Origin of the sequence: Planctopirus hydrillae (genome assembly GCF_001707835.1) — a bacterium.
Classification (GTDB): Bacteria; Planctomycetota; Planctomycetia; order Planctomycetales; family Planctomycetaceae; genus Planctopirus; species Planctopirus hydrillae.
Genome location: NZ_LYDR01000050.1, coordinates 57,672 through 100,338 on the forward strand (window position 1 = coordinate 57,672; position 42,667 = coordinate 100,338).

A 42,667-nucleotide genomic window follows, 5' to 3' on the forward strand; every position below is an offset into this window, starting at 1 on the left:
ATCGTCAGACACTTTCCAGAAAGCAGCATGGTTCCCAGCAACGGATACTCGCCTTCGTTGGTTACGATCTGTGTTTCGTAGGTTCCACCGAGCCATTCAATCTGGCACCGAAACGTCTCCATAGCGACGATTGTTCCATCGGCAAGGACGGCATCTGCCGATGATTCCATCGGAAGTTGCAGGGACTCCGCGATGCTTCTGGGCAGAACGACTGTACCGTTGAAGGCCGTATCAACCCAGGCCCAGCAAGGCTGGAACGAATAACTGCCCGGAGAGGCGATTCGGATGGGGACAAGTGCCCGCAACTTTTCATCGACATAGCCAATCATGACCCCATCTGCCCGATAAAAAAGACGGCTTCATGTCCGATCCGGAGAGTGTGACACAGGCGATCGGGATACTTCGTTCGAGCAGCCCGAACGGCACTGTCGAAACTCTCCGCAAAGAACCATTCTCCCGAATCCGGTTCGATGGCCACGAATTGGCCGCTGTGAGTCGCCACCCACTCCTGTCGGTGGAGTTCGAAGATTCGCCTGGATTGTTCAATCACTAAACGAGTTCTTTCCGAGATCATGACGGATACCCTTTCCAAAGAAACTCACTATATTCTAAAGCGGACCATATTCGATTTGCCATGTCGATGTGATTGGAGGATCTAAATCTATCAAGGCACGTAATATGGTCCGCACAGCGGACCATATTACTACGGGATTGAGTCGCGCAGGGCTTGACCAGTCAGGCTGGCTGGGTTCTGGCGAAGATCCTGCTGGCTGCCCCAGGCCACGAGTTGTCCTCCCTGTGGGCCGGCACCGGGACCCAGGTCGAGAATCTGATCGGCAGCCCGGATAACATCCAGGTGATGTTCGACCACCAGCAGCAGATGACCCGCCGCCACCAGCCGGTCAAACACCTTCAGTAATGCCTGCACGTCGGCAGGATGCAATCCAGTGGTCGGTTCATCGAGAGCAAAGCAGCGCTGGCCTTGAAAATCCGGCCGTGCGAGGTAACTGGCCAGACGGATTCGCTGAGCTTCTCCTGTCGAGACCGTGCGCATGGGCTGACCCAGTTTCAGATAGCCCAATCCCAGTTCACAAAACAGATGCAAGGGACGGGCCAGCCGCTCAAAGTTCGAAAAGAACTCGGCGGCTTCAGAGAACTCCATCCGTAATACGTCACCCAGCGATTTCCCACGAAAACGAATCGCGAGTGTGGCTGGGTTGAATCGATCTCCCGCGCAGGTTTCGCAGGTCGTTTTCCAATCGGGCAGAAAATCGGCCTCCAGGGTCACTTCACCTTGCCCCAGACAAACCGGGCAGCGGGCCTCGGGGTGCCAGGGGCTGAAGCGGGCGGGAGTAAAGCCTCTCAGTTTGGCATCTTTCGTTGCGGCGTAGATCTTACGCACGAGATCCCACAGACCGGCAACTGTCATCGGGAATGACTTCCAGCCACGACCGACAGGGGATTGTCCAATCGTGACCACTTCGATCAGTTCGTCTGGAATCGTGGCCATCAAACCGCGATCACCACTGGCGAGAGCTTTTGAACCAGACCGCTGATTTCGATCATTCAATGCCTGCTGAAGTGCAGGCAAGATCCCTTCCATCAGCCAGGTGGTTTTTCCTGAGCCGGAAACTCCGGTTAAACAAACGACTTGCCCCATCCCCAGTTTGAGTGCCGGAACATGCACATTTCGCACCCGCAGGGGCGGTATCGTGATGAATCCCGCTTCACATGCACCCAGGACAATCGACTCAGGCAAAGGTTGGTTGATGCACGATCTGTCGTGCTGTCGATCATCCGGTGAGTCAGTCGCCTGGATGAATTGACGACGTTCCTGCAGCCATGGGCCAATGACCGATTCGGGAGCTGCCGCAGTGGTTTCGGGCGTACCGGCTGTCACCAGTTTTCCCCCGAGATGGCCAGCTCCGGGGCCAAGTTCCACCAGCCAGTCCGCCTCTTGCAAAAGATCGACTTCGTGCTCGACAACGACGACTGTATTGCCCACATCCCGCAGAGAGTTCAATGCATTTTTGACACGATACAGATCGGCACGATGCAAGCCGCTGGAGGGTTCATCCAGCACAAAGCAATAACCCTTCCGCTGGCTGGCAATCAAGGTTGCCAATCGACTGCGGGTCAGTTCTCCTCCCGATAAGGTCTGAGCTGATCGATCGAGTGTGAGATAGCCCAATCCCAGGCGCTGGAGTCCATCAAGCCGGCGAATGATTTCAGGGATCAGGTTCTGCCGAAGGAGCCCCTGATGAGTTGTCTTTCCTCCCGGAAGAGCTTCCTGTTGCCAGGCCGTTTCGATCTGCCGGACGGCCTGCAAGGCCTCATCGACATTCAACTTTAACCAGTCGGGCAGAGTTCTCTTTTCCCAGAAAGTATGCCGGGCGACTTCCCCCAGTCGGCTCCCCTGGCACTCATCACATTTCTCGGACGGCACCACTTGAGCAACAGCTCGCTGGGAATGGTTCCTGGAGGTCGATTTGGGTCGTCGTTTGGGTTTGGGTGATTCTTCGACTGGGCGAACTCCCAAACCCAGGCAGGCAGGGCAGGCTCCGGCAGCACTGAAGTGACTGAAGGTACGCAACTGAGGATCAGCAAACGCGCGATGACAGACGCCGCAAAAACGGATGGTCGCATAATGACGATCCGGGGCGCCATCGATCGTGACGAGACAACAGCCGTGCCCCAGTCGCAGAGCCACATCGAGCGACTCGGCCAGTCGACTGCGGATTCCTTCCTTGATGGTCACTCGATCCACCACGGCTTCAATCACCGGCCGAGGGGCATCTTCAGGCAATACTAAGACATCTGAAGTATCGACCAGTTTCCCATTGATCCTGGCTCTGACAAAGCCTGACTGTGCAATCTGCCGGAGTCGATCTTGAGGCGCGATGCCATTGTCATCATCGACTTTTGCCAGCAATTGAAGCTTCGTTCGCTCGGGCAGAGCCACGAGGTCATCAAGAATTTCATCGTGTGTCGACTGCTGGACAATCGACTGGCACGATGGGCAGTGCAGCACACCGTCCCGAAAATAGACCACTCGCAGAAGATCATGAATCTCCGTGAGAGTCGCTAAAGTCGCTCGCGGACCGACCGATAACGTCCGGGAATCGAGACAGATCGTCGGTGGCAAACCTTGAATTTCATCGACATCGGCCCACGATTGTCGACGAAGTTGTCTGCGAATCTGTGGATTCAATGTCTCCAGATATCGCCGTTGTCCTTCGACAAACAAAGTGTCCAGCGCCAGCGATGTCTTACCAGAACCACTGATCCCTGTGACTCCCACAAGTTTCCCCAGTGGAAGATCGAGACTGAGATTCTGCAGGTTATGCGTACGGGCACCGCGAATTCGAATCGTGCCGACGGTCTCAGTTTCCTCCATGGTCTCTCGCAGTTCCGGTCATCATGAGGTCGATCAAACAGGTGCTCGATCAGTCGTTCGTTTCAAAGACCGGCAAGAGCAGGTTATCCACCGGGGCATGATCATCAGTCAGGATCAAGCCGCGCGCAAGCCCCAGGAGCGACTCCATCTGACCCGTCGTCTTGAGGGTCTCATCGACTTTTGACGAAGTCGCAAAGGGGAGGCCCGTCCAGTGATCGGACGCTTCGAGTTGTGTCCAGTCGATAGGCGTTTTTGAAGCTGCAATCACGAAGGTATCTCGATTGTCATTCGGGCTTCCCGCTTCACTGCTGAACACCGCCACATGGGGAAAAACCTGATGTAAGGTCGCGACAAACGCTGCGAGAAAATGGCCTGAAGCCAGTTTTTCCGAACGCTTTGCCAGACCTTCCAGCCCCTGTTTCCAGGCCGCATTGTCGGGATCGAGTGACAGCAGACGTTGTTTGAGGTCTCGTGTAAGGGCTCCACGGACAGCCAGCGAATATCCCGTGCCGACTCGGCGAATCTCGACAAATTCAAAAGGTGCCGGTGCCGGCGTCCATTCGTCATCCAGCAGTAATGAGGGGATGAGAATTGCGGGGAGTTCGAATGCGAGCCTGGGTGGTTGCCGGGTTTTCCTCGCCAGTTCGGTGACGGCATTTCTCCATGCGGGTGAGGCGCTGCTGAGCGATTTCAATCGGTTCTCGACAGGGGCCGGCATTTCTCCTCGATAGCGTAAGGAGAAAATCCGCGTGCCATGGCGATGGAGTGAAAACCCGGGAAAGCCTGGTGTCTCAATCCAGCCACTGTTGTTCCATTCATTCCAGCCCGCAAAGGGAGGTTCACCATCGAACGTCACCTGCTGCTCTTCGTCTTGAATTCGTGGCCAGACAGTTCGCGGGTAAACATCGATCACGTTGACAAGGTACGCCCCTTCCGGCGAAAGCAACCGGTGAATCTTCTCGGCGAACTCCTTCGTCGTGAGATGCCAGGGAACACTGAAATCATTGAAGGCATCGCCATAAGCAAAGTCGTAAGCGATCTTTCCCTGCTGGTTCGATTCCCGCAGGAGGTCATCCACGACGTTCCGGGCATCCCCAATGCGGGAATGAACGCGCGTGGCCGGTGGTTTGGCCAGGCCCATTTCACTTTCCACAGCCGCCAGGACGGCAGGGTCGAGCTCAGCCACATCAATGCGTTCGCTTCCCGGGAACTGACTTTCAATCCAGCGGGGAAAGATATATCCCCCTCCCCCAATAAACAGCGAGCTGGCCTTTCTCGACTTCTTACGAAGCTCGTCAATCGCATCGATCCAGGGCATCGATGGGCTGGTGGCCAGTGCCAGCCTGCGAGACTTTTCATCCAATGGCTTCCAGACACTCAGCATTTCGAGTGTGCGGTCATAACGCAGAATCTCATTGATTTCCTGAGGGATCCTGAAGTTTTCCGGTAACTCGGTCACAGCGACAGAAGAAAACCCTCCCCAGTCGGCTCTCGTGGAAAGATCCGACAGCTCATTGACAGCCGCAATATAAGCACCATCCGGGGCCAGCTTGAGGAGCGAAGACCAATCGACAATCGCTCGTGGCTGGAGCGAAATGGACTGCCGATCCGGGTTCCAGGAAAGACCGGCGGGAAGCTGAGCCACCACCTGTTCTCGGCCCGGGAAATTCGCGACCTGAATTTCGATGTCGGTTTCGGAGGAACCAGCGAGCATTTCCGTAATGGCTGCATAGACCTTCTCATAATCGTAGTCGAGACGGTTGGGATCAGCCGGGTCGTAGTAGCTATGGATCAGCTTGTCGAGTTTTAACAGCTTAATTGGCCGACCATCCTCGCTGTAGTCTTCTGAGACGTTGATGTACGAGTAAGAGCTTTCGTCGTGATATTCGCCTTGCCGGTCATCTCGTAAGGCGAGTGAAAGCCCCAGATCGTGAACCTGGCGGCCAATCGTTTCGCCATAGGTTCGCCAGCGCGAAGTGCGGGCATCTGTCGTCTGTGGATCTTCCCAGACGCCCACCATGCGTGCTGAGAAGCCAGCCGCCGATGCCACGCTGGTTTCTGTGAGTGTCGCCAGCCCCCACGTCAGTCCTAGCAGTTGACACCAGCCAAGAGCCACACCTGTGCGAAAGACCTTATTCTTCGAGGCAATAATCAAGGCCATGGCTGCCAAGGTCATGGCGACGAGTCCGACAATGGCCCGTGTCCCAAACTGATCAATCAGATAAAAGCCGGTGAGGAATGTCCCGACAATCGAACCCAGGGCCCCCCAGGCATAGACATTCCCCATGGTGATCCCTGTGCGCGACGATGAAGCGACTGCCAGGCTGGCCACAATGGGAGAAATTGTCCCCATGGCACAGGCGGGCAGAAAGAAAATCAGCGAGACAGTCATCAGTACCCACATGGGCCACGAAATTGATGCAGGCCGGGTGAAGGATGGAATCAGTTGATCCAGCCATAACACCGACCAGCAGGTGATACTCGAAATGAGAAACGTCCAGGCGAGAGAGCGGCGAGGACGCGGAAGATCGGCCAGATAGCCACCGATGTAGTTACCAACCGTAATGCCTGCCAGCACAACACCAATGACCGACGTCCAGGTATAGAGCGAGTTGCCGACATGCTTGCCAATCAACCGGGAGGCAGTCAGCTCAAGCGTCATAATGCAGACGCTGGTGACAAACACAATCGCATTAAAACCGACGAGTGCCGAGACTTCATGACTGGCCAGTTTTTGTAATGGCTGCGTGATCCCTGAGATTGCTTTTTTGGATCGCGGCTTTTGCGAAACTGAAGGAGCAGCTTCCATAGCGGGGACGGCTCTGACAGCAGCCACAGGCTCGCTCCAGCGGGCTGGTGGATCTGCGAGACGATAGGTCTCGGCATTGGAAGGTTCAGGTTGGCCGAAAGGAGTGGGAAGATCGTCTCCCGGACGATTGTCGGCATCGGAACTCTCGGAAGGGCCAGTCAATTCACGATCTCCTCTGCATAAAATCTGGCTGGCATCTCGGGAAGTATACGGTCTGCTGCAAGGCGGCAGGCGCACAGGCTCAATCGTACCACAACGGAATCGTAACCAATCCGAGAAGGGGTTCGTGAAAACGTCCGATGGAAATTGGCAAAACCTGATCGCCCGCCTTCATCAAGTCTTCATTGACAGTTTTCACTCTATAGCAGCCGAGAATCGGTGAACAGATTCAGCGGCGGGCTTTCGCTGTGTTCGTACAGGAAAGTCCTTCGGAAAATCGGTCGTGCAGAATTCATTTCTGGATGTCACGAGATGTCTGGCCGAATGTCTTTCGCGGCCGGGCTTTCCACTTCGTTTGTTCCAAGGCTCGGTTCGAAACCCGGGGTGTGTCGGCTTCGATGTCCAATTTTTTACCACGACTGCTGATTCTGCTGGCTGGAATCGCGGCCTATCTCGTTGGGCTGGCGGCAGATTTCACTTTCGATGGTGTCGAATTTGTCGCGAATAATCAGGTTCTCGACAGGCTCTGGCCGCCGGAATACTTATCGAAATACACCCGGCCATTCAGTTTTTTGACATTCGCCCTCAACAAGGTTTGCTTCGGGCCGGCGCCATTCAGCTTCGCACTCACCAATATCCTCATTCATCTCGCCTCAGCGCAGATTCTATATTCTCTCGTCAAGATTGTGCTCGAAAAAGCCCCGCGAATTCCTGAGTCCCTTTCGAGAGCGGCAGTTCCCATCGCACTGGTCTCCAGCCTGTTGTGGGTCGTGCATCCGCTGAACTCTCAGGGAGTGGCTTATCTCATTCAAAGGCAGGAATCTCTGGCCAGTCTGTTTTATCTCGGAACGATGGCCGCGTTTGCCTTTGCCGTACTCCATCAGCAGCGTACCTGGTATCTCGTCGCCTGCATCAGTTGCGCGCTGGGAATGTTTTCCAAAGAGATTCTGGTGACAGCCCCCTTATGTGTTCTGTGGCTCGATCTGGCGGTGCTGTCAAAATCCTGGCGCGAAGTGGCTCGCCGCTGGTACTGGCATCTGACCCTCTGGCTGACGCTGGGTCTGCTCGCTCTGGTGATGTTATCGCATCAGGGGGAGTATGCTCAGGCAGGCATTGGTGATGTTCCGGATGTTTCACGCTGGCAATACTTTCGATCACAACCGTGGGTCGTGGCGACATACGTCAAACTCTGGTTCTGGCCAGCCGGGCAATGTGCCGACGCTCTGAAGATTCCCATCAGCAATCCAGCGACTTACTGGCCAGGGCTCGTCATCGCGAGCCTCTGTCTGATCATGATCGTGCGAATGAGTTTCTACCGCCCGGCACTTGGTTTTCTATTGGGAGCCTGGCTGCTCGTACTACTTCCTACCAGCTCCATCGTCCCGATCCAGGATCTTTACTTCGAACACCGGATGTACTTACCCAGCATGTTCCTGGCTGTTGCCACGACTCTCCTGCTGAAACGATTGGCAGATCGTTGGAAATTCAAATCTCAGGCACTTCGCTGGGGTCTTGTGGGGAGCATGGTCTGCCTGTTGATGGTGATCAATAATTATCGCTGCACCGTCTATTTAACCGACGAGGCTTTCTGGCGAGATGTGATCGCGAAGTCACCCAACAATAGCCGGGCCTATACCAATCTCGCGCTTCAGATCGTGAAGCGGGCATCAAAGGAGAGTGCTCCTGACGACAAACAAACGCTGCTGGAAGAAGCGATTGTGATGGCGCGACGATCATTTGAAATTCATCCCCTCAATGCCGTCAGCTATCAAAATCTGGCCTTTGTGTTAGGAGAAGCGGGCCGTAAGGAGGAAGGTGAAAAGTATGTGCAGATGGCGCGCATTCTGAAAACTAAAATGACTCAACAGGAACTGCTTGATTTTGGAAATTCCAATCGAGCGACCGAACCCGAGTTAGCACTCTTCTGCTACGAAAGAGCTCGGGAACTCCCTCCGGAGTCGAGCGAGGTTTACAACAACCTCGGGATTCTCACCCAGCAGGTCGAAAAGAATTTTCTGAAAGCGGAAGTCTGCTTTCAGAAGTCACTCTCCATTAACTCGAATAATCCCAATACCTACAATAGCTATGGCAATCTGCTTGTAAGGACGAATCGCTATCAGGAAGCGGTGGCGGCTTTCGAAAAAGCACTCCGGCTCGACCCGCAATTGAAGTCAGCCATTCAAGGCCGCGAAGTGGCGATACGCCTGCTGACACAGTCACAAAACAAACAGTCACAAAACAAGTAGTTTTGCTGGAGCCAAAGCCCGTCATGACTGCGATTCATCATGACGGGCCCTGGATTGCGGCTACTGCAAGCCACTGATTGTCACGGTCGATTTCCCCAGTGCAGAAGTGGAACTTCCCGCGGCGGCGTTCTCTGCGGGTTTCGTCAGCAACTTGGGAATCTCACAATGCTCAAAAAAATGGTAATTGGGCTTTTCGTGCTTTTTGAGGGCCTGCTCAATCGTTTCGTCTTTGCTCAGAGACAAAAAGCCCGGAATGTTGTTTCCTGAGCCTTCCCAGACATCTTTCCCATTCCAGACAAACTTCAATCGACTGATATACGACTGCACGTTGTACTCTTTGGCATTCCAGGGAGCTTCCCCAAACGAGCGATACGACATCTTTTCCGATTTGCCAGTCTCTGTACTCGCCTTGAGAATGATGCTGCCTGAAGCTCCCACCACAAAGCCTCGCTGAGTGAGCTTCGCAGTGAGCTTGTCCTTGATCGCTGCCTGCTGAGCAGCATCCTGAATGCCGGAGACATCGATCGCGACCTGCGTCCCTTCCTTGAGAATGAACAGGTTTGGATCCTGCAAGGCCCTGGCCAGATAATTCTTCGCGGCTGGATGTGGTAAGGCAATGGGAATCAGGCTGCTGGATTGTGAGGGCCCACCCACCACAAAGAGTCCCGTCCGGTCATAAAAAGTCGTCATTTCTGCACCCGTGTAATCCCACAGGCGCAATTGATTTTTCACATCAACCAGCAGGTGACCACCCAGCAGCAGAAAGTCATCATCCAGCCAAAGGGGAGCCGCACCACCAGAGATCGGCCCGGTCGCAATTTCGCGAATCTCCTCACCAGTCTGAAGATCCCACACAATGATTTTGTCGAACCCAAAACAGGCCATGCGCGAGTGTTCTGCCGAGATCGCCATTCTGGGCCACGGGAGATGTCTCCCCTTTGTGGGAACAGTCGCCACAACCTCACCAGCCTCCAGATCCATGACGGCACATTGCTTATCGGCGACAATGGCCATGTACTTACCATCACGGGTCACATCGGGCCTGCTCGAACCTTGTGCCTGCAATCGCCAGAGAGCCTTCATCTCATCGCCCTCAGTTTTCCAGCAGGTGATCTTTCCCCCTTCGTTGGCTGTCAAAACCCGACCATCAGGCAGAATCTCGCCCCAGACGAGTTCCTCATCCCGGCCCGATTGGCCTTTGGCTGGTTCCCACGACCATTCACGCGCCAGATCTTTGCCTTTGACGATCCAGCCTTCCATCAGGCCTTTATTGCCTTTCCCGTGATGCTCCACCTGACGCACAAGAATCAATCCATCGCTGCCATAAGCGACGCCAGTGTAAAGATTCGGAACCTGACCTTGAGCTGTGATTTTCCCTGTTTCCAGATTCAGCACCACCACACGAGTGATAGGAGATTGGCCGGGCGGAGCAATGTGGTACAGCACAACAGCCTCGGGCTTGCTGGAATGCACCAGCATGCTATTGGCCTTCTCGAAGAAGTTGGCTTTTTTCGGGAGTGCGATTCCTCGAGAAGGAAGCTTGCGATCCACAACGGCATCGTTCCGGGGAAGAGCCAGCTTGTCGGATTGGGGCGTGAGCAGAAGTTCGGTCACGCCGTCCACACTGGAAGTCAACTGCGCATCGCGACCCGTGTAGGTTCCATTTCCTGCAGCGGGCGCCGGCTCTGTTCCACCGGGAGCGGTACGATCCGGCATGCTGGGGCCAGCAGGACTCCCACCGGTTGAGCTTTTGCCAGCTTTCGGGGCAAACGGGTTGGTTTCTTTGACCTGGAAGGGATTTTCACTCGCCTTCTTGGCCAGATCCTGTGCGACCTTCCGATCCCCGGGACTCAGCTTCGACAGATCAATCTCGATCTCTTCTCCCGAGGTCTGCAGCAAAGTGACTTTCGTGCCTTCAAGCGAAACGAACTTGGCATCAATCTTGAACTTGCCTGTCGCATCGGTCCAGGTGCGGGATTCCTGTGCCGGCAACGAACTGCTCGATAAGACCAGCAACAGCCCGGCTGTCCAACTCAGCCAGGCCGCACGATTCGTCATGCGTTTGTGCGATGCAGCGACAGCTTGTCGCCTGGTACACCCCAAAAATTCACACCGATGCAGCCTGCTGATCATGAGGAACCTCACAAGAGAAATCGTGAGAAAGGAAATTCTAGAAATGAATCGACACGCAGAAAATAACACATTCACTTGTTCCGATGTGTACAGTATCTTCGCAAATGTGTCACAAAATTCAATCTCGTGTGTCGCTTGCCCGACGAAAAACCTCTGGGCTCAATTCCGGGTGGCTGTGTTGATCCCATCATGGGGGTTTGCAGTCAATCTGGCTGGATTCTCTGCGGTTAATCTCGCAGAGTATGGCCACCTGCCGTGGCTCAGTGGACTGCTTCGCCAATAAAATCGAGGGTTCAGATGGTTTCCTCTACTTCCGAAACGTTTCTGGTTATCTGGCAGATCGCTTCTGGTCTGCTGAACCTCGCATTGCTGGCCATCTGGATTTATGGCTTTATGGTTTCGTTACGCGTCATGAAGTGGTACTCCGCTGCCGGTGGTTTCCTCGCCTTCGGAACGGGATTGTCCGGCCTGACGATCTTCATTTCGGGGATTATCCAGGTCGCCTTTTTACTCGCTTCCGATTACAGAATGTTTTCCGGCAGTGACATGAACTACTTCATTCTCATGACTCAAGGGTTAGGTTCGCTTGTGGGAGGTGTGGGCGTCGTTTCTCTCATGACCGGGCTGACGATGCTTGCCAATCGCTGCCGGGATCTTCAAAGAGCCGATTAGCAACTCTTTACCGGCCCCGCATGATGTCCGGCAGTCGCACCCAGCTTTTGCAGCCTTCAAGTTCGGGCCAGATAGGCAAACGGATGGGTGGTTGCACGCTGGTGATGGTCACTCGCAGATACGTTAATCCAGGCGACCGATATTCAAAGCGATTCCGCAGAGTGGCTTCACTCCAGAGATGCTCACCTTGAAGCGCTGTCACTTCTTCCCAGGTTGTTAAGCGTCGACACTCTTGCACCTGAGCTTTGGCCGGTAAGAGAATCTCGCCGGGAAATGGGCCCCAGATCCTGGCTGCGTTCAGAAATGGCCAGCCCTCTTCGGTCAGTTGACCAGCCTCCTGATGAAACTGCGTCGGCAGCAGCCAGAATTCCCGGTGTTCAGGTTGAAACCCTGCCGGCCCTTCATGAATCCCTCCTTTGCGGAGAATGATCGATTGCCGGCCAGCCACTAAAGCAGCGCAAATCGCTGCCCATTCCTTGAAGGCGAAGGGTTCGATTTCATCCACAGCGTTCAAAGTCACATATCACCAGTGCATCATGTCGGGGAATCGACCGGATCATCCATCGTTGGGTGATCTCCAGCGAAAGCTGCTCGTTTGGAATCACAACCGGCCGCCACTTGAATCACAATCTGTCACCACAATGTACCGTGATCATTGACTGCGATCATCTAACGGCGATCATCACTGATCTGCTGAAGATAGCGACCATAGGGATGATTCTTCCCGAATTCTGCAGCGAGCTTCAGCAGTTGAGCCGTATCAATCCAGCCCATGCGCCAGACAATCTCTTCGAGGCAGGCAATTTTCAATCCTTGCCGGGCTTCGATGACACTGACAAATGTGGAAGCTTCAATGAGCGATTCATGTGTCCCGGTATCCAGCCACGCGACCCCCCGCCCCAGTTTCTCGACGCGCAATAATCCATCGTGCAGATAGCTGCGATTGAGATCCGTGATTTCTAATTCGTTGCGAGGCGAAGGCTTGAGCGAACGTGCTCTTTGCGAGGCGGTCGCGTCATAAAAGTAAACCCCAGTGACAGCCCAGTTGGAAGGTGGCACGGGTGGCTTTTCGATCAGCTCAATCGCCTTGCCATCAGCGTCCATCGTCACCACGCCATAGCGCTCGGGATCACTCACATGGTAGGCGAACACTGTCGCACCGGTCGTCAGGGCACTGGCGGTCTGCAACGAATGACTCAGCTTATCGCCATAAAAAATATTATCCCCCAGCACGAGGCAGGAAGGACGCCCGGCAATAAACTCTTCACCGATCACCAGAGCTTCGGCAATGCCCCGCGGAGCCGATTGAGTCGCATAACCAATCTTCAGTCCCCACTGCGAACCATCGCCCAGCAGGCGTTCGAACAAAGCGCGATCATGAGGCGTCGTAATTATCAGAACTTCCCGAATCCCCGACAGGAGCAGCACGCTTAACGAGTAATAAACCATCGGCTTATCGTAGACAGGAAGCAGTTGTTTGCTGATGGCTTTTGTTGCAGGAGCCAGCCGGGTTCCGGCCCCACCAGCCAACAGAAGGCCTGCGCGAGGCTGTGAAGTTGTACTGCTCTCAAACGGTGTCTCTGGCATGATGGGATCGCTTGCTTCAGGAAAGCCCGATTCACAGGGCTGCGAAAATGAGAAAACGCCAATCGGGGACTGTCAAAATCGAATGAAAAGGCTCTTTGAGATCGCTAACTTCACAGAATCCACATGATGGTCAGTTGGTAGTCGACCGCAGGAGTCTTATAGTCATTTGCTGTGAATTTGGGAATTCCTGTCCGTCGCCGGCACGAGGTTGTTCGGGGATTGGATCCATCGTCAGAGGGATATTCGAGTGTTTGCTGGCCCCCTGGTATCTCGCGAAGCATTGACGGCACCACGCCAACTCAAACATTTTCTGATTCGCTCGGGCTATGTGGGTGGTCTCTTTGTGCTGCTCTACACCGCAGTTCAGGCCACATTTGGTCTGCAGCAGGTGAGTCGTCTGGGAGAACTGGCACGCTTTGGTGCATTAATGTTCCAGATGATCTCGCTGGTGCAGATGACTCTGATCATCTTCTTTGCCGTCCTCTTTGCCGCAGGCCGAGTCGCCCAGGAGAAAGACCGCCGGACACTTCTGCTGCTCCTCATGACCGATCTGAAAAGCATCGAGCTGGTGGGTGGTAAACTGGGTGCCAGCCTGCTCCTGGTGGGTGTACTCCTCCTGACTTCTCTGCCAGTGCTGGCCAGCCTGTTACTCCTGGGAGGCGTCTCTCCCTGGCAGATCTTTGGATCGCTGCTGCTGACTGCTGCGGTTGGTCTGGCTGCGGGAGCCTGGGGAAATCTGGTCGCCTTCTGGCGGGAAAAAACCTTTCAGACACTCGCCATCAGTGTCCTGGGAATTGTGCTCTTCTTTGGTGCTGTCGAATTGCTGGGAGTTCTGCTTTCCATCGTTGGGCAGAGTGGTCTGGCCCGGACAGTGATCCTGTTGAATCCGTATCGCGGGCTGTCGGCACTCTTTCAGCCTTTAACGATGCAGGCCAACGGACAGAACGCGATTGCCGCTGTCCTCACTTCAGCCGCTTTGATGACCACGGTGGGTGCCCTGCTGCTCGCAACAACGACCGCTCGCCTGCGCATCTGGAATCCTTCCCGAACCATGGGTGAGGCGGCCAAGTCCGAAGACGATCGACTGGCAGCACCCGCTCGAAAACATCGGGAAATCTGGGAGAATCCTGTCGTCTGGAGAGAAATCTGCACGCGGGCTTATGGCCGAAAAATCGTACTCATCAAACTCGCCTATATCCTCCTGGCGGGATTGATGATTGCTTCAGCCGTCTTTTCGATCGACCCCTCTCGCAAGCTGCTGGGAATGCTGCCACCCGTGGGGTTTGCCTTTGTCGGAATGAGCCTCGTTTCCATGCTGTTGATCAATGCCCAGGCCGTCACCGCCTTCACCAGTGAACGGGATGGCGGCACTCTCGAATTGCTGCTCGTCACCAACGTCACGGCCAAGGAGTTCATCTATGGCAAGCTTCTGGGGGTGCTCTATAACACGATGGAACTCCTGATCATTCCCGTCGGTTTCCTGATCTGGCTGATGATGCAACAGCAGATCACCTTCGAGAATTTCGTCTATCTGATCATCGGACTGTTCGTACTCTGCACCTTTGCAGCCATGCTGGGCTTGCATTCGGGTTTGAGTTACTTCAGCTCACGCACTGCCATTTCCAACAGCCTGGGAACAATCTTCTTTCTGTTCATCGGGATCTTTATCTGCCTGATGTTGATTGTGCAGGCTCAATCGTCGTTCTCGTTGCAGTTGCCGACCTTCCTGGTCTTCATTCTGGGGGGGAGTCTGGGCTTGTGGGTCTCGCTGACTCATCACAATCCCTCGCCGGCACTCACGCTGGCTGCCGGGATTCTCCCCTTCCTGACCTTCTACGCCATTACCAGTTTTCTACTGGGGCAGACCTTGGGCGTTTGCCTCGCGTTGACTGCCGCCTATGGCTTTACCACTCTGGCCATGCTCATACCGGCAATCAACAGTTTCGATATGGCGTTGGGCCGCTCGACAACGGAAAAAGCCTGACAGGCCAGCCCATCACATAATGTCGCTTTATCCATGATATCACTGTCACCATGATATCACTGTAAAATGGACAGCGGAGTCATCCTGGCAACTGGGCCAGCAGCGACTGATAAACAGGCAGCCTGGCCGCCAGTTTGTCCAGTGTCTGTTGAGTCGATTCTTTGCGGCCAGTCGTCATGGTCAGGGCGGCGATCAATTGATCGCACATGGCTTCGACAGAAGTCGGCATCGACTCGAAACCCGGGACAGGAACATCGATCGTTTCACCATCAGCCGCTGTGCGATAGAGTCGTCCCTGCCGATAGCCCGCCAGAGGGCCATCGACGATCCAGCCTGTGGCAAACGGGAGATGTCCACGTTTTCTTAACTCGATTTCTACCCGCAAGTCATCTTCAAACAGGAGTGAAACTGACCAGTCTCCGGGAAGACCGCGGAACTGACATGACAAAAACCTTCCTGGACACAGTTCCAAGGCTGGTTCAAGGACCAGTGAAATCTCTTCCATGAAACGGGCTGTACGGTCGGTGGCGGCTTCGGGCGAAACAGCTTCTCCGGCAAAATCTGGTGTCCATGCCAGAGAGCGAACGGCCTTGAGTTCTCCCAATTCGCCTTGCTGTGCCAGCAGCCGCGCCTGCAGAAAATCAGTATCAAACTGCCGGGGAGAAATCAGTTCCAGGCAGGGTGGATGTTGAGCATTTTTGGCAGCAGCAGAAATCGACTCCACTTCGTCTGCCTGCCACAGATGACTCGTCACCAGCCAGATGGTCTGCCCCTGGCGAAGAGCTTGAACCAGGCCCTCCTGATAGCTGGCCAGAGGGCCGCAGCAGATGGTGCCGGTTGGTCGATGGGCCAGCACCTGCGAAGTCGCCTTAAGTCTTTCCACTGCCAATCGCTGCAGGTCCTGGAAGAACCCCACCCATGCTCCCGACCCCAGAATCTCAATGGGTGCGGGAGTGGTCTCCTTCATCATGTGTTGATTCCGTTAGCAATTCGCAGTGCAGACCATGGTTGCCGCCTGGTCGATTTGGCTTCGCCAGCCATGGTTGTGACAACGGAAAGATCGTTGAACTGTTCCCAGGATCAAAAACCAGCCTCACCCACAACTTACTGGGCGCGAATATATCCGCTCAAGCGAAGAGAGAGCTTTCCTGAGCATTTCTGGCTGGAAGGGGCATTGATCTTGACCATAAGAATACCATCCTGATTGGGTGAAAAATCCTTGTTATCACCAATCAGAAATGGCTTACCCGGTTTCTTGTCAGCCACCACAACCCCAATCAAGGCACCGGCTGGCGCTCCCGGATACAGTTCCTGACCATTATCGGATGTGGGTAAGCCATTGGCAGAAACATCCGCCGAAATGCTGAACTTGTAATCGCCGATCGCTTGAATCCGCAGGGGACGATCTTTGAAAACAGCACCTAAAGGCTGGCTCCACCCTCGACTCACATCAAATTCGATTTCCGTTTCATTCGAGGAAAGAATCTGCTCGTTGAGTTCTTTGACCTTGGCTTGAAGGCCCGCTTGATCCGGGTCGAGCTTCAGAAGCACTTCGTAAAGATTCTTGGCCTTTTCCAGAAAACCAGCCTCTTCATATTCCTTCGCCACCGCCGCAGCATCTTTGGTGATCGAATCTTTCAGCCGATCGGCCTTCAAATCGATCTGCTTGAGAGCGGCCGGAGAAATCGGCTTGGTTTTCGTTTTCGACTTACTCGTCGAAGTCCCACTGGTTTTGCTCTGCTGAGCCGACAAGGGAACCCCCAGACTGCAGATTAATCCCAGACCAATCATCAGAGAGCAGCAAAATCGAAGTTGAGTCGTCATAAGATTGACCTTCAGATAAACAACAGGGCCCGTTGTTCCGGTTGGCAGGCCTGCCAGAGAATCTCAACCACAATGAAACACTCTGGAAGCCTGAGAGTTCACCCAGTCCGCTGAACTTTCATTCGTCGAAATTGATCGAGTCGTACCCAGACTGACTAAAAATGCGTGAATACAAACGCCGGTGCGAATGTTTCCATCCGCACCGGCTCGGCATTTCTTCCGGCTGTCGATTTCTTTCAGCTCATTCACGAGCATCCATTAACTGGGCTCAGGCTCATTGATCCCCAGCAGTTCAATTTCAAAGATCAATGTTTCACCTGCCAGGGGATGATTGGCATCGAGAACGGCTTCGGTCTCATTCAGTTCCACCACCCAGACAGGAAACTCTTCATCGTCATTGTCGACGGCAGTGGCAGTCAGTTGATCACCGACTTCCGCATCTTCTGGCAGCTCAGATCGCTCGACGGTCTGTTCCAGTTCATCGTCGTAATCGCCATAAGCCTGATCGGGCTCAATGACAATGCGCTTCTTTTCGCCAACCGTCATGCCAATCACGGCGTTGGTCAACCCCTCGATGACTTCTTCACCGCCAGCGACAAACCTTAAGGGCTCATCAGGGGTGCTCTCATCGAACACGCTTCCATCGTCCAGAGTTCCCCGATAACTGATGGTGACCATGTCACCTGCAACAACACTTGCCATTGAGATTCTCGATTCACAAACAGACCGACTGCCAATCACGATGACGGCAAACAGATGCCACTCGCATCGCTGGCAGGAAAACTAGCCCGAAGTTTACTCATCGCCACCATGCGGCGGAAGACCCCGGATGTTCAATTGTCGATCAAGCCAAAATTCTCTCTGGAATCTTGTGTCAGCCTGCCAACGTTTCCACCCCCAGAAGCAGTCCCGGCTCCCCCAACCCCACGCCTGATCCCTCCCGAATCAAAAAGTGATCACGCGTTCATACACGAAAAGCCGGCGATCCTGATGAAAGCCGTGGAAATCAGGGCGGCCCTTCCTGTCTCCATGCCCGAACATCAGGGAACAGGCAGACTCAAGCGCGGAAGATGATCCGCAGGTTGTTCATGAAAACCACTCAGATCCACCACCAGCGGCAGATGATCCGAGGCATCTCTCAACAGTCGGCTTCTGGCAATGTGGCAACTCTGAATGACCACTCCCGAATTCACAAACACTTTGTCCAGTGCGCCCAAAGGCAACCACGCCGGGAAAGATCGAAATCGGGAAGGCGGGCTGGAAATCTGTTTCCAGCCATGCACTGCAAACGGGCCACTGGCCAGTGTGTTCCGCCAGTCGTTCGTATCGCCAATCGCGATGGCCGGCAATTGCCGGTGCTCGCGAAAATGTTGATGTTCAAACATCCGACGAACCTGCCAATGCCTCTCGGTTTCACGCAATCCCAGATGCCAGTGAATCAGATGCAGCCTGCCGAGCGGAGTCTGAACAACGACCAGTTGCGCACCCCGCGGCTTGTAATGTCGCCGGGTGAGTGAAATGGCATGTACCGATGCCAGCGGATAACGCGAAGCCACCAGATTTCCGTAGCCACCTTCTTTGAGGCGCACATTCAACTGATAGTGCGAATGCACCAGACCGAGTGCATCACTGATGAGTCTGGCCTGATGGTCGAAGCGTGACCTGGCGACATGATGGTCCACTTCCTGCAGGCAGATCGCATCGGGCTCTAGTGTGCGCAGTGCTTCAATAATTCGTTCGAGGCGGTAACGTCGATCACGTCCGCCGATCCCTTTGTGAATGTTGAAGCTGACGATCCGCATTCGTCACGCCCCGATTTCCAGCCAGGCAGAACCCAGATAATCGAGCAGGTCGGAAGCAATGAGGCCTGGCTGAGAATGTTTTTCAGCAGCAATATCTCCGGCTCGTCCATGCAGCCAAACGGCTAACTGAGCCGCTTCAAAAGGGGGGAGTTTCTGTGCCACCAGTGCGGTGAGCAGGCCCGTCAGAACATCCCCTGTTCCTCCGGTTGCCATACCGCTGTTCCCAGTGGTGTTGATCGCCATGCGGTAGCCATCGGTCACAACAGTTTCTTTTCCCTTGAGAACAACTGTCAGACCATGCCTGCGGGCAAATTCGTTGGCGAATTTTTCGCGGGCGGCCTGGATGGTCGCGGTGGTTTCACCTGTCAGACGGGCAAACTCACCCGGATGGGGCGTCATAATTCGTGCCCCCGCGCCGGAGTCTCGCGAGAGATCGTCGCCACTGGCAGCAAGCACATTCAAACCGTCGGCATCGATGATCATCGGGATAGGCAATGAGCGATACAGGGCTCTCACGATTTGTCGGGCAGGTTCGGCTGTCCCCAACCCCGGGCCAATCGCGACAGCCGTGGCAACATGCAACGCCCGATGAATCGCTTCCAGAGCTCCAAACCCGATCGCTCCATGTGTCTCCGGCAGCCCCAGTGTCAGATAACTGGGCTCGTAAGCAGCAATCGTGGGTTGAATCGAGATCGGCGTGGCAACTGTCACCAGCCCCGCACCGCCTCGCAGAGCGGCTTTTCCAGCCAGGCAGGCGGCTCCACTCATGCCCACCTGCCCCGCCACAACGAGCGCGTGTCCATAATCTCCCTTGTGTCCGTCATCACGGCGATGAGGCACGATCGGAAGGTGGGTGATGCAGATAACAGCCTGTTCCTGTTCCATAATCATGACCTGCCTGCGGCGATCCAACCTGAAAAACTGTGGTTCGATCCATGCTATCGATTCGGTCCTGTCGGCAGAATGATGAGCTTCGATCCGCGGAAAACATAGACAGAGTTTTGCCAGCTTATCGCGAACGCATCTGTCGCCGGTGGCTCAAATAATCCTGCCAGAGATCAAGGAGTGGCTTCCCGCCAGCTTCCTCAAAGAGGCTTTCTTTGTATGTCCCCTGTCGCATGTGAGCATTCAGCTTGGCAACAATTCCTGGAGCAGGGCCATTTTCCAGCCACAGGAAAAAACCAGCCGTCATATTGTAACCCTTGGTGAAGCCTTTAGGATCGGCACTGGAAGGAAACCAGCTCAAGGGTCGCCCTTCATAAACCGCATAACGCAGGTAATCGGCCACTCCTTCCGTGATCCAGCCCGGCCCTGAACGAGGTGGATAAGCCTGAATCACGTGCACCATCTCGTGGATCACCAGTCCGACATCCTCGGGATGATCCTTCACCCATTGCGAGGAAACCGTAATCTGATCCTTGATCGTGTGCGCGACTCCTTCTTTGCTGTTGCGAAACTTGAGGCCCATTTCACGAGGGGGCTGATAGTTTTCCGAACCCAGCAGATTCACCATGCGTGGGTACCATTCCACAATCAGGTCTTGCGCCTCTTTTCCCCAAGGTTCCAGTTCCGGGACTTCGCTGGTGTCGAGATTGATTTTGATGAAAGGTCTGGGCTCATCGGCACCCGGTGCCCAAGCCATCACACCCAGAACGAAGCCCACAGCCAGCAGCAAATGTCTCACAAAAAACTCCTCCAGCACGATTTTGACAGCCGACTTCTCACGATTTTTGAACAGCTTTCCGGCCGAAACCAGCAAACTCTGCAAGTATGGCTGCAAACATTCTGCATTCCACCTGACGAACTTCCGGCACCACAAGCGCACCGAACTTCGACAAGTTTCCTTGAAGAAGCGGGCTTTGCAGGTTTGCCCGGATGCGCCATAATCGATGTAAACTCTGGCAGGCGCAAGTGCTGCACGTCAACATAGATTTCTGGCAGGCATCGTTCCTGACGGTGGCCCGCCTGTTTATTGAACACTCGTTTCTCTTGGAAGGATCCGGCGAATGCCCATCTTTAAGGACAACTCAGAATCGATCGGGCGGACGCCACTGGTACAGATCAATCGCTTGACGGCCGGTCTTTCGAGCCGGGTGCTGGCCAAAATCGAAGGCCGCAACCCCGCCTACAGCGTCAAGTGCCGCATTGGCGCCGCGATGATCTGGGATGCCGAACAATCCGGGAAGCTCAAGCCCGGCATGCATGTTGTCGAACCCACCAGTGGGAACACCGGCATCGCCCTCGCATTTGTCTGTGCCGCCCGAGGCTATAAGCTCACCTTGACCATGCCTGAAACCATGTCGATTGAGCGACGGATGATGCTCAAAGGCTTTGGTGCCGATCTGGTCCTCACTCCCGGGGCTGATGGCATGAAAGGAGCCATTGCCAAAGCCGAAGAACTGGCGGCACAGCCGGGCTGGTTCATCCCTCAGCAGTTCAAGAATCCGGCCAATCCCGCCATTCATGTCAAAACCACTGGCCCCGAAATCTGGAATGATACCGAAGGACAGGTGGACGTTTTTGTGGCAGGGGTCGGGACTGGTGGCACAATTTCCGGTGTCGCCCGATTCCTGAAGCATGAAAAAAAGCACCCGGTGCATGTGGTCGCTGTTGAACCCGCAGCCAGCCCTGTCCTCGCGGGTGGCCCGGCAGGCCGCCACAAGATTCAAGGGATTGGTGCCGGCTTTGTCCCCGACACTTTTGATCGTTCAGTCGTCGATGAGATTTTGAGCGTCACCGATGATGAAGCCATCGAGACCGCCCGTAAGCTGGCGATGGAAGAAGGCATCAGTTGCGGCATCAGTTGCGGCGCTGCGATGGCTGGCGCTCTCAAAGTGGCAGCACGCCCTGAGTTCGCTGGCAAAACTATCGTGACAGTCCTGCCCGATGCTGGCGAACGCTATCTCTCGACAGCACTTTTTGAGAACCTAAGGTAACTCAGATTCTCTTCATCTGGCAGGAATGTGGTTGTGAAAAAGTCACTGACGTTGCTGATTGCCATCCTCTGGTCATCAGCAGCCGATTTGACCTGGGGCCAGTCCGTACCAACAGACAATGCCTCTTCCATTACGCCCTCAGCAACAACCACGGTCCCGGCTACAGGCACCGCCAGAGCAGCAGAAACCTGGGAGGTTGTTTCTCCCGATTTGCTCCCTCTCAGTCAGAAAATTTCAGCCAGCCTCAATCAAGCGATCGAACGGGGAGAGATCCCTGGTGCTGTCGTGATGGCTGGAACCCTCGATGAAATTCTACTGCACGGTGCTGTCGGCGATCGAATCCTCTCACCCGAGAAAATCCCCCTGCGCCCGGGCGATGTGTTCGATCTGGCCTCGTTAACCAAACCACTGGCCACCAGCCTGGCCGTCATGAAACTCGTCGATCAGAAGCAGCTCGACCTCAACGAGCCCGTAGCAAAGTACTGGCCCGAGTTCAAAGAGAACGGCAAAGACACCATCACTTCCATCGATCTGCTGACGCATCGTTCCGGGCTGATTGCCGATAACGCACTGGCTGATTATGCCCAGGGGCCAGAGATCGCCTGGCAGAAAATGGCCCGCTTGCCTTTACGCCAGCCGGCAGGCACCCGGTTTGTCTATTCTGATGTAGGCTTGATGGTGATGGGCCGAGTGGTCGAAAAGATCAGTGGCAAATCGCTCGCCGAATTCTGCGCACAGGAACTCTATCAACCTCTCGCTCTCAAGCGAACCAGATACCTTCCACCAGCCCCCTGGGCCGATCAACTCGTCCCTACAGAAGGTCCCGTCGGCACTGTGCACGACCCTCGCGCAGCCCGGCTGGGTGGTATAGCCGGTCATGCGGGCCTGTTTTCCGACGCCCAAGGCATCGCGGTTCTATCACGAGCCATTCTGGCCGCTCTTGAAGATGAAGACTCTTCATCTCTTCAAAAAGAGAATCCTTTGCGGGCCACTATGCCCCGAATTTTCTCTCCGGCGACTGCCCGGCTGATGGTCACACCCGTTGAAGTTCCTGCTGTCAGTTCCAACATGCCGACGACTGTTCACAGAGCTTTAGGTTGGGACATGCGCTCGACCTACTCATCGAACAGACCGACGAAAATGTCAGACAGCGCCTTTGGTCATGGCGGGTTCACCGGCACATCGCTCTGGATTGACCCCCAGCGAAAACTGTTTGTCTGTATTCTTTCCAGCCGCCTCTATCCCGATGGCAAGGGAGTCATCAATCCCCTCGCCCGTGAAATCGGCGATCGGATTGTCGAACAGTTCGATGCGCGAGCTGATCGCTCGGCAACAACAACTTCTGAGTAGTCATGAAGATTCTTCGGAGTTGCATGCAACTCATCCCCGGAGGCAACCTTGTGGCGTGAATAAATGTTCCTTAAAGCGTTGCGATTGCACATTCGGAAGATAATCATGAGTGTGGTCAACCATATGAGGCTTAGTACCGCCAGGCAAATACTGAAGATTCAGGGAACTGAGGTCTCCCCTCAATCCTTGAGGAGTGATCGTTCATGCCACTCAAAGTCCATGAGCTCATCGACCAGATGTTCCAGGCAGGATTGATCACGTCCAGTGATCAAAGCGAACTACTCGACGAAGCACGGTTCCCCACAGCCGAACACATTTGTCGTTACCTCGTGAAGCAAGGTCGACTGACAGCGTTTCAGGCTCAGCAGTGTTTTGCAGGCAAAGCCAGTCAGTTAGTGCTCGGCAAGTACTTGCTGCTCGAAAAACTCGGGCAAGGGGGCATGGGCACAGTCTACAAGGCCCAGCACACCCGCATGAAACGGCTTGTCGCAATCAAGGTCGTTTCCGCCAACCTCGTGAAGTCGGACGAATTGCGCGAGAGATTTCAGCGGGAGGTCGAGGCAGCCGCACGCTTGACGCATCCGAATATTGTGCAGGCCTTCGATGCCGATGAGGTGCGACGACTCAACTTTCTGGTGATGGAATATGTCGAAGGGAAAGATCTACAGTCGAAGGTCAGTGCCGCTGGCCCCATGCCTCTGGAGACAGCCCTCGATTTGATCTGCCAGACAGCCAGAGGTCTTGAGTATGCCCATCAGCACGGGATTGTGCATCGGGATATTAAGCCGGCGAACATCCTGATTGATTCTCATGGCTGTGTCAAAATTCTCGACCTTGGCCTGGCTCGATTTACTCAGGAATCGGAAGCCCGGACAGATTTGACCTCAACAGGTACTGTCATGGGAACTGTCGATTACATGGCCCCGGAGCAGGCGGAAAACACAAAGAGCGTCGGCCCTCCAGCAGATATCTACAGCCTCGGATGCACTCTTTACTATCTTCTCACCGGGAACACGCTTTATCCGGGAAACAGTATCATTCAACGCCTCGTGGCTCACCGTGAAGCACAAATTCCTTCGATGATTGACAAAGGACTCGATGTTCCCCAGGAGGTGGATCAGGTATTCCGCAAAATGGTCGCCAAGTTACCAGAAGACCGTTATGCGAATATGCAGGAGGTCATTCAGGCCATTGAAAACCTGGGATACCTCAAGAGTTCAAAGCACGCAACTTATGTCCAGAGGAGTTCAAGTACCACAACGATCGGTTCGACCACTGGGACAGGCGATACCAATCCGACAAAAGTCGAAACGCCATTTCCCATCGCAGAAAAAACCATCTCGAATGGTGAGGAACCCGTTGAATCCGCCACCACGGAAACCATCCTGGTTCATCAGGTCGCCACACTCATTGGCACCGACTTTCCCCAGGAACCTTCACTCATTCGGCCAAAGAGACCCAAGGCGAAGAGCAGGTTACCTCACGGGCTGAAGATGATGGGTGGTGCCGCTCTTGCAGGAGTGCTCCTGATCGGCCTGATATGGATGGCGTTACCAAAACCGAAACCGGTGATCACAGCTCTCCAGTCAGCCGAGAATTCCTCTCGATCCGGCACAAACTCCAATCCTGTGGAACCAGTTGATAAAACGAGCTCCACCACAACTCCAGAAACTCTTCAGCCGATTACCACAGTCGAGCAAGGCTATCAATTCACGGGGATGGGTGATCGTCTCGAAATCCCTTCACTGCGACTCGATGAGAGTGAACCATTGACCTTTGAAGCCTGGCTGGATCTCCCGGAGTTTTTTCCCTTTAGCCCAGCCGACTTGATGGTCATCCCCGGCCGAACCGCGACAGGGGAACCGATTGAAAGAATTGTTCGCTTTGTCTTCTGGGATCAGCCAGCCAACGGCGCAGCCTTCAGGGGGCGATTGCATTGTGATCGCCGGTTCGTCGGGGGCCATCTGTATGACGGGGTGGAGATTTCCAGGTACCGCTCACAAAAGATCCATCTGGCCGTCGTCTTTACTCCAGAGTTGACGAACGTATTTATCAATGGCCTACAGATGGCCAAGTCATCCACATCCCAATGGCATGACAACAAAGGAAAACCGTTTTTTGATGGGATCACCTGTGTGGGTGGCGGTAAAGAACATATGCAGACTTCTCAGGTGAGGCTTTATTCCTGCCGCTTCTCGAATTCCGCACGATACCGCGAGAGCTTTGAACCACCCGCTCAATTTGCTAATGATCCCTCGACATTGGCCTATTATGAGTTGCCTGCAGTCGCTTCTGGCCAGATTGAGGACCTGTCAGGCCATCACCATCACGCCAGGCTCATTCCACCAAACCCCATGTATCGGCTACCAACAGAGATTGCCAAACAAGTGATTTCGGAAGGCGGGTTTGTCGATGTGATCGAACCGGCCAATCCTGGGACGCCGTTCAAGGCCGATCAGGTTGCGAAACTCCCCAAACTGCCATTTTTATTAAATGCCATAGAAGTCAGCGCGAGCGATAGAACTTTCAGCAACAATCTCGTACTGCTACAACAACTCAAGCGATTTAGCGATCTTCGGATACCAGTCGATGGTCTCCGACTGAAGGATCTTAAAGATCTCAAGCATCTCAATGATCTGAAATTTATTTACTTGCGGAACTCGGCATTGACATTTACTGAGTTGCGAGAACTGGCAGAAAGATTTCCAGCTCTCGATATGATTGTCTTCAACCCTCTACCAGCCTCCCAACACTCGCTTGAGTCATGGAAAAACTGGAAAAGGCTTCCGGTCATTCAACTTCCCGGAGTCGATCTGAAATCACCTCGTCTTGACGAGATCTTTGCATTACCTCAACTCAGAGAAGTACGTTTTTACTTAGACGATATTTCTGATTTAGGAGATGTCGAACGCTTTTATCGCGTCAATCCCGGCTTGAGGATTACCAATTGGAGAAAACTCGTTGGTGTCCCCCCTGCCATTAAAGAAATGGAATCGCTGGTTCGCAGTGGCTGGTACGGAGATATGGAAAGTAAAGTAAAGCTTAAATTTCCTGATGCCTTCACAACGTTGAATAGTTTGACATACGTCAAGTCACCAACCTTTCGCGAGATCAGCCGAAAAGAAATGGCGTCGGCCATAGTGGTTTTTTTTCAAGCCCATGATTTTAACGCTGCTGACTCTCGATTCGAGAAAGGTGCCGGGGAAGAGTTTCGAGATCTACGGTCTGTCAGCTCCATGGATCTGACAAGATCAAATATTGGTGACGAAACACTCCAGGCTCTATGTGAATTGCGATCTCTCGAAAGTTTGAATCTCTCATCGACTCAAATTCAGTGGGCCACTCCTCTCGCATCGGGAGTGTTTCCGAGGCTCAAAAAGTTGAATCTCAGTAACACAGATCTGAACCCTCTGGCCTGGAAAAACATATCCCAATTCCCATTGCTGGAAGTTCTGGATGTCAGCGATTCGTCCTTCGACGATGCCGCCTTGCTGGAGGTCTCCCAAAGTCAATCTTTGCAAATGATTGTTGCCTGGCAGACCCGGCTGACAAACGCGGGGATCAATGCCGCCTTGAAATCTCGGCCCGGCCTCACCGTCATTACACGACTTCAACCCTTTTCGACACCCGATGAAGCAGCCGCTTTCCTCGTGCTTCGACATGGCGGCGAAGTCGATCTGGAAATGCCAGACGGCAGTAAGGTGAAGGTGAGATCTTCAGCCAATCTGCCCCCGGTTCCCTATGTGCTTCGTGAAGTGCGGCTTCGCGATAAACTCTCGTTTTCTGACCCTCACATGCCTGTGCTGTCGCAGGCCAAGAAAATACGACATCTTGAAATTGCCGGATTGACGGGAATCTCGGATCGTGCGCTCGATGAAATTCTCAACTTGAAGGAACTGGAACAGTTGTGGGTCGATCAAACATCCATCACCTCCCAGGGAGTGGCACAATTGGCCAAACTGACAAAACTCTATCGATTGGCAGTCACAGATTCGCAACTACCGGCAGAGAGTGGAACTCTCCTCGCAAAGTTTCCAGCCCTCACGTATCTCACACTCTGCGATGTTCCATCGGCAAGTCGCGTGATCGAAGCCGTAAAGGCCAAAAATCTGAAGACACTCAGCATCATCCGCTACATCGATGGCCAACCTTCCGTAGAATTGGTCGAAGCACTCAAACCTTTCCATTCACAGTGTCAGGTTTCGTTCGATTACAAGCCGGTCACTGTTTCCAAATAACTGGATGACTGCATTTGCTGAAAAGAGCTGCATCGCCTTCAGGGTCTGGTTATGATTTGGGCAAGAATTTGATTTTCTGGTCGAGTCAGGAAGTTTGAGGAAGAGCATGGCTCGTAAGACACGCATGACGCGCGAGAAGCTGCCGCCGGGTGAGCACCTTTGCAGTTACTGCACTGCCAAGTGCTGCCGCTACTTTGCCCTGCCGATTGATACTCCCACCAGCTGGGATGATTTCGACAACATGCGCTGGTACATCATGCATGGTCGCACATCGATCTTTATCGATGGAGGCACCTGGTATCTGCTCGTTTATGGTGACTGCAAAAACCTGCTCCCCGACAATCGCTGCGGTGTCTACGACACCCGTCCCGCCATCTGCCGGAGCTACTCCACAGACAACTGCGAGTACGAAGTCGGCGGCTGTTACGACAAATTCTTCGAAGCTCCGGAACAACTCTGGGAATACGCCGAAGCCATCCTGCCACCACGAAAAATCAAACGCGAAAAAGCGACTGCTCTTCCCGTACTCAATTAATCACAAGCATTTCTTTCGATCTGGGTTTCTACGGCGGCGTGGCTGGGGTCACACGTCCTCGTATAACCGCAGTTCATTCGACTTTGATGGTTTTTGACAAACACCAACCGGCTGTGTGCCCTGCTGCATGCCATGCTTGCAGCTCTGGGCAAGCATGTTTTCACAGGGTGGCCCCGCTTGATATTCTGATATCGACCGAAGTGGTCCAGCGACAGAACGGCACCGGAAACGCTGCACCTTGACCTTGCCCGAGCTGAGATCCTCAGAGACTCACATGACGGTACTTCCGTAAAAACAAAGAGCCTTGACCACTTTGTTTCACCCAATGCTATCAACATGGCACCAATTGGGCGCCGAGCGCCGAGAGTATTGAACACGTGGGTATCACCATAGCCTTTAACATTGCCCGTCAAGTCACAGTCACATCAGACCTTTTTATCCTATCGTTAATGAAACTGATGAGATGATCCCAGTCTTCTGCATTTTCGAGCTGTGAGTGCCCCAATACAAAATAACCTACAGTACCACGAGTTCGCAGCATCGCTCCATTCAGATTGGATTCAAATGTGTCGAAATGTTGCCACTGAAATCGAGAGATGTATTTTTTATGGATACGCCAAATAGCATCTTCAGCAACTACAATTGTTATTGGTTCGAAAATACCTTCTCCTGTCTTGAATTGATGCTCGAACGGTGATTGGACATGAATGCCACCACTAAAGACAGATATTGCGATGATTCCAAACAACACGAGAAATAGAATCATTGCCGTAAAATGAGGTGTCGAAGCAATTTGCATGATTACAAATGTCAAAGCGGCTGTGATGACAGCTCCCCAGAAAAGTAGAAATAAATAACTCTTCTTCTTCCCGATGATTAACTGATACGCGGCTTTGCCATCTTCGTGACTGAGTGGTTTGTGCAGAATAAAGTGCGGATGATCACCTTTCAGCCTGTTGTTGTCGAGTTGACAGACATGAAGAGTTGATATCTGATCACTCGAAATCGTCATTGAGAAACTCCAATCGATGTTTTCTTTTGGGCAAATCCAATACCGCGTTAATTGATCCGTATAATAATAAGAAGGAATTACATTTAAGTCTCTAAGAAAAGCTCATCGCCGCTTGGCTCTGGCTGAAGTTCTGATTTCTAGAGAAGTGGCGAGAGACATCAGTGGTTGGAGGGTCAACCACCGGACTGAATGCGAACTTGTTTCATGGTACGTTTCAAAGCACAGTTGTTTGTTGAGAATTCCCAAACATATTGTGCCACCTTGCCAGTTCGCAGGGTGGCCCAGACGTGGCTTTGAACGTCTGGGTGACGACAGGCACAAAAAGCGTCGCGCATAATATAGCAAGCCCTGAAGCATGCCCCGAATTAAGTTTCTAAATTTACCGGGAACGTAGGGCACATGGGGTCCTCGGAATGCACCAGTTCCATAGTGGTAGCCCGAATGGGTGGATTGGCATGTACGCGACTTTTAATGATGTCGCGGGTGGTGGTATGCCGAATGTCGTCCGCACAGCGGACCCTACTACGCCGTGATATTTTTTACAAACACCGACCGGCCCTGTGCCATGCATGCAGCTCTGGGCAAACATGTCTTCCCAACCAACCACGCACCTTTTCTTCCCCGGATAACGATTAGCTGCATCCAGCCAAACAACAGCGGCGTATGCGGCTCTGGTTCATGACACCCAAGCCTCATACGCCGCATGGCTTTTTCATCAATCAAGTCTCAGTCGCTGAAGGCCGCATCGAAGGCCCGGCCGCTCGGCTTGAAATCGACATTCTTCACGTACTGGCACGCTTCGCGGGCACCATGTTCGCGATCCATGCCGCTGTCTTCCCATTCAATCGAAAGTGGGCCTTCGTACTTGATGTGATTCAGGGCACGAATAATGTCTTCAAACTGCACACCACCACGGCCCACACTGCGGAAATCCCAGCCTCGGCGGGGATCACCAAACGAAAGGTGGCTGGAAAGTATGCCACTCTTGCCATTGAGGGTGACTTTGGCATCCTTCATATGAGCATGATAAATACGATCCGGGAAGGAGCGGATGAATTCGACAGGGTCCACCCCCTGCCAGATCAGGTGGCTGGGGTCGAAATTGAATCCAAATTCTTCCCTGCGGTCGAGCACCTGCAAAGATCGCTCAGCGGTATAGATATCGAAGGCAATCTCTGTGGGGTGAACTTCCAGTGCAAACTTGACGCCGCACTCCTGGAAGACATCGAGAATCGGGTTCCAGCGGTCGGCCAGAAGCTGGAATCCATCATCGATCATCGATTTGGGTGTGGGAGGAAAATCGTAAGTCAAGTGCCAGATACTGGAACCGGTAAAGCCATTCACCACACTGACACCCAGCTTGCGGGCAGCGCGAGCCGTGTTTTTCATTTCTTCCGCCGCACGGTGATTGACACCTTCCGGCTGTCCATCACCCCAGACGTAGGCGGGAAGAATCGATTTGTGCCGAGCGTCAATCTTGTCGAGGACAGCCTGACCAACGAGATGGTTCGAGATCGCGAACACCTGCAGGTCGTACTTTTCGAGCAGGTCGCGCTTCCGCTGGCAATAGCCATCATCAGAGAGGGCCTTATCCACTTCAAAGTGGTCACCCCAGCAGGCCAGTTCGAGACCATCAAAACCAAAGTCCCGAGCTTTCTTGCAAAGATCTTCCAGCTTGAGGTCGGCCCACTGGCCGGTGAAGAGCGTGACAGGACGAGACATGACGTGACCTCGGCGCGAGAGAACAATGACGGAATTTCAGACGCTCACCTGAACGAGAACCGGTATGAAGAACCGGTTCTGGCACAGATCAAGAGTCGCACATAAGAATGGTATGGCCGTTTTCTGGACGTTTGTAAAGTCACGCGATGGTGACAAGCCCATGAGCGACGACTTTCCCATTTCCCTGATTCGATATGATAGGGAAGATCTGGCTTCCCCGATTCTGTTTCTGAGACACCCTTCACGAAATTTTAAGGTCCTTCGCCATGCCTTCGGCCATCATTCGTCCTCTGACCTTCCCCGAAGTGGAACAGCTCGTCAACTGGGCGGCTCTGGAGGGATGGAACCCGGGCGTGCATGATGCAGCCAACTTCTGGGCCGCTGATCCGGAGGGATTTCTGGGCCTCGAAGTTGATGGCGAGCTGGCAGGAGGTGGGAGTGTTGTCCGCCACAACCCCCACTTCGGCTTCATGGGGCTGTTCATCCTCCGCCCCGAGTTTCGCGGCCAGGGCCTGGGCGAACAGTTGTGGTATGCCCGCCGGGATCATCTGCTGGCCAGACTCACACCTTTTCCAGAAACCACTTCAGGAACGATCGGCCTCGATGCCGTCACCAACATGATTCCCTTCTATGCCAAGGGCGGGTTTGTGCCCCAACATCGACATTGCCGGTATGAGGCCCAGGCCCATTCGTTGCCAGCCATTGCGAACGTTCCCGAGATTGTCGAATTGAGCACCATTCCCAGAGAACGGATCGAGATTTTGGACGCGCGCTGTTTTCCCGGTGCACGCCCAAAATTCCTGAATCACTGGCTGACACAACCGGGGATTGTCTCACTCGCCTGGCAGGAGGGAAAAAACCTTCGAGGCTACAGTCTTTTGCGGCGTTGCCGAGTGGGTTGGAAGCTGGCTCCTTTGTATGCCGAGACTCCCGAAATTGCCCGGGCCCTGTTGCTCAACAGCTTTCAGTACACCGAAGGACAATCGCTGCTCATCGATGTTCCCGAGAATAACCAGTCTGCGATGGCACTTTGTCAAAGTCTGGGGATGACTCAGATTTTTGAATGCACTCGCATGTACCTGGGGCCCATTCCCACGCTCGCGCATGAGCAGATCTTCGGGATCACATCTTTAGAACTCGGTTAACGACAAGCCTGCAGATCACGTCAGGCGACCCGATCACTCACTTGGCCACTCGCTTGTGTGTGCCATGCTTGCGGCTCGGAGCAAGCATGCCTCACAGACTCTCCACCCGCCATTGATTTCCCAGATGGAAATTACTCAATCACCTGGCTGGCCACAGGCTGTGCGTAATCCGCCCAGAGCTGGTCAATAACGTTGGCCTCGGGCTTGCCGGTATGTGTGAAAAATCGAAAACGGGTGATGTAAGGCTTGCCCGGTTCGATCTCAAAAGGGCCCAGAGGTGCAGGTGTGACCGAGAGATAAGGCATGTGGGGATGCAGCCGGACAGGTTGCGGGAAGCGAAAATTCGACGGATGGTCAAGAACCGCAATCCCGCCCCAGGGAGCAGGTGATGTCGCTGGCTCCTGGGTACCGTTTATCGCTGGAGTTGCCTTTGATGCTGTCGGCGCTTGAGGGACGGGAGTGACTGGCAAAGGGCCGGAAAGATCGCACCAGTGAGGCCGCGTATGGTTCCCATTGGCTCGTGTTTTGCCTTCGCTCGTCAGGAATTCGCCACCGTCGGCGATATTCCACTCGTCGCGCCCGCGCAGGCACAAACCTCCGTAATCATGCTTCAGGAGTTTGAGAGGAGACTCCGTCGCGCAGGTGAGGGTCGATTGCCAGTCGAAGAGAAATCCATCGGTTCGATGGAAAACCTTGACGTCCCAAAGCTCGTGCAGCGCAACTCGAGGACCATCTTCGGGAGTCTGGTCGACATGTTCGAGTCGGGCTTTAAAGCGGATAAAAACCGGGCCCACCTGGATATCTTCCAGACGAACATTCCGGACAAGCCCCTGCTCTTTGTGACTGTTCCAGAAATCGACCTTGCGGCCTTCAAACTCGGCATTCACCCAGGCGAACATGAGGGCGTGCTGATGCATATGGTCAGCGGGCATCGCCTCCGTGACTGCCCGGCCAGCCGGTTCAAAGACCGGGTGAATGAACCCGCTGCGAGCATAGAATGGCTTGGCAGGATCAGCCGAGGGCATGACAGCCTGCTGATACTTGAGAACCGGCAAGCCTTCAATGGAAATCGCTAAGGCCTGCCCATCGACCGTAGCAGTCATATCGGGCGCGGGAGCAGTAGTGCCGTTTCCGGCTTTTGAATCGTCAGAATCAACCGCCGTGAGCCGATACCTCCGAGTTTCACCCGCCGGAAGATGCTCAAGCATCCACCAGACCTTCGGTGGCGAACCTGCTTCAATCTGGCAGGGAATACGCTGATTTGAATCCACCTCAAACAAAGAAACCTGCTTTGCTTCGCCGAGAACTGCCGGAAGTTCGATACACACAGGTACCAATTTGCGCGCCACTTTGTCAGCAGAGATCTCAATGACGAGAGATGAAGCCTCTGCCACAACGGTCGAGGTGCAGATCATGGCGAACAGGATCAATCTTCTACCGATCTTCATGCCGCTGATTCCTTGTCTAGTCATGAAAAGGTCGCCAGACAGATTGACTTCTCTCGATGGCGAGAGCCTGCTGCTGTTGAACATCGCGTAATTTCGATCGACAGTGATTCGTTGAGAGATCCTGATCGTAGCGAATCTGCAGCCAAACTCCTCCGCATTAACGAATCAGAGATCTCGGAAACCGACTGGTACCGTAGGACCCGTGCTGATAAACGGCAGATTTCAGCCATCTTTGTCGCATTTTGCGCAGATTTCTTGCGTAAAGCCGGTCAAAAGAGCTACTCTTTCCCAAAAGGGTGTCGCCATGCTCATTGAATTTCGTGTTTCCAATCACCGTTCCATTCGCGAAGAGCAGGTGCTCACCATGACTGCGGCAAGCGGTCGAGGTGAGGACAATGATCTGAGGCCGCGCGATGTGGGTTTGAGCGAAAAGATTCTCCCGGTAGCCGCCATCTACGGCGCGAACGCCAGCGGCAAGAGCAACGTCCTTTCGGCACTTGCATTTCTCAGGGATGCCGTCGTTTATTCGCAGCGGATGTGGGCACCAGGCGAAATCATTCCCCGCGAGCCATTTGCCTGGCAACAGAAACGAGATGAACCCTCAGTTTATGAAGTCACATTTCTGCAAGATGATGTGAAATACGAATTCGGCATCGCCTGTACTGACGAGGCCATCGTTGAAGAATGGCTTTATGCATGGCCGCATGGGAAGAAACAAACTTGGTATGAGCGAGACGAGCAGAAGTTTAAGTTCGGGCCGAATCTGGTGGGCGCCAACAAACTCATTGAAGAAGCCACTCGCCCGGACGGTTTGTTTCTTTCAACAGCCGTGCAGTTACAGCACCCGCAGTTGCGAAGCGTGTATGACTGGTTCTGGCGGATGGACTCCATGATCAATCAGTCCACGCGACATACTCGAGGCCGTGTGACCAATCGGGAAACTCATTTGGCCAACCTTATTCAAAGCCAAACACAAGCTCGACAACGCACTCTGTTTGAAGTAGATGATCACCGACATTTCGATCTCGATCGACTCCAAGAATTAATTCAGAGTGCCGATGTGGGAATCGTGGACTTTAGGGTCGCTATACAATCTGATCAGGATCGCAACTCTCAGCGATCGACACGTATCCAACTTCGGCATCAGTCAACAAGTGGAGATGCGTGGCTACCACTTGAAGAAGAATCGCGAGGGACTCGAACTCTTTTGAATCTTGCCGTACCGATACTTGACGCCATTGACCATGGCTCCGTCCTCCTTGTCGATGAGCTTGAAGCCAGCCTGCACCCGAAGATCGCTGAATCGATTGTCAGGCAATTCAATGATCCCGAAACGAACCCCAATAACGCACAGCTCATCTTCACCACGCACGACACCAATCTTCTTGGCACAACCCTGGGTGATCCGGTCGTTCGTCGTGATGAGGTCTGGCTGACTGAAAAAGACGACGAAGGAGGAACTGTCCTGTATCCCCTCACAGATTTCACGCCGCGCAAAGAAGAGAATCTGGAACGGGGATATCTGCAGGGTCGTTACAGCGCCGTGCCATTCCTGGGCAACTTTTCGATTGCTCCCGAAGTTCCATCCCATGAGTAGATATCGGGACCGAAACAAGCGACCGGGTCGATCCAAAGCGACTCGCACACCCAGACAGAGAATTCTGGTGGTGTGCGAAGGCGGCGTAACGGAACCGAGTTACCTCAAGCGGTTTCAAGCGTTTGTCAAAAATCAGCTTGTCGAAATCATCTACGAAGATGGTGAAGGTGATCCACAATTCGTTGTGACAACCGCCAGAGATTTCAAAACCAAGGCTGCCAGGAGAGCACAGTCAGAGAATGACTCAAATCTTGACTTTGACAGGGTATGGTGTGTGATAGATGTTGATGATCACTCCAGACTCGACCAAGCCAGAATCATGGCTCTGGATCATGGGATCGAACTGGCCATTTCTAACCCGAGTTTTGAACTCTGGCTCTTGTTGCACTTGCGTGAGTCACCAGGTTCCAGAAAACAAGATGCGATTCGCTCTTTACTGAAACAGAAACAGCACTGGCCGACGTACCAGAAAGAAGTGCTCTCTGTGCACTTCAAAGATTGCGAAACAGGGTATCATCAGGCCGTAATAAGAGCCAAAAAGCTCGATGAGTTAGCCGCTTCTATCCGCGAACCGGGCAAGAACCCGAGCACTGGCGTCTATCGACTCACCGAAGAAATTCGCCTGGGATTTGCCTCTCCCGGCAATGAGTCGTTGCCGGGATCATGAAATAAAAACCCGCCTCCAGCAATGTTACCAGAGGCGGGCTTGTTGAGGTTGATGGCGGTCGTCATGTCGGCCAGCAGGTGATCACTCCTACTGCTCCATCACTTCCTTTTCCTTCGCTTCGGCGACAGTATTGACTTTTCCTTCGTACTTCTTGGTTAGTTCCTGAACCGACTCTTTGGTCGATTCGTGGATGTCTTCGCTCATCAGCTTGTCTTTCAGAGCAGTGTCGGCATGTTTGTTGGCGTCGCGGCGGATGTTGCGGATCGCCACGCGGGCATCTTCGGCCATTTCCTTCACACGAGCCACAATCTGCTTGCGGCGTTCGGTCGAAAGGGGTGGCACGTTCAGTCGGATCACGCGGCCGTCGTTATTGGGGGCCAACCCTACATCGCTCGCCTGAATCGCCTTGCCGATTTCACTGAGAATCGACTGATCGAACGGCTTGATCATAATCTGCTGCGGCTCGGGAACACTCACTGTCGCCAACTGCTTGATGGGAGTCGGTGATCCGTAGTATTCCACTCGAATGGAATCAACGAGACTGGCGTTCGCCCGGCCTGTTCGCAAACCCACCAACTGGTCTTGCAGCACCTGCGCAGCCTTGTCCATACGTTCTTCAGCATCCAATAGAATTTCGTCGGGATCCATGAAAGTGCCTCTCAAAAGCTTGGGCATCCAAAGTTGATCAAACCAGAACTTCAGAGAATACTGTTTTATGTGACTGGCGGAAAGTCGCCAGCCCGTGCTTCGACATGCGGACCAAACTCAGACCGTCAACAAGGCTTACGGCTGGGTGGCTGGGTTCAAACGTCCTCGTTTGCCCCCAGGTCGATTGATGTTACTTGTTCGTGGCAATTGTGCTGGTGAGTTGTGAGAAACTTTTCGGATGCATTCATGATGGTGAACTCGATTGACCTGGGGGCGGATGCAGACATCCGACCCCAGCCACCCAATCACGTTGCTACACGGTTACACAAAAATCGTATTTCTTGACGCTCAGATGCAGTTTTCTAGCTGGAAAACGTCATGGCATGACATGCACGACCATCACGTCGTGATATTCCTGGTTCCAGTCCGAGTTGCCGACCAGAACAAGCTTACTGCCCGATGAGAGCAAACCATGCTCTTTGCCGTAATTGGCAACGAAGGCCAGAAGCTCGCTGGGTGGGTACTTGACCGCCTCCGTCGCGAGGGGTGTGACCCCCCAATAGAGCTTCATCCGGCGGGCAATTTCCGGTCGATCTGTCAAAGCGAGAATCGGAACAGTCCCTCGCTGCCGGGAAAGTGCCATGGCGGTTTTGCCGCCGCGAGTGGCAACCACAATCAGGTTCGCTCCCAGTTGCTCGGCTGCATTGCCCGCACCACAAACCACCGCCTCAGTAATGGCTGTGGCCCGATTACGGGGAAGAGCCAGCTTGTCGACGAACTTGTGAGGATCAAGCAGCCGCTCGGCATGTCCGGCAATGCGGCTCATCATCGAAACCGCCGCGACGGGATGATCACCCACAGCAGTCTCGCCCGAAAGCATCACGGCATCGGTTCCATCGAGGACGGCATTCGCAACGTCCGTCGCTTCAGCCCGCGTGGGAAGTTCATTTTTCTGCATACTGTCGAGCATTTGTGTCGCTGTAATGACAGGAATTCGATGCTCGTTGCACAGGCGGATAATCCGCTTTTGAAGCACGGGAACGCGATCCACATCGGCTTCCACACCCAAATCGCCGCGGGCCACCATGACGGCATCCGTCTCACCGATAATCGCTTCCAGATCATTAATCGCCTCGACTTTCTCAATCTTGGCGACAATCCACGGAGGCGTCGTCGTGGGATGCTCGGCAATCACCTTCCGCAGATCTCGCAGATCCTGGGCGGAACGCACGAAGCTCAGGCCGATATAGTCGAGCTGGTGATCCAGGGCCCATTGCAGATCTTCGCGATCTTTGAGTGTCAACGAAGGTGTGCTCAGCGCCACACCGGGAAGATTGACCCCCTGTTTGGAGCGGATCATGCCAGCCTGGGTGACTTCGCAAACCACCTTGCCCGCGCTGGCATCCTGCTCGAGAACTTTCATCGAGACCGTTCCATCGGCGAGCAGCACACGGTCGCCAGGCCTCAGATCGTCGATCAGTTGCTCATAGGTGCAGGTCAACTGGTTATCCGTACCGGCGGAAACCTGTCTGACGAATTCAAACTTGGCACCGTACCGGCAGCGAATACCATCTTCTGGCAACAGACCCAGACGAATTTTGGGGCCGGAAAGATCACCGAGGACGCCAATCGGTGTGCCAAGTTCGACTGAGATTTTCCGAATCGAATCCAGCACCCCTTCGAGAATGTCGTACTTGGCATGAGCAAAGTTCAACCGGAAAATATCAACTCCGGCAATGGCCAGCTCGCGAAGTTTTTCGGGAGTCGAGCAGGCAGGACCCACGGTCGCGATAATCTTGGTTTTTGCAAACGGTGTTTCAGAACGAAGGACATATGACATATCTGGAACTTCCTCATGGGCCAGAGATTGAAACGAGCAACCCCCTGAAGAGTCGAAAGATGAGCGTTTGAGGCGGCAGGATAGCACATCCGGAGAAATTCGCGCAGTCCGGGAAGCTCGCCATTTGCTCGATTTTCACGGAGATCTGTCAGGTACGGTATTCGCTTAACAGAATTGACAGAATCTTTTCGACCGAGTTGCAAAGTGTCGCCCTGTTCGATCAGCTTCCAGCAGATGACCGGTTTTCGCCCAGATTGATCAATTTTTGTCGTTTCCCTTTTGTCGTTTCCGTTAGTAAGCGGCACTGACCGGCTGGCCCCCAAGGAACTCCCTTCTTTGTAGAAACGGCCTTGGGCGATCGTCACCGGGTGAATTGCAAAAACAAGAATGTATGGTGGTGCAGAATCATGCCTCAGACGAAGCGGCGAATCACATCGATCAACCTGGTCCTCGTGATCGTCTTACTGGCTGTCAACGGGTTTGTCACCAGTGTGAATATTGGTCGGCTGTTCGATGCCCAGCGGGATGTCTCGCACACTTTTGAAGTGCTCAGATTGCTGGCCAATCTGCAGGAAGAAATGGTGACGTTTGAATCGAGTTGCCGGGGTTTTGTCATCGCCAGAGAATCGACATACCTCGATAGTGGCCTCGTCGCGCTCGAGCAGCTCCCTCGAACTTATGCGAACCTCTCTGATCAACTGGCCGACAATCCCGAGCAAACCCGACGTTTGGTCGAACTGGCACCAATCATTGCCGAAAGACTGGGAGTCGCCGCCAATGCCATTCAGGTCTTTATTGAATCTGGGGAATCGGAACTGATGAAGATCGCCCGGACAGGCCGAGCCCGGGTACAGATGGATGAAATCCGCTCGCGAGTGGCAGAGATGGTCAACGCCGAAAGGACATTGCTGGATCAGCGTTCGGCAGGTGTCGAATTCAATTACTATGTGGCCATCATGACGACCTTACTGGCCGTGCTGATCTCAACAGGAGTCGCGATTGGTGCCTGGAGATCAATCGATCAGGAACTCGCCGCCAGAATTGTGGCGGAGCAGTCGGCCCGTCTGACGAGCGAAAACTTTCGTGTCACAATCCACAGCGTGGACGATGCCCTCGTAACGACTGACGCCCATGGCCGCATCACCTTGATGAACGATGTGGCCAAATCGCTCATTCAGGTGAGCGACGATGTCCTGGGTCAACCTGTCGATCAGATCTTTCAGATCATGGCCGATTCGGCGACAAAAACCACAGAGCATCCTGTGCATCAGGTCCTGCGAACTGGGCAGAAACTGGCTGCCAAAGAAACCAACTGGCTCATCCGGGCCGATGGGACACGAGTTGCCGTCGATGATAGGGCTTCGCCCATTCGTAACGCCAAAGGGAAGCTTCAGGGAACAGTTCTCGTCGTGCGGGATATCTCCGAAAAGCTCAAGGCGGCACAGGCCATTCGACGTCGTGATGAGCGTTTTCGCAGAGTGTTTGACAGCAGTCTCGTCGGCATGGCACTGTGCAACAAGGATGGTCGCATCATTGATGCCAACGAAACGTACCTGGAAACAATTGGCTATTCGCGCGAGGGGCTCTATAGCGCCGATCTGAGTTGGGGCGACATCACTCCCACACAGTTTTCCGGATTAGATACCGGCGCCTGGGAAGAGTTACGAGCCACAGGTCGCTGCCGCCCATTCGAGAAGGAGTTTATCGCACAAAACGGCATGCGGGTTCCAGTGCTGATTGCCGCTGTCAAATTGCTCGACGACGAGGAAAGTGAGGTGGCGATTTACACCGTCAACCTGTCACAACTGCGGGCTGCCGAACAGCGCTATCGCATGCTCACGAATGCCTCGCCACAGATCGTCTGGATTGCCCGGCCCGGCGAAGACAATCTTTACTGCAATGACCGCTGGTACGAATACACAGGGCTGACACCCGAAGAAACCCGTGGTATGGGCTGGCTCCGCGCTGTCCCAATGGAATATCAGGAGCAGGTCGCGCGTGAATGGTCGACAGCCTCCCGCAAGCCGGAAACCTGCGAGTTCGAACTTCCACTCCGCGGACGAGATGGATTGAGCCGCTGGCATTTATTGCGAGGGGTTCCGCAGATCAACAGCGATGGCGTCGTGGTAGAAATGATCGGCACCATGACCGACATCGACGCGCTGCGTCAGGCTCAACAGGAACTTGAACTGGCAGACCGCAGGAAGGATCTGTTTCTCGCCACATTATCGCACGAATTGAGAAACCCACTGACACCGATTTCCAATGCTCTGGAAGCCTGGCGGGCTGCAGATCTATCTGCCGGAGAACTGACCGAAGTGCGTGAGATGCTCAGTCGCCAGACAAAGCAGATGGTGCGTCTGATCGACGATCTGCTGGATGTCTCTCGCATCAGTGGTGGAAAAATCCAGTTAAAACCAGCCATTCTTGATCTTCGTGAATGTATCAAGACTTCGATTGAAGTCGCCCAACCGCTGATTCAACAGGCGGGTCATCAGTTGACCACCGACTTGCCGAACGAACCGGTCTGGATTAAAGCCGATGCCACACGCATTGTGCAGATCGTCGCCAATCTGCTGAACAATGCCGCCAAGTACACCGATCCCCACGGCAGGATTCATCTCCAGGTGGTGCCGTTTGAGCATCAAGTGGAAATTCAGGTCGTTGATAACGGCGCAGGAATCCCGGCACATATGCTGGAACAGATCTTCGGCATGTTCGAGCAGGTTGGAAGTTCGCTCGATCGTGCTCAAGGGGGTTTAGGGATTGGCCTGACGTTGGTTCGCTCACTGGCAGAACTGCATGGCGGAAGCGTAGTGGCCTTCAGCGAAGGACTCGGCAAAGGAAGTCGCTTTACGATCACTCTGCCCCGGTCTGCTGCACCTCTCGCCAAGGATCCTGCCGTTAATAACAGTTCCAGCGAGCAGCCTGAGAATTCTGCGAAGGCAAACACCTCGCTTTCAGTCAGACATGATGGGACATCCACCCAGGTCGAGACCTCGAATACCAACGGAAGTGTTCAGGATCAGACGTCCGAACAACCGGCGGGCAACTTACGCATCATGATCGTTGATGATGTCGCTGCCAGTGCAAAAACTCTCGGGATGATGCTGCGCGCGATTGGACAGCCTGCGGAAATCTGTCTCGATGGCCACGAAGCCATTGAACGAATTATTGCCAATCCTCCCGATCTGGTCTTTCTGGATATCGCCATGCCCGGGATTGATGGTTATCAGGTGGCCCGACAGATTCGCGCACAATGCCCCCAGCGGCCAGTCCTGGTGGCACTCACTGGTTTTGGACAACCTGATGATCGTCAGCGCACGCAGGCCGCAGGCTTCAATCAGCATTTGACGAAACCCACCAGCCTTGACTCTCTGCGGGCACTCCTTAAGCATTATGGAAGTTTGGAGCGGCCAGGTGAGTCAGTCAGAAGTGATACTCATGCGGACTGAACTCATGCGGACTAACCTGTGATGAATGGTCATTTCTTCCTGCCCTGAGGATCACTGCGAGTGACGACCGCTCCACTGCATGAGTTTCCTACACCCGCGCGCATTGCCAGACAGATCCGCCTGTTCGCAAGGCAATTTCCAGTCACCATCAGCTTCATGCTGTTGTCGGCAATGCTGTTTCTGCTCACCTTGATTGCCGGAGGGGAATCGACCGAGAGCCAATCCCGGAACTGGGGTGCGATTTCGACACTCAGTTTCTTTCGGGAAGTCGAACCACAGATCTGGAAAAATGTCACCCCCGAGTTGTATGGGCCGTTTGAATTATGGAAGGGAGAATGGTGGCGATTGCTGGTGACAGGCTTTCATCATGGTGATCCTGTCCACCTGACCTTGAATCTGATGGTACTGGCATTTCTGGGCCCGCTGGTGGAACAACGCCTGGGTAAAATCTCTTTCAGCCTGTTCTTCATCTTCTCGACTGTCTTTTCCGTCTGTGCCGAACTCTTCTGGGGTGAGAATGTTGTCGGGATCTCGGGTGGCCTCTTTGCACTCCTGGGTTATCTCGTGATCGCACGACTTCGAGACGAAGAACTCGCCCGGCAACTCCCCGATGAACGCTGGATTTTCTACCTGCTGATGGCTGCGGTGATGGCCGGCTTATCGGCTCTGGAGATTCTGAACATCGGAAATACCGCTCATGTCAGCGGCTTGCTCGTGGGAGTCGCCTGGGCTGTTATCAATCCCTGGTCCAAGTCTTGGCGAATGGTCTTCATCGCAACCGCTTTCGTGCTGCTTGTGGCTGCCGGATATGGAGCGGTTCATCCCTTCTGGCTGGGCCGGTATCACTGGTATCTGTCGCGACTCGACAAGCAAGATTCGGCAGCGTGTCTCCAAGGGCTGCGAAGAGCTATCTCGTATGATCCCCGCCTTCCCGGTGCATGGATAGAACTGGCTGAAAGACAACAGGCTTCGCAACAGCCCATGGATGCGTGGAAAACTCTTCTCGAAGGGATACTGATCAATCGCAACAGTCTCGAACTGCTAGAAGTCACCAGCCAGCAGTGGGGATTATTGAAACGATTGCATCTGGAACCGTTAGCCACTGAGATCGCCGTACAGATCCTCGGCGAAGATTCGCCCATCTGGCTCAAGCAGTTTGATGAACATCTGGCACGAAACAGTCTTGGCCCCTCCATGGAAGATGATCTGCAGGATTGGTCTCAGCAAAACCCCGATTCATGGCTGAGATCTCCCCTGATTGAACTGGTTCGGCCAAAATCTGTCGAACCACACAAACCCAGCGGATTACCAGACGATTCGCCAAACTCCGCAGGTGAAGGAACAACACTGTAAGACAGGTTCGAGAATACCATTGGTGTGCCATGCAACGCCGTCCACGATTTTCTCAGCAGGAGTTGAGCAGTCTTTCTCCTTGGCGGCGTTGGGTTTGAGTCAGGCGTT

General features: G+C 53.9%; 30 protein-coding genes (1 of these 30 running past the window's edge). 12 read left to right on the top strand and 18 right to left on the bottom strand.

The features are described 5' to 3' along the window. From A6X21_RS06640 to A6X21_RS06655, 4 genes are all read right to left on the bottom strand, one after another. Positions 1-329 carry the 5' portion of a hypothetical protein gene (locus tag A6X21_RS06640; RefSeq protein WP_068846832.1) on the bottom strand. 34 nt of this gene lie to the left of the window's left edge, so 329 of the gene's 363 nt are visible here — the first part of the coding sequence; the start codon lies at positions 327-329; the stop codon falls past the left edge of the window. Then, complete coding sequence (locus tag A6X21_RS06645) at positions 326-574, bottom strand: hypothetical protein (protein WP_068846833.1); 249 nt, start codon at positions 572-574, stop codon at positions 326-328. Before A6X21_RS06645 ends, A6X21_RS06640 begins: the two co-directional genes overlap by 4 nt. A gap of 129 nt (positions 575-703) precedes the next feature. Next, complete coding sequence (locus A6X21_RS06650; RefSeq protein WP_438822574.1) at positions 704-3,301, bottom strand: excinuclease ABC subunit UvrA; 2,598 nt, start codon at positions 3,299-3,301, stop codon at positions 704-706. 145 nt (positions 3,302-3,446) lie between these two features. Next, positions 3,447-6,368, bottom strand: a complete 2,922-nt coding sequence (locus A6X21_RS06655) for a fused MFS/spermidine synthase (protein WP_068846835.1) — start codon at positions 6,366-6,368, stop codon at positions 3,447-3,449. A gap of 395 nt (positions 6,369-6,763) precedes the next feature. Between A6X21_RS06655 and A6X21_RS06660 the strand changes: the two genes are divergently transcribed. Next, positions 6,764-8,611, top strand: a complete 1,848-nt coding sequence (locus A6X21_RS06660; protein WP_165603699.1) for a tetratricopeptide repeat protein — start codon at positions 6,764-6,766, stop codon at positions 8,609-8,611. Positions 8,612-8,671: 60 nt separating this feature from the next. On the opposite strand, the gene A6X21_RS06665 is transcribed toward A6X21_RS06660, so the two are convergent. Beyond that, complete coding sequence (locus A6X21_RS06665; RefSeq protein WP_165603700.1) at positions 8,672-10,669, bottom strand: SHD1 domain-containing protein; 1,998 nt, start codon at positions 10,667-10,669, stop codon at positions 8,672-8,674. Between the two features lie 372 nt (positions 10,670-11,041). On the opposite strand from A6X21_RS06665, the gene A6X21_RS06675 reads away from it, so the two are divergent. Then, positions 11,042-11,416 (top strand): hypothetical protein, encoded by a 375-nt coding sequence (locus A6X21_RS06675; protein ID WP_068846839.1) that lies wholly within the window; start codon positions 11,042-11,044, stop codon positions 11,414-11,416. A gap of 7 nt (positions 11,417-11,423) precedes the next feature. Here A6X21_RS06675 and A6X21_RS06680 read toward each other — a convergent pair whose 3' ends face one another. Together A6X21_RS06680 and rfbA are read right to left on the bottom strand one after the other, a co-directional pair. Beyond that, entirely contained in the window at positions 11,424-11,936 is a 513-nt protein-coding gene (locus A6X21_RS06680; RefSeq protein WP_083233441.1) for a DUF1802 family protein, read from the bottom strand. A 149-nt stretch (positions 11,937-12,085) separates the two neighbouring features. Beyond that, positions 12,086-13,003 (bottom strand): glucose-1-phosphate thymidylyltransferase RfbA, encoded by a 918-nt coding sequence (gene rfbA / locus A6X21_RS06685; protein ID WP_068846841.1) that lies wholly within the window; start codon positions 13,001-13,003, stop codon positions 12,086-12,088. Positions 13,004-13,250: 247 nt separating this feature from the next. Here rfbA and A6X21_RS06690 point away from each other — a divergent pair, with 247 nt between their 5' ends. Next, complete coding sequence (locus A6X21_RS06690; RefSeq protein WP_068846842.1) at positions 13,251-14,987, top strand: ABC transporter permease; 1,737 nt, start codon at positions 13,251-13,253, stop codon at positions 14,985-14,987. Between the two features lie 79 nt (positions 14,988-15,066). On the opposite strand, the gene A6X21_RS06695 is transcribed toward A6X21_RS06690, so the two are convergent. From A6X21_RS06695 to A6X21_RS06730, 6 genes are all read right to left on the bottom strand, one after another. Then, positions 15,067-15,957, bottom strand: a complete 891-nt coding sequence (locus tag A6X21_RS06695; RefSeq protein ID WP_068846843.1) for a hypothetical protein — start codon at positions 15,955-15,957, stop codon at positions 15,067-15,069. Between the two features lie 134 nt (positions 15,958-16,091). Continuing rightward, positions 16,092-16,811: a hypothetical protein gene (locus tag A6X21_RS06700; RefSeq protein WP_068846844.1), complete on the bottom strand. Its 720-nt coding sequence runs from the start codon at positions 16,809-16,811 to the stop codon at positions 16,092-16,094. 258 nt (positions 16,812-17,069) lie between these two features. Next, positions 17,070-17,513: an FKBP-type peptidyl-prolyl cis-trans isomerase gene (locus A6X21_RS06710; protein ID WP_068846846.1), complete on the bottom strand. Its 444-nt coding sequence runs from the start codon at positions 17,511-17,513 to the stop codon at positions 17,070-17,072. 338 nt (positions 17,514-17,851) lie between these two features. Next, positions 17,852-18,613 carry an endonuclease/exonuclease/phosphatase family protein gene (locus A6X21_RS06720; RefSeq protein ID WP_068846848.1) on the bottom strand — a complete coding sequence of 254 codons (762 nt, stop codon included), beginning with the start codon at positions 18,611-18,613 and terminating at the stop codon, positions 17,852-17,854. A gap of 3 nt (positions 18,614-18,616) precedes the next feature. Further along, positions 18,617-19,504: an NAD(P)H-hydrate dehydratase gene (locus A6X21_RS06725; RefSeq protein ID WP_068846849.1), complete on the bottom strand. Its 888-nt coding sequence runs from the start codon at positions 19,502-19,504 to the stop codon at positions 18,617-18,619. 118 nt (positions 19,505-19,622) lie between these two features. Further along, positions 19,623-20,393 (bottom strand): basic secretory protein-like protein, encoded by a 771-nt coding sequence (locus A6X21_RS06730; RefSeq protein WP_068846850.1) that lies wholly within the window; start codon positions 20,391-20,393, stop codon positions 19,623-19,625. A 226-nt stretch (positions 20,394-20,619) separates the two neighbouring features. On the opposite strand from A6X21_RS06730, the gene cysK reads away from it, so the two are divergent. The 4 genes from cysK (at position 20,620) to A6X21_RS06750 (ending at position 27,672) form a co-directional block, all read left to right on the top strand. Then, positions 20,620-21,549, top strand: a complete 930-nt coding sequence (gene cysK, locus A6X21_RS06735) for a cysteine synthase A (protein ID WP_068846851.1) — start codon at positions 20,620-20,622, stop codon at positions 21,547-21,549. Between the two features lie 33 nt (positions 21,550-21,582). After that, entirely contained in the window at positions 21,583-22,899 is a 1,317-nt protein-coding gene (locus A6X21_RS06740; protein WP_083233442.1) for a serine hydrolase domain-containing protein, read from the top strand. A 203-nt stretch (positions 22,900-23,102) separates the two neighbouring features. After that, positions 23,103-27,137 carry a serine/threonine protein kinase gene (locus A6X21_RS06745; RefSeq protein ID WP_068846852.1) on the top strand — a complete coding sequence of 1,345 codons (4,035 nt, stop codon included), beginning with the start codon at positions 23,103-23,105 and terminating at the stop codon, positions 27,135-27,137. Positions 27,138-27,243: 106 nt separating this feature from the next. Beyond that, entirely contained in the window at positions 27,244-27,672 is a 429-nt protein-coding gene (locus A6X21_RS06750) for a YkgJ family cysteine cluster protein (RefSeq protein ID WP_068846853.1), read from the top strand. A gap of 409 nt (positions 27,673-28,081) precedes the next feature. Here the strand turns inward: A6X21_RS06750 and A6X21_RS06755 are convergent, their stop codons facing one another. Next, positions 28,082-28,684 (bottom strand): hypothetical protein, encoded by a 603-nt coding sequence (locus A6X21_RS06755; protein ID WP_068846854.1) that lies wholly within the window; start codon positions 28,682-28,684, stop codon positions 28,082-28,084. A gap of 726 nt (positions 28,685-29,410) precedes the next feature. Then, positions 29,411-30,406, bottom strand: a complete 996-nt coding sequence (locus tag A6X21_RS06760; protein ID WP_068846855.1) for a sugar phosphate isomerase/epimerase family protein — start codon at positions 30,404-30,406, stop codon at positions 29,411-29,413. A 266-nt stretch (positions 30,407-30,672) separates the two neighbouring features. Here A6X21_RS06760 and A6X21_RS06765 point away from each other — a divergent pair, with 266 nt between their 5' ends. Beyond that, the gene (locus A6X21_RS06765) at positions 30,673-31,551 is read left to right on the top strand and encodes a GNAT family N-acetyltransferase (RefSeq protein WP_068846856.1); all 879 of its coding nucleotides are present in this window, start codon (positions 30,673-30,675) and stop codon (positions 31,549-31,551) included. A 131-nt stretch (positions 31,552-31,682) separates the two neighbouring features. On the opposite strand, the gene A6X21_RS06770 is transcribed toward A6X21_RS06765, so the two are convergent. Next, positions 31,683-32,999, bottom strand: a complete 1,317-nt coding sequence (locus tag A6X21_RS06770) for a DUF6807 domain-containing protein (RefSeq protein ID WP_165603701.1) — start codon at positions 32,997-32,999, stop codon at positions 31,683-31,685. A 304-nt stretch (positions 33,000-33,303) separates the two neighbouring features. Between A6X21_RS06770 and A6X21_RS06775 the strand changes: the two genes are divergently transcribed. Together A6X21_RS06775 and A6X21_RS06780 are read left to right on the top strand one after the other, a co-directional pair. Next, the gene (locus tag A6X21_RS06775; protein WP_068846858.1) at positions 33,304-34,596 is read left to right on the top strand and encodes an AAA family ATPase; all 1,293 of its coding nucleotides are present in this window, start codon (positions 33,304-33,306) and stop codon (positions 34,594-34,596) included. Continuing rightward, positions 34,589-35,263: an RloB family protein gene (locus A6X21_RS06780; protein WP_068846859.1), complete on the top strand. Its 675-nt coding sequence runs from the start codon at positions 34,589-34,591 to the stop codon at positions 35,261-35,263. Before A6X21_RS06775 ends, A6X21_RS06780 begins: the two co-directional genes overlap by 8 nt. An 87-nt stretch (positions 35,264-35,350) precedes the next feature. Here the strand turns inward: A6X21_RS06780 and frr are convergent, their stop codons facing one another. Together frr and pyk are read right to left on the bottom strand one after the other, a co-directional pair. Then, positions 35,351-35,911 carry a ribosome recycling factor gene (frr, locus tag A6X21_RS06785; protein ID WP_068846860.1) on the bottom strand — a complete coding sequence of 187 codons (561 nt, stop codon included), beginning with the start codon at positions 35,909-35,911 and terminating at the stop codon, positions 35,351-35,353. Between the two features lie 376 nt (positions 35,912-36,287). Beyond that, a complete protein-coding gene (gene pyk, locus A6X21_RS06790) occupies positions 36,288-37,751 on the bottom strand; it encodes a pyruvate kinase (RefSeq protein ID WP_068846861.1) in 1,464 nt (487 codons plus the stop codon). 407 nt (positions 37,752-38,158) lie between these two features. On the opposite strand from pyk, the gene A6X21_RS06795 reads away from it, so the two are divergent. Both A6X21_RS06795 and A6X21_RS06800 read left to right on the top strand, forming a co-directional pair. After that, entirely contained in the window at positions 38,159-41,206 is a 3,048-nt protein-coding gene (locus tag A6X21_RS06795; RefSeq protein WP_068846862.1) for a PAS domain S-box protein, read from the top strand. A 60-nt stretch (positions 41,207-41,266) separates the two neighbouring features. Continuing rightward, positions 41,267-42,559 (top strand): rhomboid family intramembrane serine protease, encoded by a 1,293-nt coding sequence (locus A6X21_RS06800; RefSeq protein ID WP_068846863.1) that lies wholly within the window; start codon positions 41,267-41,269, stop codon positions 42,557-42,559. Positions 42,560-42,667: the final 108 nt, after the last annotated feature.

Coding starts and splice junctions, on each gene's coding strand:
- A6X21_RS06645 (WP_068846833.1), bottom strand. CDS start 574: ATGATCTCGGAAAGAACTCGTTTAGTGATTGAACAATCCAGGCGAATC.
- A6X21_RS06660 (WP_165603699.1), top strand. CDS start 6,764: ATGTCCAATTTTTTACCACGACTGCTGATTCTGCTGGCTGGAATCGCG.
- A6X21_RS06665 (WP_165603700.1), bottom strand. CDS start 10,669: ATGACGAATCGTGCGGCCTGGCTGAGTTGGACAGCCGGGCTGTTGCTG.
- A6X21_RS06675 (WP_068846839.1), top strand. CDS start 11,042: ATGGTTTCCTCTACTTCCGAAACGTTTCTGGTTATCTGGCAGATCGCT.
- rfbA (WP_068846841.1), bottom strand. CDS start 13,003: ATGCCAGAGACACCGTTTGAGAGCAGTACAACTTCACAGCCTCGCGCA.
- A6X21_RS06695 (WP_068846843.1), bottom strand. CDS start 15,957: ATGATGAAGGAGACCACTCCCGCACCCATTGAGATTCTGGGGTCGGGA.
- A6X21_RS06700 (WP_068846844.1), bottom strand. CDS start 16,811: ATGACGACTCAACTTCGATTTTGCTGCTCTCTGATGATTGGTCTGGGA.
- A6X21_RS06710 (WP_068846846.1), bottom strand. CDS start 17,513: ATGGCAAGTGTTGTTGCAGGTGACATGGTCACCATCAGTTATCGGGGA.
- A6X21_RS06720 (WP_068846848.1), bottom strand. CDS start 18,613: ATGCGGATCGTCAGCTTCAACATTCACAAAGGGATCGGCGGACGTGAT.
- A6X21_RS06725 (WP_068846849.1), bottom strand. CDS start 19,504: ATGATTATGGAACAGGAACAGGCTGTTATCTGCATCACCCACCTTCCG.
- cysK (WP_068846851.1), top strand. CDS start 20,620: ATGCCCATCTTTAAGGACAACTCAGAATCGATCGGGCGGACGCCACTG.
- A6X21_RS06745 (WP_068846852.1), top strand. CDS start 23,103: ATGCCACTCAAAGTCCATGAGCTCATCGACCAGATGTTCCAGGCAGGA.
- A6X21_RS06750 (WP_068846853.1), top strand. CDS start 27,244: ATGGCTCGTAAGACACGCATGACGCGCGAGAAGCTGCCGCCGGGTGAG.
- A6X21_RS06755 (WP_068846854.1), bottom strand. CDS start 28,684: ATGACGATTTCGAGTGATCAGATATCAACTCTTCATGTCTGTCAACTC.
- A6X21_RS06760 (WP_068846855.1), bottom strand. CDS start 30,406: ATGTCTCGTCCTGTCACGCTCTTCACCGGCCAGTGGGCCGACCTCAAG.
- A6X21_RS06765 (WP_068846856.1), top strand. CDS start 30,673: ATGCCTTCGGCCATCATTCGTCCTCTGACCTTCCCCGAAGTGGAACAG.
- A6X21_RS06770 (WP_165603701.1), bottom strand. CDS start 32,999: ATGAAGATCGGTAGAAGATTGATCCTGTTCGCCATGATCTGCACCTCG.
- A6X21_RS06775 (WP_068846858.1), top strand. CDS start 33,304: ATGCTCATTGAATTTCGTGTTTCCAATCACCGTTCCATTCGCGAAGAG.
- A6X21_RS06780 (WP_068846859.1), top strand. CDS start 34,589: ATGAGTAGATATCGGGACCGAAACAAGCGACCGGGTCGATCCAAAGCG.
- frr (WP_068846860.1), bottom strand. CDS start 35,911: ATGGATCCCGACGAAATTCTATTGGATGCTGAAGAACGTATGGACAAG.
- pyk (WP_068846861.1), bottom strand. CDS start 37,751: ATGTCATATGTCCTTCGTTCTGAAACACCGTTTGCAAAAACCAAGATT.
- A6X21_RS06795 (WP_068846862.1), top strand. CDS start 38,159: ATGCCTCAGACGAAGCGGCGAATCACATCGATCAACCTGGTCCTCGTG.